The 56,970-nt window shown below is 45.2% G+C and carries 60 protein-coding genes, 1 tRNA gene and 3 pseudogenes (1 of these 64 only partly in view); 15 read left to right on the forward strand and 49 right to left on the reverse strand.

Translation table 11 applies throughout. The features are described from left to right. Positions 1-17 precede the first annotated feature (17 nt). Positions 18-389: a hypothetical protein gene (locus DSM465_RS0114215; RefSeq protein WP_223812872.1), complete on the reverse strand. Its 372-nt coding sequence runs from the start codon at positions 387-389 to the stop codon at positions 18-20. Positions 390-670: 281 nt separating this feature from the next. Between DSM465_RS0114215 and DSM465_RS0114220 the strand changes: the two genes are divergently transcribed. Next, positions 671-1,141 (forward strand): hypothetical protein, encoded by a 471-nt coding sequence (locus DSM465_RS0114220; protein WP_029761627.1) that lies wholly within the window; start codon positions 671-673, stop codon positions 1,139-1,141. Positions 1,142-1,616: 475 nt separating this feature from the next. On the opposite strand, the gene DSM465_RS0114225 is transcribed toward DSM465_RS0114220, so the two are convergent. After that, positions 1,617-2,051, reverse strand: coding sequence for a hypothetical protein (locus DSM465_RS0114225; RefSeq protein WP_029761628.1), 435 nt, complete (start codon positions 2,049-2,051; stop codon positions 1,617-1,619). Positions 2,052-2,813: 762 nt separating this feature from the next. On the opposite strand from DSM465_RS0114225, the gene DSM465_RS0114230 reads away from it, so the two are divergent. The 4 genes from DSM465_RS0114230 (at position 2,814) to lepB (ending at position 4,842) form a co-directional block, all read left to right on the forward strand. After that, positions 2,814-3,221 carry a hypothetical protein gene (locus DSM465_RS0114230; protein ID WP_011887613.1) on the forward strand — a complete coding sequence of 136 codons (408 nt, stop codon included), beginning with the start codon at positions 2,814-2,816 and terminating at the stop codon, positions 3,219-3,221. Between the two features lie 140 nt (positions 3,222-3,361). Then, on the forward strand, positions 3,362-3,646 hold the full coding sequence (locus tag DSM465_RS0114235; RefSeq protein WP_223812873.1) for a hypothetical protein: 285 nt from the start codon (positions 3,362-3,364) through the stop codon (positions 3,644-3,646). A 238-nt stretch (positions 3,647-3,884) separates the two neighbouring features. Next, the gene (locus DSM465_RS19330; protein WP_152524573.1) at positions 3,885-4,151 is read left to right on the forward strand and encodes a hypothetical protein; all 267 of its coding nucleotides are present in this window, start codon (positions 3,885-3,887) and stop codon (positions 4,149-4,151) included. 133 nt (positions 4,152-4,284) lie between these two features. After that, entirely contained in the window at positions 4,285-4,842 is a 558-nt protein-coding gene (lepB, locus tag DSM465_RS0114240; protein WP_011887614.1) for a signal peptidase I, read from the forward strand. A gap of 470 nt (positions 4,843-5,312) precedes the next feature. Here the strand turns inward: lepB and DSM465_RS19445 are convergent, their stop codons facing one another. Together DSM465_RS19445 and DSM465_RS0114250 are read right to left on the reverse strand one after the other, a co-directional pair. After that, positions 5,313-5,480 carry a hypothetical protein gene (locus tag DSM465_RS19445; RefSeq protein WP_155121015.1) on the reverse strand — a complete coding sequence of 56 codons (168 nt, stop codon included), beginning with the start codon at positions 5,478-5,480 and terminating at the stop codon, positions 5,313-5,315. A gap of 458 nt (positions 5,481-5,938) precedes the next feature. After that, on the reverse strand, positions 5,939-6,787 hold the full coding sequence (locus DSM465_RS0114250) for a Cof-type HAD-IIB family hydrolase (protein ID WP_008880555.1): 849 nt from the start codon (positions 6,785-6,787) through the stop codon (positions 5,939-5,941). 187 nt (positions 6,788-6,974) lie between these two features. On the opposite strand from DSM465_RS0114250, the gene DSM465_RS19955 reads away from it, so the two are divergent. From DSM465_RS19955 to DSM465_RS0114265, 3 genes are all read left to right on the forward strand, one after another. Continuing rightward, complete coding sequence (locus tag DSM465_RS19955) at positions 6,975-7,124, forward strand: hypothetical protein (protein WP_230459214.1); 150 nt, start codon at positions 6,975-6,977, stop codon at positions 7,122-7,124. 56 nt (positions 7,125-7,180) lie between these two features. Further along, positions 7,181-7,384 carry an EamA family transporter gene (locus tag DSM465_RS19960; protein ID WP_223812875.1) on the forward strand — a complete coding sequence of 68 codons (204 nt, stop codon included), beginning with the start codon at positions 7,181-7,183 and terminating at the stop codon, positions 7,382-7,384. 227 nt (positions 7,385-7,611) lie between these two features. After that, the gene (locus DSM465_RS0114265) at positions 7,612-8,730 is read left to right on the forward strand and encodes a fatty acid desaturase family protein (protein ID WP_029761630.1); all 1,119 of its coding nucleotides are present in this window, start codon (positions 7,612-7,614) and stop codon (positions 8,728-8,730) included. 191 nt (positions 8,731-8,921) lie between these two features. Here DSM465_RS0114265 and DSM465_RS18405 read toward each other — a convergent pair. From DSM465_RS18405 to DSM465_RS0114345, 16 genes and pseudogenes are all read right to left on the reverse strand, one after another. Then, positions 8,922-9,249: pseudogene (locus DSM465_RS18405) on the reverse strand (DUF302 domain-containing protein). Between the two features lie 102 nt (positions 9,250-9,351). Continuing rightward, the gene (locus DSM465_RS0114275; RefSeq protein WP_008880550.1) at positions 9,352-10,134 is read right to left on the reverse strand and encodes a sulfite exporter TauE/SafE family protein; all 783 of its coding nucleotides are present in this window, start codon (positions 10,132-10,134) and stop codon (positions 9,352-9,354) included. An 83-nt stretch (positions 10,135-10,217) separates the two neighbouring features. Next, positions 10,218-11,354 carry an MBL fold metallo-hydrolase gene (locus DSM465_RS0114280; protein ID WP_029761631.1) on the reverse strand — a complete coding sequence of 379 codons (1,137 nt, stop codon included), beginning with the start codon at positions 11,352-11,354 and terminating at the stop codon, positions 10,218-10,220. Positions 11,355-11,403: 49 nt separating this feature from the next. After that, positions 11,404-11,973 carry a sulfurtransferase TusA family protein gene (locus DSM465_RS0114285; RefSeq protein WP_008880548.1) on the reverse strand — a complete coding sequence of 190 codons (570 nt, stop codon included), beginning with the start codon at positions 11,971-11,973 and terminating at the stop codon, positions 11,404-11,406. A gap of 23 nt (positions 11,974-11,996) precedes the next feature. Further along, on the reverse strand, positions 11,997-12,293 hold the full coding sequence (locus tag DSM465_RS0114290) for a rhodanese-like domain-containing protein (protein WP_008880547.1): 297 nt from the start codon (positions 12,291-12,293) through the stop codon (positions 11,997-11,999). Between the two features lie 12 nt (positions 12,294-12,305). Beyond that, positions 12,306-12,671 (reverse strand): rhodanese-like domain-containing protein, encoded by a 366-nt coding sequence (locus tag DSM465_RS0114295; RefSeq protein WP_008880546.1) that lies wholly within the window; start codon positions 12,669-12,671, stop codon positions 12,306-12,308. A 25-nt stretch (positions 12,672-12,696) separates the two neighbouring features. After that, complete coding sequence (locus DSM465_RS0114300; protein ID WP_029761632.1) at positions 12,697-13,179, reverse strand: DsrE/DsrF/DrsH-like family protein; 483 nt, start codon at positions 13,177-13,179, stop codon at positions 12,697-12,699. Positions 13,180-13,227: 48 nt separating this feature from the next. Further along, positions 13,228-13,455 carry a sulfurtransferase TusA family protein gene (locus DSM465_RS0114305; RefSeq protein WP_029761633.1) on the reverse strand — a complete coding sequence of 76 codons (228 nt, stop codon included), beginning with the start codon at positions 13,453-13,455 and terminating at the stop codon, positions 13,228-13,230. A gap of 103 nt (positions 13,456-13,558) precedes the next feature. Beyond that, on the reverse strand, positions 13,559-13,819 hold the full coding sequence (locus DSM465_RS0114310; RefSeq protein WP_008880543.1) for a metal-sensitive transcriptional regulator: 261 nt from the start codon (positions 13,817-13,819) through the stop codon (positions 13,559-13,561). Then, complete coding sequence (locus tag DSM465_RS0114315) at positions 13,786-14,181, reverse strand: rhodanese (protein WP_029761634.1); 396 nt, start codon at positions 14,179-14,181, stop codon at positions 13,786-13,788. Before DSM465_RS0114315 ends, DSM465_RS0114310 begins: the two co-directional genes overlap by 34 nt. A gap of 316 nt (positions 14,182-14,497) precedes the next feature. After that, positions 14,498-16,042: an MDR family MFS transporter gene (locus DSM465_RS0114320; protein WP_029761635.1), complete on the reverse strand. Its 1,545-nt coding sequence runs from the start codon at positions 16,040-16,042 to the stop codon at positions 14,498-14,500. 14 nt (positions 16,043-16,056) lie between these two features. Continuing rightward, entirely contained in the window at positions 16,057-16,779 is a 723-nt protein-coding gene (locus tag DSM465_RS0114325) for a polymer-forming cytoskeletal protein (protein WP_029761636.1), read from the reverse strand. Positions 16,780-16,784: 5 nt separating this feature from the next. Beyond that, a complete protein-coding gene (locus DSM465_RS0114330; protein WP_029761637.1) occupies positions 16,785-17,489 on the reverse strand; it encodes a polymer-forming cytoskeletal protein in 705 nt (234 codons plus the stop codon). 6 nt (positions 17,490-17,495) lie between these two features. After that, the gene (locus DSM465_RS0114335) at positions 17,496-18,125 is read right to left on the reverse strand and encodes a YhbD family protein (protein WP_029761638.1); all 630 of its coding nucleotides are present in this window, start codon (positions 18,123-18,125) and stop codon (positions 17,496-17,498) included. 571 nt (positions 18,126-18,696) lie between these two features. Continuing rightward, on the reverse strand, positions 18,697-19,053 hold the full coding sequence (locus DSM465_RS0114340) for a hypothetical protein (RefSeq protein WP_029761640.1): 357 nt from the start codon (positions 19,051-19,053) through the stop codon (positions 18,697-18,699). After that, complete coding sequence (locus DSM465_RS0114345) at positions 19,035-19,616, reverse strand: hypothetical protein (protein WP_230459213.1); 582 nt, start codon at positions 19,614-19,616, stop codon at positions 19,035-19,037. Before DSM465_RS0114345 ends, DSM465_RS0114340 begins: the two co-directional genes overlap by 19 nt. 148 nt (positions 19,617-19,764) lie before the next feature. Between DSM465_RS0114345 and DSM465_RS18410 the strand changes: the two are divergent. Then, positions 19,765-20,274: pseudogene (locus DSM465_RS18410) on the forward strand (RNA-guided endonuclease InsQ/TnpB family protein); the annotation flags it as partial. 153 nt (positions 20,275-20,427) lie between these two features. Here the strand turns inward: DSM465_RS18410 and DSM465_RS0114355 are convergent. From DSM465_RS0114355 to DSM465_RS0114370, 4 genes are all read right to left on the reverse strand, one after another. Next, the gene (locus tag DSM465_RS0114355) at positions 20,428-21,429 is read right to left on the reverse strand and encodes an ABC transporter ATP-binding protein (protein WP_008880532.1); all 1,002 of its coding nucleotides are present in this window, start codon (positions 21,427-21,429) and stop codon (positions 20,428-20,430) included. Positions 21,430-21,445: 16 nt separating this feature from the next. Beyond that, positions 21,446-22,429 (reverse strand): ABC transporter ATP-binding protein, encoded by a 984-nt coding sequence (locus DSM465_RS0114360; RefSeq protein WP_008880531.1) that lies wholly within the window; start codon positions 22,427-22,429, stop codon positions 21,446-21,448. A gap of 23 nt (positions 22,430-22,452) precedes the next feature. Continuing rightward, positions 22,453-23,355 carry an ABC transporter permease gene (locus DSM465_RS0114365; RefSeq protein WP_029761642.1) on the reverse strand — a complete coding sequence of 301 codons (903 nt, stop codon included), beginning with the start codon at positions 23,353-23,355 and terminating at the stop codon, positions 22,453-22,455. A gap of 152 nt (positions 23,356-23,507) precedes the next feature. Continuing rightward, positions 23,508-24,458, reverse strand: coding sequence for an ABC transporter permease (locus DSM465_RS0114370; protein ID WP_029761643.1), 951 nt, complete (start codon positions 24,456-24,458; stop codon positions 23,508-23,510). Positions 24,459-25,500: 1,042 nt separating this feature from the next. Here DSM465_RS0114370 and DSM465_RS20305 point away from each other — a divergent pair. Then, positions 25,501-25,818 (forward strand): transposase, encoded by a 318-nt coding sequence (locus DSM465_RS20305; RefSeq protein WP_080320063.1) that lies wholly within the window; start codon positions 25,501-25,503, stop codon positions 25,816-25,818. Here the strand turns inward: DSM465_RS20305 and DSM465_RS0114390 are convergent. Beyond that, positions 25,728-27,317 (reverse strand): ABC transporter substrate-binding protein, encoded by a 1,590-nt coding sequence (locus tag DSM465_RS0114390; protein ID WP_029761644.1) that lies wholly within the window; start codon positions 27,315-27,317, stop codon positions 25,728-25,730. The genes DSM465_RS20305 and DSM465_RS0114390 overlap by 91 nt on opposite strands. Before the next feature lie 307 nt (positions 27,318-27,624). Then, positions 27,625-29,085 (reverse strand): M81 family metallopeptidase, encoded by a 1,461-nt coding sequence (locus DSM465_RS0114395; protein WP_029761645.1) that lies wholly within the window; start codon positions 29,083-29,085, stop codon positions 27,625-27,627. 325 nt (positions 29,086-29,410) lie between these two features. Between DSM465_RS0114395 and DSM465_RS0114405 the strand changes: the two genes are divergently transcribed. Next, entirely contained in the window at positions 29,411-30,523 is a 1,113-nt protein-coding gene (locus tag DSM465_RS0114405; protein WP_008880524.1) for an alanine/ornithine racemase family PLP-dependent enzyme, read from the forward strand. An 82-nt stretch (positions 30,524-30,605) separates the two neighbouring features. Here the strand turns inward: DSM465_RS0114405 and DSM465_RS0114410 are convergent, their stop codons facing one another. The 9 genes and pseudogenes from DSM465_RS0114410 to DSM465_RS0114455 all read right to left on the reverse strand — a co-directional run bounded on the left by DSM465_RS0114410 (position 30,606) and on the right by DSM465_RS0114455 (position 40,005). Further along, positions 30,606-32,069: a methyl-accepting chemotaxis protein gene (locus DSM465_RS0114410; protein ID WP_029761646.1), complete on the reverse strand. Its 1,464-nt coding sequence runs from the start codon at positions 32,067-32,069 to the stop codon at positions 30,606-30,608. Next, positions 32,066-32,635, reverse strand: coding sequence for a GNAT family N-acetyltransferase (locus DSM465_RS0114415; RefSeq protein WP_029761647.1), 570 nt, complete (start codon positions 32,633-32,635; stop codon positions 32,066-32,068). Before DSM465_RS0114415 ends, DSM465_RS0114410 begins: the two co-directional genes overlap by 4 nt. A gap of 409 nt (positions 32,636-33,044) precedes the next feature. Next, positions 33,045-33,191 (reverse strand): annotated as a pseudogene (locus DSM465_RS19335) (tryptophan synthase subunit beta); the annotation flags it as partial. Continuing rightward, entirely contained in the window at positions 33,149-33,331 is a 183-nt protein-coding gene (locus DSM465_RS20310; RefSeq protein ID WP_080320062.1) for a family 4 glycosyl hydrolase, read from the reverse strand. The gene DSM465_RS20310 and the pseudogene DSM465_RS19335, both read right to left, overlap by 43 nt. A gap of 195 nt (positions 33,332-33,526) precedes the next feature. Further along, the gene (locus DSM465_RS19965; RefSeq protein WP_230459212.1) at positions 33,527-34,306 is read right to left on the reverse strand and encodes a DUF6339 family protein; all 780 of its coding nucleotides are present in this window, start codon (positions 34,304-34,306) and stop codon (positions 33,527-33,529) included. Position 34,307: 1 nt separating this feature from the next. After that, positions 34,308-35,153, reverse strand: coding sequence for a hypothetical protein (locus DSM465_RS0114440; RefSeq protein ID WP_029761648.1), 846 nt, complete (start codon positions 35,151-35,153; stop codon positions 34,308-34,310). After that, the gene (locus DSM465_RS0114445) at positions 35,143-37,089 is read right to left on the reverse strand and encodes a hypothetical protein (protein WP_174375704.1); all 1,947 of its coding nucleotides are present in this window, start codon (positions 37,087-37,089) and stop codon (positions 35,143-35,145) included. Before DSM465_RS0114445 ends, DSM465_RS0114440 begins: the two co-directional genes overlap by 11 nt. A gap of 149 nt (positions 37,090-37,238) precedes the next feature. Next, the gene (locus tag DSM465_RS0114450; RefSeq protein WP_029761649.1) at positions 37,239-39,686 is read right to left on the reverse strand and encodes a DEAD/DEAH box helicase family protein; all 2,448 of its coding nucleotides are present in this window, start codon (positions 39,684-39,686) and stop codon (positions 37,239-37,241) included. After that, entirely contained in the window at positions 39,679-40,005 is a 327-nt protein-coding gene (locus tag DSM465_RS0114455) for a nucleoside triphosphate pyrophosphohydrolase (RefSeq protein WP_008880514.1), read from the reverse strand. Before DSM465_RS0114455 ends, DSM465_RS0114450 begins: the two co-directional genes overlap by 8 nt. A gap of 588 nt (positions 40,006-40,593) precedes the next feature. On the opposite strand from DSM465_RS0114455, the gene DSM465_RS0114460 reads away from it, so the two are divergent. Continuing rightward, positions 40,594-40,926 carry a hypothetical protein gene (locus DSM465_RS0114460; RefSeq protein WP_029761650.1) on the forward strand — a complete coding sequence of 111 codons (333 nt, stop codon included), beginning with the start codon at positions 40,594-40,596 and terminating at the stop codon, positions 40,924-40,926. A gap of 366 nt (positions 40,927-41,292) precedes the next feature. Further along, positions 41,293-41,760 carry a CBO0543 family protein gene (locus DSM465_RS0114465; protein ID WP_029761651.1) on the forward strand — a complete coding sequence of 156 codons (468 nt, stop codon included), beginning with the start codon at positions 41,293-41,295 and terminating at the stop codon, positions 41,758-41,760. Positions 41,761-41,831: 71 nt separating this feature from the next. Here DSM465_RS0114465 and DSM465_RS0114470 read toward each other — a convergent pair whose 3' ends face one another. The 12 genes from DSM465_RS0114470 to glsA form a co-directional block, all read right to left on the reverse strand. Then, a complete protein-coding gene (locus DSM465_RS0114470; protein ID WP_029761652.1) occupies positions 41,832-42,803 on the reverse strand; it encodes a sugar phosphate isomerase/epimerase family protein in 972 nt (323 codons plus the stop codon). A gap of 120 nt (positions 42,804-42,923) precedes the next feature. Further along, positions 42,924-44,078 carry a Gfo/Idh/MocA family protein gene (locus DSM465_RS0114475; RefSeq protein WP_029761653.1) on the reverse strand — a complete coding sequence of 385 codons (1,155 nt, stop codon included), beginning with the start codon at positions 44,076-44,078 and terminating at the stop codon, positions 42,924-42,926. Beyond that, on the reverse strand, positions 44,075-44,824 hold the full coding sequence (locus tag DSM465_RS0114480; protein WP_029761654.1) for a ThuA domain-containing protein: 750 nt from the start codon (positions 44,822-44,824) through the stop codon (positions 44,075-44,077). The genes DSM465_RS0114475 and DSM465_RS0114480 overlap by 4 nt, the downstream gene beginning before the upstream one ends. Positions 44,825-44,885: 61 nt before the next feature. After that, positions 44,886-45,965 (reverse strand): Gfo/Idh/MocA family protein, encoded by a 1,080-nt coding sequence (locus DSM465_RS0114485; protein WP_008880508.1) that lies wholly within the window; start codon positions 45,963-45,965, stop codon positions 44,886-44,888. Between the two features lie 150 nt (positions 45,966-46,115). Continuing rightward, the gene (locus tag DSM465_RS0114490) at positions 46,116-47,120 is read right to left on the reverse strand and encodes a LacI family DNA-binding transcriptional regulator (RefSeq protein ID WP_008880507.1); all 1,005 of its coding nucleotides are present in this window, start codon (positions 47,118-47,120) and stop codon (positions 46,116-46,118) included. A 419-nt stretch (positions 47,121-47,539) separates the two neighbouring features. After that, positions 47,540-48,832 (reverse strand): MFS transporter, encoded by a 1,293-nt coding sequence (locus tag DSM465_RS0114495; RefSeq protein ID WP_029761655.1) that lies wholly within the window; start codon positions 48,830-48,832, stop codon positions 47,540-47,542. A 156-nt stretch (positions 48,833-48,988) separates the two neighbouring features. Beyond that, positions 48,989-49,432: a MaoC/PaaZ C-terminal domain-containing protein gene (locus tag DSM465_RS0114505; protein ID WP_011887636.1), complete on the reverse strand. Its 444-nt coding sequence runs from the start codon at positions 49,430-49,432 to the stop codon at positions 48,989-48,991. Positions 49,433-49,784: 352 nt separating this feature from the next. Continuing rightward, positions 49,785-50,612 (reverse strand): carbohydrate ABC transporter permease, encoded by an 828-nt coding sequence (locus DSM465_RS0114510; RefSeq protein ID WP_008880504.1) that lies wholly within the window; start codon positions 50,610-50,612, stop codon positions 49,785-49,787. 13 nt (positions 50,613-50,625) lie between these two features. After that, on the reverse strand, positions 50,626-51,933 hold the full coding sequence (locus DSM465_RS0114515) for an ABC transporter permease subunit (RefSeq protein WP_008880503.1): 1,308 nt from the start codon (positions 51,931-51,933) through the stop codon (positions 50,626-50,628). Positions 51,934-52,082: 149 nt separating this feature from the next. After that, positions 52,083-53,402 (reverse strand): ABC transporter substrate-binding protein, encoded by a 1,320-nt coding sequence (locus DSM465_RS0114520; protein WP_008880502.1) that lies wholly within the window; start codon positions 53,400-53,402, stop codon positions 52,083-52,085. A gap of 545 nt (positions 53,403-53,947) precedes the next feature. Next, on the reverse strand, positions 53,948-54,352 hold the full coding sequence (locus DSM465_RS0114525) for a hypothetical protein (RefSeq protein WP_029761657.1): 405 nt from the start codon (positions 54,350-54,352) through the stop codon (positions 53,948-53,950). Between the two features lie 13 nt (positions 54,353-54,365). Continuing rightward, complete coding sequence (glsA, locus tag DSM465_RS0114530) at positions 54,366-55,295, reverse strand: glutaminase A (RefSeq protein WP_029761658.1); 930 nt, start codon at positions 55,293-55,295, stop codon at positions 54,366-54,368. Between the two features lie 369 nt (positions 55,296-55,664). Here glsA and DSM465_RS0114540 point away from each other — a divergent pair. Then, positions 55,665-55,738, forward strand: a tRNA-Pro gene (locus DSM465_RS0114540). A 112-nt stretch (positions 55,739-55,850) separates the two neighbouring features. Here the strand turns inward: DSM465_RS0114540 and DSM465_RS19970 are convergent. Further along, a complete protein-coding gene (locus tag DSM465_RS19970; protein ID WP_051358538.1) occupies positions 55,851-56,171 on the reverse strand; it encodes an aminotransferase class I/II-fold pyridoxal phosphate-dependent enzyme in 321 nt (106 codons plus the stop codon). Positions 56,172-56,692: 521 nt separating this feature from the next. On the opposite strand from DSM465_RS19970, the gene DSM465_RS0114550 reads away from it, so the two are divergent. Beyond that, positions 56,693-56,875, forward strand: a complete 183-nt coding sequence (locus DSM465_RS0114550) for a small acid-soluble spore protein H (RefSeq protein ID WP_008880497.1) — start codon at positions 56,693-56,695, stop codon at positions 56,873-56,875. A 46-nt stretch (positions 56,876-56,921) separates the two neighbouring features. Here DSM465_RS0114550 and DSM465_RS19640 read toward each other — a convergent pair whose 3' ends face one another. Continuing rightward, a protein-coding gene (locus DSM465_RS19640) for a hypothetical protein (RefSeq protein WP_169817288.1) crosses the window boundary here: on the reverse strand, positions 56,922-56,970 show its end. Its footprint extends 89 nt past the window's final position; only the last 49 of its 138 coding nucleotides appear in the window; its start codon lies beyond the right edge, outside the window — the gene reads right to left on this strand; its stop codon occupies positions 56,922-56,924.

The following is a 56,970-nucleotide window of genomic DNA, read 5'->3' on the forward strand; positions in this document are numbered from 1 at the left end:
TGAGCGTTAAGACTCAACTAGCACCACGGGTAATAACTATGTTCTTCGTTAATTGGGCCAACTCGTTTATTTACTATTTCTTCTTCATTGAGAAAATACCCCCAAACAGGGTCTTTTCGCCAAAATTGATTAGTAACGTCTTTTCCGTCATCTCTATAAACTCTAAAATATAACCAAGTATGTCCTAGATCAGAATTGTTATTATAGCCATATACCCCTAGATACCCACCTTTAGGAACTTTTACTTTTCTAGTTGTATAGACTTTACCATCAGGAGCACCATCAAAAATAATGGTACTTTTATCTTTAAGAGTTGCAGCATAAACATCCGGATGGAAACTCATCAAGGAAAACAAAACGATCAAGGAAAAGAGGAGTATCTTTTTCATAAAACATATCCCCTTTCTCCAAGTTATTTTCTACCCTTAAATATAATGATGTTCACAAAAATGGAAACAGACTTTACTACCATTTTTTTTAATTATTTTCCAGATCGGTTTCATTAAGTAGAAGGTTGTCTTGGTGCATTTGTAGGCTGTTTCATTTAAATGAACAAAAACTCAAACTCAACTATTTAACAAAATATAAATACAAAATAATTTATTTACATTTCAGTTAATTTTGAATAAAATTTAACATGGTAATAAAATGATTGATTGGAGGGATTTAGTTGATTAAGAGATTGAAGAAGGGAATTGTCGCTCTCATCACAGCAGGAGCCCTTGTCTTCGTTTTGGGAAATCCCAATACCTATGCTGCTTCCTATACTGACTTTGGACCAGCTTCGTTTGCGACTGAGGATGGGAAATACGAATTGACCATCCGAACCACTTCGGTAGAAAAGAATGTAACCATCTGGGTCTATGATCTTTATCGAGTAAATCGTAACTCGGGTGCCGTTACTTCTATGAATGGTGATACTAGTCCTTTATCTGTCCGACTTTGTAATGCTTCTACCGGAAACTGTACAGCCTTTAAATCATTTTGGGAAGGTAATAGTAGTGCCATCTTCACGAATATGAAAGCTGGAACATTTTACGTGGATATACGTGATAGTTGGGCAAATTACTATTTTAAAGGTAAGGTCGCTGCAAAGACGTATAGTTGGAACCCTGATGATTGCTGGCTCGACTGCAACTAAAAACATGTATATTCATTTTTTAGAGGTACGTAGATAAACCGACTAAAAGCCATCTTTTTTTCTATAGTAAACAACTATTTCTGACTTATTTCAAAAAGGATGATTTCATATTCTCATCAAAGTCAATAAGCTGTAAAGACCAGAGCAATCTGGTCTTTTTATTTTTGTCTAACATTAGAGTGACAGAAGCAATGATCGAGGAAAAACGATAGCAACATTTTGATTGAACAACGGGGTATACGTTGTAAAAAGCTATAAATGTCCTACAGAGACGCTTTCCTCTCCCGAATATAAAATACTTTGTGGTTGAAGACGTGTTATACGCCAATCTGAGAAGCTGTTTTTTAAAGGGGGACCGAAAAATTTAGGAGACCTCCCCCCTTTCTCCTTTTGTGAAGTATCGCTCACAGGTTCACTACAAAACTATAAAAAAGAGGGCCAAATGCCCTCATCAGCCATCTATTTTTGTAATCCATCAGTAAACATTCTGTACAGTCGCTCTGATTAGACCTTTGTAATAGTAACCGGGATCAGGGTCACGGATGTCAACATAGAAAGTGCCCGGTTTCATATTCGTAAAATCGGCCCCAAATGCGGAATGCCCCAAAGGATCCGTCAGATTCTTGAATGACGTGCAGTTCCCCGTGCTTGCATTGCAAAGCCGTACTTTCAATTCTTCAGTCCAATAAGGGACGGCCTTGCCTGTACTGTAGCTCACCCGATAGAGATCCCAGATTACCACGGTCACATCATTATCCGTACTGGTGGTCTTCAGTGTCAGTTCATATTTGCCATCCTCTGTCCTCCAAGAAGCCGGACCAAATTGAGTGTAGGCATACGCCTGCGAAGTGAAGAAAACACCAAATGCCATCACAAAGACTGCAAGGAATGCCACCAGCTTTTTGAGCATATGAAACCCTCCTCGACGATATGATGATGATTCAATATCAATATATACTTATTTTGTATTTATTTCAATATTTTCCCTAATTTTAATTTATTTAAAAATAAGCCCATTTTGCAAATGGCTCAAGAGAACAGATCAGTCAGAAGCTCTAGGATGAACCCCAGGGCTTTTTATTTTTTCGCCCTTTTGCCTTCCGAGTCGTAAAACAGCGCAAGCCGATTCCCCTTTTTGGTCGGCAGAATCCCTGAACCTTTCCGACCAGAAAGTAAGCAGACCGGCCAAGCCGTCAAGGGGCAAAGAACGTTTTTGCTGAAACCCTTGATTATTTAGCTATACGTTTTTTGTGTTTCTCCATGCCAAACGGACGAAATGGATCTCCCTTTGACTGAATCCTTTCAGCTATTTGACAGGCTGGATCGAGCCGAAAGACAAAAGATTTGGCAGCTGGTTTTACCGTCACTGAGCCTTTCCGACTGTCAGCTGGCTATTCCATCGCCGCAGGGACCCGAACTAAAAAGAGACGAAAGCACCGGTACACCGCTTACTGAGTGAAGAAATATCGGCTCTTCCTAGGCTTTGCTAAAAGGTTTGATCGACAAAAAACATATTTGCAATAATATTAACTTGTTTACATTATTATCCTATTTATGTAAATATTTTGGTTAAATAGTAAAATATCCTTTTTCCTATGGAAAATTTTGACGTATGGTGATATGATGTTTTCGGTGCTTCTTCAACCAATCTATCAGAAAGGTGGTAGGAAACATGAAGAAACTCATTTTATCCGCTGGCTTATCCACAGCCATCCTCATGGGAGGGATGGGCTCCGCTTTTGCTGCAGAGCAACCATCGAATGCTCCGGATGGTGGACTCGGCAGCGTTCTTGGAGCGGTCAACCAATTAATAGGCAGCACGAAAGTGGAGGTGCAAAGTGGCGCTAGTTTGAAGGTGGATGGAGTCACGGTCACAGCACAAGCAGTGAACTCGACTGAACAATCGGGATTAACCGGATTGCTCAGCGGTGGAGTGTTAGGGGGAACGAGCGGAACTTCCGCTTCGGTATCGTATGCCGGGTATTCCGCCAGCACATCGGCAAGCGGCAGCTGGGGGCTTGCCTCTTCCGTTCAATCGATTGGCGGGTTATTGAACAGTCTAGGTCAATCATTAAAATAACATTCTGAAAAGGAAGGGGAATGATCATGAAAAAGTTGGTCAAAACGGTTGGCATTTCGGCGATGTTACTGGCGGGTAGTTTCGTAGCGGGAAATGCAGCGCCAGCTTCCGCAGCAGGTCTTGGCGACGTACTGGGAGCCGTGAATAGTTTAGTCGGAGAGACCAATGTATCGAGCGGCAGTGTCGTGAGTGCCACTGGCCCGAACTTTGAGATTCAAGCTGGTTCCACGTATACGAATAATCAAAATGGCGTAACCGGTCTTGTTGGAGGCGTTCTTGGTGGTACATACAACACCAATGCGAGCCTCAGCGGTCCGAACGGTCTGTCTGCCTCCGCGTCCACTAGCGGCAGCTATGGCTTGGCTTCGTCCGTTCAATCTCTGACGAATGGATTAGGCGGTCTGCTTGGCGGACTCCTGAAATAACATGTCCCCTTTCCCTGATCAGGGGGCATAGAGCCTCTGCTTGCATGGTAGGCAACCAGCCTACCATGCAAGCCACTCCATGAAAAGCAGAGTTTCTGAAGTCAGATGCCGTGAGAAAATGGACAGTTTTGTTTTGCATGAAACATGGACAATGAGGTCAAAGATTGATCTCTGCTCTTTTTGCAATAATCATAATCGTGTTTGGAATATGATGGATATGAACTGAGGAGGGATATTGATGAAGGGAACGGGAGCACTTTTGATCTTCCCATTTTTATCCTCTTTCTTCGGATATACGGATCATATGGAACCACCAGTCATACAAGGTCAGGTATCGGTATCAATTTCGAGCCCAACGGAATCGTATGACCAAAGCAGCCCCATTCAAGAATTGGCTCCTCAAACGTTTGGAGCATCAGTTGAAAAGTCCGTCACGCCGCCTTCAGGATTACATATTTCTGCTAGTTCTTCTTCGACAGTCATCGTACCAGAGTTTACAAAATAATTAAGAAACAACAAGTTAGCTATAAGTTATTATCCCCCAGTTTGACAGTCACTAGGCAAACTAAGCACCCATAAGCCTAGTCAACTCAAGGATTGTGGGTGTTTTTTTGATCCAAGAGTTAAGGGTGAACATAATGGGGAAAAAGAAAAGTGAGTTTTGGGGATGGATGAAGACAATCATTATTGCCATTTTATTAGCTTCTTCTGTTCGGTACTTCCTATTTGCACCGTTTGTGGTAGAAGGACAATCCATGATGCCTACACTACACGACCAAGATCGTATGATTGTAAACAAAATCAAATATTCTTTTGTAAAACCGGAAAGGTTTGATATTATTGTATTCCATACAAAAGACAAAAAGGATTACATAAAACGCATCATTGGGTTACCCGGGGATCGCATTGAGTATAAAAATGATACTTTATATATAAATGGGAAAGCTTATAAAGAACCTTATCTAGATGAATACAAAAAGCAAAACAAATCTGGTCTCCCCCTTACGGAGTCGTTTACTCTAAAGGACACTCCAATCGGTAGAAGCACTGTTCCTGAAGGCTATTTATTTGTCATGGGGGATAATAGAAGAAACAGCAAGGACAGTCGTCATATTGGGGCCATTCCAATGGATGATGTTGTTGGCGAGGCAAACATCATTTGTTGGCCTTTTAACCGTATCCAAATAATGAAATAAGCCGGTCAAAAAGATCTTGTGTCTTTCCCAAAATTACCCAATAAAGTGATTTTAGGGTCTGTTACAGTCCAATGTTGATCATGAATAAAAAAACTTCCGATTACTGGAAGTTCTTTTTTTGTAACAATATAATTTTCCTCAAGCACCAGTTCGGTAAATATCTACACTACAGAAAACTTTGCGATATGTAGAATGGCGATGCAAAAGATTTTTTAACACGAATATGTTCTTTCTATTTATTATCATCCAGTTGCCTTCTTAATGCTTCGAACTCACATTATTTTTCCATAACTTCTCTTGAACTGATTGTCCAAGTAGCAATTTTCCATTGCTCATCAAACTGGTTTGTACAGACGCCCCAATATAAACCATTTGGCAAATGTGATGTTTGTCCAATCAACGCATTTTAAATTCTATAATGATCACCGCATCACAGAATGTACGTTCCCAAAAATTAAATATCAACAATCCTATTTAAGCCTTTCCATAAAAAATTCCGCCAGCATTGGCTGGCAGGAAAGTAAGAAACACACGCCTGAACGATGCTTGTCACACTTTGATTGTCCAAAAATTACAAACGCCATCGTCCAGACGAACTCATTCATTTTCTCCCAACGCAGCATATCGTTTTTCACCATAAAAACACCCTTCCCCAAAGAAGAAGGAAGGAGCTGCAAGTCTTCTGAGCGAGGCCCGCTTCTTTCAGAGCATGCTAAGGACTTTGTTCGTTCTCTGTCAAGAAGACGATGTTCCAATCCCCTAGCGAGGCCTTTCTCTTTCAACTGGCGTCCGAATTATACAGCCTTGTGGATTGGATGTGTTTCAATCCTCTAAACGAGGCCTATCTCTTTCAACAGCTCCTTCATTTTACCATTGATTTTCTAAGGCGGCAAGGGGCCATTTTGCACACCCCTTTCACCCCCTCAAAAAATAAAATGTGGTTATGTTAACTTGCGCGACTGACCAAAATCGTCAATCGTCCAAACCATTGATCAATCAACGAAATATTTCGATAAACGAAAGAAAAAGAGGCTTGCACACCCCTGCCGTTTTTCCGGCCATTTTGGGGTGTGCAAACCGGGCAGCCGATGACCATTCACCGCCGCACAAGCACTTGCTCGAGCCCTGCCGCTACGCCGTCTTCCTCATGGGAGAGGGTGACGAAGTCGCATGTGGATTTCAGTTCCGGGGCGGCGTTGGCCATGGCGACACGACATCCCGCGACCTCAAACATTGACAAGTCGTTATGGCTGTCGCCAAAGACGACCGTATCGCGCAAATCGATGCCGTAATGGGAGGCAAGCTGCTTGAGCGCTTCCCCTTTCGTCGCCCGTTCGTTGTTCACCTCAATGTTGTGCGGATGCGATGACGTGACCGTCACGCCCGGCAGCGGGTCAAAGTGGGACGCCGCATCGCGCAGACGTTCGCGGTCAAGGGAGAAAATCAGCAGCTTATAGATCACCCGCTTCGGGTCGTCCCACACCGTGCGGATGTCATCGACGTACGTCACCCGCGCCTGTTGAAACTGTTTCATCACAATCCATTTCACCTCTGGCGCCACCTCGGTCTTCTCCAAAGCGAGCGCCTCCCATTGGGCGCGGTTGTGCAAGCCGACGTACACCTCATCACCTACGTACGTCTCGCAATACAAATCAGACTGTTCACGCACCCAATCCAGCGCATGACGGATCACCGTTCGCTCAAGCGGCGCTTGGCTGATGACGGTACCGTCTTCAAGCGTCACGATCGCTCCGTTTAAGCTGGCAATCGGACAGACGAGCCCCGCCTCGCGAAGCGGGGCGAGCGCATCTTTGCGCGCCCGTCCGGTGACGACAGCGACGAGATGACCTTGTGCTTGCGCAGCCATGATCGCCTTGCGGTTTTGCTCGCTAATTTTTCCTTCCCCGTTTAATAGCGTTCCGTCCATATCTAAAGCAATCAGCATCCATTCATCCCTCTCTCTTTCGCTATTCTCTGTCGCTGCCCGCAAACCATAGCAGCTTGCTTTCCGCTCCAACCGTCCTCTTGACCGCTCCCCTATTATAACAAAACGATGGAAAAAACGTGAAATCTTTCGGCTTTTCATAGTATAACAGATGAGAAAGATTCTCAATGAGAGCGAAGGGATGTGTATGTGGATCGTTTATGCCTTGCTAGCGGCGGTATTTGCTACGCTGACATCGGTGCTGGCGAAAATCGGTATCGAAAACGCCAATTCGAACTTGGCAACTGCCATTCGCACCGCGGTCGTACTTGTGCTTGCTGGGGCATCATTTGGATGACAGGCGCTCATCACGGCATCAAAGCCATTTCCACCAAGAGCTGGTGGTTTTTATGATTGTCTGGAGTAGCAATGGGATTATCATGGCTTTGTTTTTACAAAGCGATCCAAATCAGTGATGTGTCCCGTGTCTCGGCCATCGACAAGTCAAGCTTAGTGTTGACGATTTTGTTTGCCATGTTTCTCGGCAAAGCGATGTCAGCAAAAGTCGTGATCGGGGGGCTGCTCATCACCGCGGGGACGTTGTTTATGATGTTGTAGCTAGCCCGATTCCCCAACTACATTTTTTATTCCCTTATAGACAAAACAAACCAAAAAGTGGTATAATTAAATTTATAACGACGAAAAGCTTCCTGGATCCTTCCATTTTATTGAGGGATCGAAAGCCGCTTTTTTGATCACCTCATTCAATCTTCGCGTGGCGAAAACGCGGGCAGATTTTCACCACAGCGTGTCACGTGAAGAGTAGTTTGGAAGGAGACTCATAAATGAATGATTTTCACCCGTTCGGTTGGTATGCGGCGAAAATGGCCCCGCATTTGCCGAAAAAAGCGTTTCAACCTGTGAAGTCCCGTTTGTTTGGAGGTTTGGCTTATTTCTTATTGGTTACTGGCGGCATCCTCGCTGTGTCACTTCTGTCTCTTCATCCAATATGGAACCTCCTCATTTCTGTTGTGCTCGGTTTCAGTTTTGCCGCATTAGGATTTTTAGGCCATGAAATATTGCACGGCACGGTCGTCAAAACGCCGTGGTTGCGCGATCTGCTCGGGGCGATCGCCTTTTGGCCGCTCTGCACCGGGCCGAAGCTATGGCGAAAATGGCATAACGCCACCCACCATGTGCATACCCAACATGAAGAAAAAGACCCCGACGCTTGGCCAAGTATGGAACAATTGGCGAAAAGCCGTCTGTTGCGCTGGGTATACCGCATTCCATTCCCGATCCGCGCCTTTTTCGCGTTCAGCTCCTTGTCGGTAATGTTTACCGTTCACTCGATTCGGATGTTGTTTTCCTTTTTCCGAGATTTTCGTTGGAAAAACCGCGCCGTTGTCCTGCTTCAATTTTTCTTGCCGTGGATGACTTGGCTTGGGTTGCTATGGCTGATCGGCTGGGAAAAGTGGTGGTTCGCGTTTTTACTTCCGCTGCTGATCGCCAACATGATCGTCATGGGCTACATCTCGACCAATCACCGTCTCAATCCGTTAGTGCCGGTCAACGATCCGTTGGCGAACAGCTTATCCGTCACCGTACCGAAGTGGGTGGACGTTCTCCACTTCAATTTCTCGTATCATACCGAGCATCATCTTTTTCCGGCGATGAGCTCGAAGTATTATCCACTCGTGAAAAAACATATCAAACAAATGTGGCCGGACCGCTACCATGAAATGCCGATGAAAAAAGCGTTGGCCGCGCTTTGGAAAACGCCGCGCGTCTACTACGAGCATAGCGAGCTCATCGAGCCGAAGCAAGGTCATGTGTACGGCACCCTCGGCAACGGACTCGACCCAAACGAGATTGTGCACCGCGAGTTGAAACAAGACGCTCAAGCACTGCTAACGACGCGGCAGGAAGAATGGAAAAAAGCGTCCGGAGTGGGGAAAGTGTAAACACACCCTGCCATCCTTGGTTCAATTCCCCTTGCAAGGAGTCTCGCTGCAAAAGAAATCGGCAGCAAGCTCAAGCCTATCTGTACAGAAGAAGGTGTCCCCCAAAAGACGGGACACCTTCTCTTCGTTCAATATCACCATTACGGCGTTCATTTGCCGAGGGAAGCCATCGTTTTCCCTTTCTCGCTTCATCAACGGCACCGGTCGATGCAAGCGATCAACCGCTTTTCGATATCAGCCGCCAACTTTTCAAGCGTCGGTTCACTGACCATGCCGACAAGCATCGTCGGTTTCGGCATGCCGATCTTTGTCACTCCGTTTTCCACATAGACGACGATTTTACACGGCAAAAAATAACCGACTAAGAGATTTTCACTTAACACCCGCGCCGCTTCTTGCGGATTGCACACTTCTAAAATGACCATCGGCGTAGAAAAATCAAGTCCTTTTTCTTGCCGCGTCTCGGTGATGTTGAACGGCTATACCTTCTTGTTTCAAACATTGAATCGTTTCTGCCATGCCCGATGGTATAATGGAACATCGTCGGCTTTCCTTTCTGTCCTTTCCATTGCCATCGCCCCTCTCGCAATTCTACATCCCCGGTGGCATCAGCAACTTCGATCACAAAATATCCACCCATATGTTCACCGCTGTCGCCAAAACCAATACCGCCAAGATCACTTGTAACACTTTCGTATTCATCTTTTGTCCGGTTTTCGCCCCGAGCGGTGAGGCAAGCAAACTTGCGGCAACCATAACGAGCGCTGGAATGTAATCGACTTGGCCCGTGGTGATTTTCCCAAACGTCGAGCCGATCGAGGAAATGAACGTCACCGCCAAAGAAGTAGCGATCGTCATTCGAGTCGGGATTTTCAAGACGACGAGCATAATCGGCACAAGCAAAAATGCCCCCGCCGCCCCGACGATGCCGGATCCAACGCCAATGAGGAACGCCAAGACGGCCGCCAGCCATTTGTTGAATGTCACTTGGTCGAGCGGAATGTCATCGATCCCTTTTTTCGGCACAAACATCATGATCGCTGCCAACGCCGCCAGCACGCCGTAGACAACGTTCATCGCTCCTTCACTCATTAGCTTCGAGCCATAGCCGCCGACGAAACTGCCAATTAAAATGCTTGCCCCCATATACAAAATGAGCGATTTATTCAAGTAGCCGCCCTTCCGGTACGCCCATACGCCGCCGATCGTCGCGAAAAACACTTGCACGGCGCTAATACCGGATACTTCATGGGCGCTGAATGCTGCGAGCCCAAACAACGGCGGCAGGTATAAAAGCATCGGATATTTAATAATGGATCCACCAATACCGACCATACCGGAAATAAAGGAGCCGATAAAGCCGATCAAAAAGATGACAATGATCAACTGGAGCGATAAGTCCATCCTTCGTGCCCCCTCTCCTAATCTTCATTGAAAAACGAGGGGGATCTGTTCAGCACATCCCCCTCTACCTAAGCAACCGCCCATTAGGCATGAGTATGATGCAGCGCGCAGCGGTTCGGACCGATCTCAAGCTCCCGTTGTGTTTCGATATCCACCGTTTTGAGACCGCGGTTGATGGCAACAATGTCTTCAAAGTTCGGCGGGGTTTCCGTCTTGGCGCCTTGGATGACGAGATCGATGAATTCGTCTTTCGCTTTGTTTTGCATCATCTCATTGCGGGCACGGATGCGGCCCAGCGTATCACCGACATACCCCTCCGCGTTGATTTCTTCATCTAAGTTCGCGTAGTGCGCCGGCAAGACGATGACATCATCAGCCATGGCCGCCACTTTTTCATATACGGTGTGATACAAATCTTCCGCCCATTCGGCCACTTTGCCGCCAAGGTCCGGGCGTCCGAGACCACCGACAAAGATGGTGTCACCTGAGAACAACCATTTGCCATTGACGAAGAACGAGACGCTGCCTGGCGTATGACCCGGCGTTTTCACCGCCAGCACTTCAAGATGGACGTTTTCAAAGTCGATCGTTTCATGTTGCTCAAGCGGCTCAAAATCGAACACCGCCCCTTCGCTTTTCATCAAGTAATATGCTGCTCCCGTTCGTTCGGCCAGCGCTTTGCCTCCGGATAAGTGATCGGCATGCAAGTGCGAGTCCACGATATGCGTGATCTTTACTCCTTCTTGTTGGGCAACTTGTTCGTACACATCAATGAACCGGAGTGGATCGACAACCAGTGCTTCGTCGCCGGAGAGGACCATGTACGACAGACATCCTTTGCCGACACGAATGAATTGGTAAATTTTTAATTGATCATCTTCGTATACCTTGGCTTGATGGAGATGCTCGCTCCACGCCTGCATCCCGCCGGCGAGCGTATACACGTTGTCAAACCCGGCTTCTGCCAGCTGCTCAGCGACAAATGCCGCCGATCCACCCTTCGCGCACACGACGACGATGTCTTGGTCTTTCGGAAGACGGTCGACAATGGAGTCAACTCCGTCAACCAACTCAAAATACGGTACGTTCAAATACGCGAAGTTTTCCCCTTCGATTTTCCAATCGCGAAAATCACTTTCATTGCGAACATCCAAGATAAACAACGATTCTTTGTTTAACACCTTTTCCGTCATTTGTTGCACAGTCATTTCTTTCATCATGTTTATATACCCCCTAGTGTATATTAGTTTGTTAAAAAAGGCCGCTCAATTATGATTGAGCGGAATCAAGCGGCCCATTCCACTGCGACATGCCTGGAATGACGTTCCGCACACGGTCAAATCCGTTTTCAGCCAGCTTTTGCGCGGCCAAATCGCTCCGTGTCCCTGTGCGGCATACGACATAAATCGTTTTGTCTTTCGGAAGCTCTGCCATTCGGCTGTCAAGATCCCCGAGCGGAATCGAAACCGCCCCCGGAATATGGCCGAACGCATACTCCGCCGGTTCACGGACATCCAAGACGAACGAATCCGGATCGTGAAATTTTTCTTGCAGTTGTTCATTCGATACGACATGAGGGAATGTCACTTCGTTACGTGTTTCATGTTCCGCTGACTTGCGAATATAATGTTTCAACACCCCATCTTCTTCAATCGTCCCTAAATATTGATGTCCTGTGCTTTCCGCCCACGCTTTCATATCGGCCTTGGACCCCTTATCCGTCGCCTGCACTTCCAGTACTTGGCCTGACTGCAGCTCACCGATGGCCTTTTTCGTGCGGACAATCGGCATCGGACAGGACAGTCCTTTCGCATCGACAATCATATCCACTTTGATCATTTGACTGATTTCCTCCCTATGGTTTATTCGACAGGCCCTTCCCAGGCCAGCATGCCTCCTGTCATGTTGACGACGCGGTAACCACGGCTGTCAAGAAACTCTCCCGCACGACCGCTTCGGCCGCCGGAACGACAGACAAGAATGTATTCTTTCTTTTTATCCAATTCATGCATGCGGAACTCAATCAAACCGAGCGGAATGTTGACCGCTCCCGGAATTTTTCCTGCGGCCACTTCATCCGGCTCGCGCACGTCAATGATCCGAAGTGACTCTCCGGCACGAAGCCGTTCTTCCACCTCTTTCGGCGTAATGGTTTTCATCGTCATCCTCCTCTACTGCCAGGCGTTTAAGCCGCCTTTGACGTTCGTCACATGCTGAAATCCCATTTTCTTTAACCATTTGCTTGCTTTTTGGCTTCGCATCCCGCTTTGGCAAATGACCACCACTTCTTTTTCTTTCGATAGTTCGCGAGCGCGTGCAGCCAATTCGTGCAGCGGGATGTTGCGAAAGCCCGGCAAGTGGAAAGAACGAAACTCCATCGGAGTGCGCACGTCAATATATTGCACACCAGATTGTTTCAATCGCCGCTTTAACTCCGCCGTTGTGATCATCTGCACTCCTTTCGGGGGAATGAAACGACTAGCGAGAAACCAAGCAAGCAAAGCGAACAGGATAATGTTGATCACTGTTTGTACCATACGATTCCCTCGCGAGTTAAGATGATTAAATGAATAGGTTCACATTTCCTTCGGAAGCATCAGCCAAATACGCAGCCACCCCCGCAAACTCAATGCCGTCGATCAATTCTTCCGGTTTCAGCCCAAGCAAATCGACCGTCATTTGACAGGCGACAAGCTTCACACCCTGCTCTTTTGCCATCCCGATCAGCTGCGGAAGCGGCATGGCGTTATGCTTTTTGATTACCTTTTTGATCAGCTTCGGGCCGATGCCGGCAAAATTCATACGCGACAATCCCATGCGGTCGGCGCCGCGCGGCATCATTTTGGCGAACATCTTTTCAAGAAACCCTTTTTGCACCGGAACGGGTGCCTCTTTCCGCAAGGCGTTCAGCCCCCAAAACGTATGGAAAATCGTCACGTCATGATCGTAAGCCGCGGCGCCGTTGGCGATGATGTAAGCGGCCATCGCTTTGTCATAGTCGCCGCTGAACAAGATGATCGTCGTCTTTTTCTTCGGCTGTGTCATCTCGTTGCCTCCTTCATATACCTATACGGGTATATAAACCAATAAAAATTATCCTTTTTGAATCCAGAACATCAACACGCCATTTTCTTCTTTCATATCAATAACTGTATGGCCACTTGCTTTCGCCCATGCCGGCAAATCGTTTTTCGCACCTTTATCGGTCGTATGCACCTCAAGCACTTGACCCGATTGCAATTCATCCATCGCTTTTTTCGCTCTCACCACCGGCATCGGGCAGGCCAATCCTTTGGCGTCCAATACTTTTGCTACATTCATCATTGATGACCTCCTTGATCCAGAAAAGTTCATTACCATTACCCCTATAGGTATATTACTAAGAAAAAAAGAACGTTGTCAACATTTTTTGTTGACCAACGTATTAACGACTTTTAACAAGCAGTTCAACCGCTTCTTTCACAAGATGGTCCGTCGTTTCCCCTTTTTCCATGCTTTCACGAAGGCAATGTTCCAAATTGGTGCTGACAATGACGGCAATGGCACGATCAATGGCATTGCGCGCCGCCGACAGCTGGGAAACGACGCTCTTGCAGTCTTTACCTTGTTCCATCATGCCGAGAACGCCTTTAATTTGTCCTTCAATCCGCTTTAAGCGGTTTTTGATTTCTTTATTGTATTCCATCGATTTGTTCGCCTCCTTTTCCGGCAATCACAAGCTGCGATCGAGTAGCTTTTCACCTCATAACCGTAGTTGCACAGCAGCCGAATGCCAACATTTTTTTCGACCGCATCTCGGGCCACGACATGCAACGGCTGCCGAGGAATGGACGGTACCTGCCGTTTAATATAGGCGACCGGAATATGCAGGGCGTGACGAAAAACATGGTCATTGACTTCATTATAATCACGCAAATCGACAATAAGCAAGCGACTCGACACCTGATCGATCGGAAGACATGGAACGCCTTTCACAGGATAATAGCGACGATACAACGCCACGGTGAAAAGAACGAGGAAAAACAGTAACAAACCGCTCCCTATCAACGGCTCACCCCCTCTGCTTAACCTATGTAAGACGATTATATACCCTTTACAGTATATATCCAACAAGAATGTATTTCTAAAAAAATGACTCTTCACCCGCCATTGCATTGTCTGGCGCTCCATATTCTTACTCGCTGGTTACAAAGAGACGTTCATCAATGGTTTTGCATTGCCTTCTCAAGAACGGTCTACCGCTTGTCAAGTATATGTTGGTGAAGGCATCACCGCTACAGCCATGACCGGATTGGACATCAAGTGGGGTCTTGAAAACGTTGATCACTGAAATAAGCAAGGCACTGATGAAAAAACCCCTTCCCTACCGTGGGGAAGAGGCGTTTTCTATCACTTCTACTCTTTCATCTTTACTTGGGATGGCAAGCCGCTCGTTGGACATCAACAACACACAAACGACCGTCAGCGCCGCAGGAATGAGCGCCCATAAAAATGTATCAGCAATCGACGAGGCGAGAGCTTCGGTCAAACGATCGAGCACCGGGGCAGGGATGTACGCCCGCGCTTCTGGCGACAAGATCGCACGCGGATCATGAGCGGCCCCGCCGAATCCTGCTTGCGCCATGCCACTGAACTGTTCCACCAATTGATTCGTAAATAAGTTGCGCTGAATGATGCCAAACACGGTAATGCCGACCGTCATGCCCAGCGACCGGACAAACGAACTCGTCGAGCTGGCCGCCCCCCGCTCCGCTTCGGAAAAATGATGAATTGCCGCCATGCCCAAAACAGAAAACGACGCGCCAACCCCAAGTCCAACAATGATCATGTACAACGTCACCGTCGACCGTGTCGTATGCTCATCGATCGTGCCAAGCAGCCCGATCCCCAGCACAAACAATAACATAAATCCGAGCATCACATTGCGGTAACTCGTCTTCCCGCACAAAAAGCCGCCGAGTTGGGCTGATACCATGGTTGAAAACATCATCGGCAACAAGATCAATCCAGAATTCGTCGCCGAACCGCCTGTCACCCCTTGAATAAACAGCGGGATGTATATGGTGGCAACGACAAACGTCGCACCAGAGAAAAAGGCGACCAACATTGTTGACGCAAACAGACGTTGCCGAAACATTTGGTAAGATACAATCGGCTCTTGTGCTTTTGTTTCGACATACAAAAATACAAGAAACAACACCGCAAACGCGGAAAACAGCCCAATAATGACTGCCGAATCCCAGGCATACTTCTGGCCGCCAAGCTCCAACGCAAACATCAGACAGACGACCGCCGGAACAAGCGTCATGACGCCAAGCCAGTCAATACTTTGTTGCGAATGCTTCGGCGACTCGCGATAGTAGATCCAAAGCAACAGAAATGCGATCATTCCAAGTGGAATATTAATATAAAACACCCAGCGCCAGTTTAAATAATCGGTAATATAGGCGCCAAACAACGGGCCAAAGATGCTGGACAAGCCAAACACCGCGCCAAACAAACCGCCCATCTTCCCGCGCTTCTCCGGTGGAAAAATGTCAAACATAATCGTAAACGCGATCGGCACGAGCGCCCCGCCGCCGATCCCTTGAATGGCGCGGAAGATGCTGAGCTGCACGATCGTTTGTGCCATGCCGCAAAGCACCGATCCAAGCAAGAACACGACAATACCAAATAAGAAAAATCGCTTCCGTCCGTACATATCAGACAATTTTCCGAAAATCGGCATGCCCGCCATCTCAGCGACCATATAGGCGGACGTCACCCAAACGAACTGCTTGAGTCCGCCCAAATCGGCCACAATCGTCGCCATCGCTGTTGCCACAATCGTATTATCCATCGAAGCAACAAAAATGCCGAGCAACAGCGCGATCACAACGAACCCAGTTTTCGTTTCTTTATTTCCCATTGACTTTCTCTCCTCTATCTTTGTCTTTTTTCGTTCACAACCGCTTTTTCATCTTGGACAAGGGCGGTTCGATATTCAACGAGCCCGATCTCACAACCCGGACCGATCGTCACCTTTTCTCCTCTGACGACCGCAGCCTTCGTATATTCCAAATAAATCTCATCACCTTCAATCACCTCCGCCGTCAACGTAGCAGTCAACGGCGAAAAGCGTGTCAGCCAATGAAACGCCTTCCACTTGCTGCCTCGGCGGATGTGGATCGTCTGACCGCCAATTTCCTTGATGGTGCTGGTGGCAAAATACAATGACAGCTCCACTTGTTCCGCGTTCAATGTCTGCCCGATGTGCACCACTCCCGCCAACGAAACGGTTTCCGCCTCACAGCTTCCCGATACCGACAGCTCACCATAGCCGCGAATCGCAGTCGCTTCGACATTTCCCTTCATCTCCGCCTTCCCGCGCAATTGAAGGTGCTGGACATGGGCATCACCACGAATATCAGCTTCTCCAAACACCCCCATTGTCTCCGCGCGAACAAGACCGTTGATGTCCGCTTCGCCAAACAGGCGAATCGTACGCGCAGTGACTGCTCCTTTCACATCCGCTGAACCAAATACTTTACAACGGTCGCATTCGATATCGCCGTGAATCGTCGCTTCACCGCGAATCGACACATGATCAAACACGCCGCCTGCGGAAAATGCCGAACCGTTAATCGTTAAGTTTCTTGCTGCCATCGTTCTCACCCTTTCTCTACCGTTCCGATTTTCGCCTCTTCATCACATTCCAACATATCCCGATACTCGACCCGCTCAATCTCGCACCCCGGACCGATCGTCACGCGGTTGCCGCGCACCGTTTTCGCAGTCGTATGTTCAAGATGAATCTCATCCCCTTCAATGACATCGGCGGTTAAGCTAGGTGGGAAAAACAGCTTTTTCCAAAGCGATGCACTTTGTTTTTTGACCACGATCGTTTCCCCACCGATTTCTTGAACACGGCATGGTCCGAGCAGCTTCACGGCCACATATCCGGCATTCAACAAGCCGCCAATCGTAAAATGGCCATCGATCTCAAACCGTTCGGCCGAACAATCGCCGCCGACATCGAGCTCCCCATAAGCGCGAATCTCCTCCGCCGTCCATGCCCCCTTCACCGTTCCGCGGCCGCGCACCGTTGCCTCTTGGCATTGCATATTGCCTTCAACGTTGACACTCCCGCTCACTTTTATCCACTCACAATCCACTCCCCCCTTCACATAGCCTTTTCCTGCAATGTGGACAACGTTCGCTTTCACGTTACCTTCAACGGTCGCATTTCCTTGCACTCGCATCTCCATGCAGTCTATGTCGCCATATAGTTTTCCATTCCCAGAAAGTTTTACGGTATGATACAGACCGCCGGACGCATGACCGGTCCCGGCGATGACCAAATCACGACGTTCCATCAGTTCTCACCCCTCCGAAATGTGCCATTTCAACTCTTCGATATACGTTGGCACGTGCAACCGTGCCACAAGCTTCACTCCTTCTTCAACATACAAGTCCGCCGTTCCCTCTAAAAGAAAGCAGACCGCGACTCCTATCTTGCGAAGGACAATCAATTCACATATCTTCCCTTGCAAAGCGGGATAATGATGTTCGAACATCTTCCAAATGTGTTTTCCTTCTTCGACGCTAATCTCTCCGGAACGAAGGAGTCGGTCGACGATGTACAGGGAAAGAAGCTGCGTAAAGGAAACGCCTTCCTCATCCCCTAACTGTTCGTTCAACCATTGCCACACGACATCCGAAACAATGTGACGTTTTACAACCTCCTCTTTCGTCAGTACAACCGCCGCTGGATCCGGCGCAAACATAGCCGCCAACTCATCCAAAGACCGTTCATCTTTCAACTCCTTGATGCGTTCAATGCGCGCCAAAATTTTCTCTTTCGGAAAAAATGTCTCCTGCCCAGTAAAGGTCGATTTGCGAATAAACCAGTCTTCGGGAATCAGCTTTTTTCGTTTCCAACGGTACAGCTGGCCATACGAAATGCCAGTCAGCTCAAGCAGTTCTTTTTTCGAGATCAGTTCTTGATCCACGAGCTGTGCACCTCCTCGCTTTGTCATTGTAACATAACAATGTTACGTTGTAAATAGGCGAGTAGAGTATCCTTTCCAAAACTATCGCCACCTCGTTTCCCCTCCAACACTAAGGACAATAGGAGTGACGGGAATCCATGTTCTTTCGGTGTATGATTCGGTATCAAGTTTATTGGTTATTTAGAACATCGTTTTTTTAAATTATTAGAAGGCGGAGACAAATGAAGATTGTAAAACATACACCGCCATCCGCCCAAAAAATAAGGAAGGCAGTCAACGCCGCCTTCCTCAACGAAAGGAATGCTATGGATCGAGCGCGTCTTATGCACAAACGACGTGGTCTACCGCTTTCGTCGCAACCAGCTGGGCGCCCTTATTAATATGAAACATCGATTGATGGTTAAATCGTGCTGGTTGACGCCTTTTGGCGTATAGCCAAGAATTTGTTCCAAATGGATATGCCTGATTTTAAAAAATTACCGTATCTTTGCGAAAGTAAAACACGTTTTCCACCTATGAGAAAAGGGGTTTTATCATTGATGATTTAGAACATAGTTTTGTTTTAAAAATATCACTGCTCCCATGGAAACACATCGCTGGCGCGGCAAAAAATACGGTATGTAACATCCGGCCGCCGACGGCGCGCCACCCTGTTGCCGATGCGCGTCGTTTCAATGATGCTTTCCCAGAACAGGAGCCGATTGCGAAGTCGTTCAACCATTTTTCGGATCGCCGCTTCCGTCACTTCGCGCTCCAAAAAGGAAAAAACCAATGTTTTATGTATTTCATCTCCTGTCAGCGGCCGCTCGCTATGCAGCAGCAAAGCCACCAAATAAAACGAGGTGCAGTCTAAGCTGATCCACTCGCCGCCCCCGTACCGAACGAACAGCCCGTCACGGTCGTTTTCAATTAACAGTGCGGAAGGCATTTCTCCTGCTCGGCAAAATACCGTTCTTCTGCCACGATGTCTCTGCCGGTTGGCGTCACGATGCAATATAACGCCCACTCAAAATCTTCCACCCGCTGCAGCAAAATCTCACCACGGTAGCGTTCAACCAGCTCTTCGTCATACAAGCTGTCTTCGAGTTCTTTGATTGTTTGCAGCGACTTTGAAGCCAGCAAAAGGCTGCAATTGACAAGAATCATATGACTAAGCATGCGTTGCGTATCATTTAATTCGCCATCCGCTTGTTCCGAAAGCGCGCGCTCAAAATGGTACACCGCTTTGGCATATTCTTTTTCCCCGTAATAAATATGCGCCACCCGGTAATTGGCGATCGCATGGGACGGATTGTACCTTAGTGCCTTTTGCAAGTATAGTTTCGCCTGCTTTGGATCGGGGCGGGACATTTTGAAATATTCACCAACATACACGTACAGCGAGATGAGCTTCTTTTCAATCTCTCTTCTTTTTTCCCGATCTTTTTCTTTTCTCCGTTCTTCAAGCAGACGCCGCTCCTGTTCATGTGGAAAAATGACCCGCTCTAGCATTCTCCCCTCTCTTCTCTCCTTTGTGACAGGCTGTCACAGATCGGCTGCTATAGTTGTATTGTACCGAAAACGAAAGGAGATGGATACAATGGAAAACCGTGTGAAATGGCTCATCCGGCACGGATTTCTTCCACATGGAGAGGAAACAGATGAGAAAGCCAATTACCCACGTCACTATCGACAAGCCTTAGACAAGCTAGCAAAGGCACAAAAGATCCTTTCCTGTAGAAAAAAAGGTTCTGTACGCTAGGAAAAGAAACGCTTGAAAGTGGCCAAACTACACGAAAAAGCAGCCAATCAACGTAAGAACTTTCTCCATCATCAGTCAAAAGAATTAGGCATCACTTATGACGCTGTCATCATCGAAAACTTACACATGAAAGGTATGTCTCAAGCCCTTCATTTTGGCCAAAGCGTTCATGATAACAGTTGGGGGGTCACAAGATTCTTAGAATACAAACTAAAAGAGCAAGGAAAACACCTAATCAAAATAGATAGGTGGTTTCCATCAATGAAAACGTGTGCTTGTTGCGACAAAGAACACGAAATGCCGTTATCTGAACGCGTGTATCAATGTTCCTGTGGTCTAGTGTTGAAATCGTGTGCCGATGAAATTCAGTTCTTTTCTAGGATCCACATCGCAAAATCCTTGATATAATAACATTTTGGTCATTTTCATTTTCCTAAAATTCCCTTAAAACTATCAAACTCCGGTACACCTAGCGATTGGTCAAACCCGCAAAAAGAGGTCGATCCCAAAAACCTTGCTAAAAATCAAGCACTTGGATCGACCCTGCGCGAAATGTGAGCTTTAATCATGCAAATGACAGGCAACAAAGTGATCGGTGGTTTGTTTTTTCATAACAGGACGTTCCTGTTCACATCTTTTAGTAGAATATGGACAACGGGTATGAAAAACACAACCAGAAGGAGGGTTAATTGGTGAAGGAATATCACCTTTAATAATGATTCTTTCCCTCTTACGTTTAGGATTAGGCAATGGAATCGCTGACAATAATGCTTGTGTATAAGGATGTAACGGATGACTAAATAGTTCATCGGTCGGCGCTTTTTCTACAAGCTGTCCTAGATACATAACCCCAATATAGTCTGACATATAACGAACAACGCTTAAATCATGAGAAATAAATAAATAGGTTAAGTTGAAATTTTCCTGAATATCCTTTAATAAATTAATCACTTGTGATTGTATGGATACATCGAGAGCAGAAACCGGCTCATCACATATAACAATTTTCGGATTCGCCGCTAATGCCCTAGCAATGCCAATTCTCTGTCTTTGTCCACCAGAAAATTCATGAGGATATCGATCAAATTGGTCTTCTCTTATACCTACTTTTAACAGCAACTCCTTTGCTCGTTCAATTCGCTCTTTATGGCTTCCTATACGATGAATTTTCATCGTCTCCACAATAGCATGACCAATTCGCTGTTTTGGATTAAGAGACGAATGGGGGTCCTGAAAGATCATTTGTATATCTTTTCTTATTGCTTGCAAATCTTTTCCTTTTAACTTAAAGATGTCTTTCCCTTTATAAATGGCTTCTCCTTCCGTTGGTTCCACTAGACGCAGAATCGTTCTACCCGTCGTACTTTTTCCACACCCTGACTCTCCAACAAGTCCCATTGTCTTTTTTTCATATAAATCGAACTCTACTCCATCAACTGCTTTCAGATGTCCTACCGCACGGCCAAATAAACCCGTGATTGGATAATGCTTTTTTAAATTCTTGACCCTCAAAATAGGAGTTGTTGACTGAAGTTGTTCTTGTTCCATGCGTGTTTCCAACATAAAATCCTTCTTCCCCTCACGATGATATTTTATCATAATTCCAACATCGCACTTTATGACCTTGGCTGACTTCTTTTAAGTCAGGTGATTCACTCATGCATTGTTCATCTACATAAGGACATCTTTGAGCAAATCGACATCCTTTCGGAACGTTATCTAACGAAGGGACAATCCCTTTTATTGTAAAAAGTCGCTTTGAACGGTCATCTTCAAGCTGAGGGATACACTCCAACAATCCCTTTGTATAAGGATGGAGCGGCTGATCAAACAAAGATTCTACATCCGTTTCCTCGATGACTTGCCCTAAATACATCACGACAACGCGTGTACAAACCTCAGCAACAACTCCCAGGTCATGCGTAATCATCATGACACTCATATTTAGCTCTTCTTTTAAATCATTAATCAAATCTAATATCTGCGCCTGTATTGTGACATCCAGTGCAGTAGTCGGCTCATCGGCAATTAAAAGGCTTGGCCTGCATGAAAGAGCCATAGCGATCATCGCCCTCTGTCTCATTCCTCCTGATAATTCATGAGGATACTCATGAACTCTCTTCTCAGGGGCCGGAATGCCTGTCATTCTTAGCATCTCTATGGCTTCTTCATAAGCTTGCCTTTTGTTTAATTTTCGATGAATCATAAGCGATTCAGCAATCTGATCACCGATCGTATAGACCGGATTCAGTGAGGTCATCGCATCTTGGAATATAATAGAAATTTCATTCCCACGAATCTCTCTCATTTCTTTCTCAGATAACTTGAGTAAATTTTTCCCTTTGTATATAATTTCTCCTTCGTAAATAGTAGAATCTTTATTTAACAGCCTCATAATGGATGCTGCTGTCACACTTTTACCGCATCCTGACTCACCGACCACACCTAATGTTTCACCAGGTTTGATGGAAAAACTGACTCCATCCACAGCCGTAACTAAACCACGCTCTGTTAAAAAAGAAGTTTTTAAATCTTTTATTTCCAATAAGTTGCTGTTCGCCATGTTATCCGGCACCTTTCCTTGTTTTACTTTAATTTTTTATTCGCTTTACTTGTATGAGGATCTAATAAATCTCTTAATCCATCCCCCAACAAATTTAATCCTAAAACCGCTAAGGTAATAAAAATACTCGGGAACAGTGTCATCCACCAAGCACGAAAAATCACTGCTTTTCCATCGTAAAGAATATTTCCCCAACTAGGATTCGGAGCCGGGACTCCAGCACCAAGAAAACTTAATCCTGCCTCAAGAATAATCGAGAGAGCAAAAACATATGTCATCTGTACTAAGAAAGGCGATATCGTATTTGGAGCCATATGAACCCAAATAATTCTCCAAGAACTTGCCCCTTGAGCTTTTAAGGCCTCTATGTAAGTTTGTTCTTTTACCACTAAAGCCGCAGAACGGACAATCCGGGCCATTGCCGGCACTTTTACAATGGTAATGGCGATAACTACATTAAATGGATTAGGGCCAAGTATAGCGGTAATCGCTATAGCTAAAAGAATATCCGGGAAAGCGATCAATCCGTCACAAATCCTCATTAACACATGATCTAAAATACGATAATAGCTTGAATACAGCCCTATGATCATCCCAATAATGGCGGTTAATAGTGCAGCTGAAAAACCAACTACTAGAGATACTCGTCCTCCATGAACCACTCGACTGAATAGATCCCGACCGAAATTATCTGTACCAAACCAGTGATCAGCACTAGGCGGTTGCAAGCGATTCATCGGATCTATATCGAGCGGGCCATATTTCGTCATGAATGGCCCGACGATAGAAAACAAACACAGTAAGATGACAATGACCGTTCCTACCACTGCTAATTTATTAAATAAGAAGCGCCTAAAAAGCAACTTGAACTTCTCGCTTTTCAATTCACTTCCAATATGTTCTACTCCTTTAGTATTTATTTCCATTTTAGATTCCAATTGTCCTTCACCTCTTTATATAGACGATAACCATAAAAGCTATTTGACAAAAACACCCTTTATAATAGGTCCTTTTTTCCATTTTGTTCGATCGAGGTAAAATAAAAAGTCAAGTAATCTTTCTGTGATTCTCCCTTCCCTTACTTACGGCCAAAACGAACTCTTGGATCGACAATACCGTACAATAAGTCAACAATGAGATTCACCAATAAATATGACAATGCTGCAAGCAAAATTGTTCCTTGAATGACGGCATAATCCCGTTTTTCAATGGCGTGAATGACTAACTGACCGATCCCAGGTAAGTTAAATACCGTTTCCGTTACTACGGCACCAGCAATTAACGTGCCGAATTCTTGTCCAAGAACGGTTAGGATTGGAATGGCCGCATTACGAAGGGCATGTTTATAAACAATGATTTTTTCTTTAACCCCTTTCGCATAGGCTGTTTTAATAAAGTTGGCACTGAGTACATCCAGCATAGACGATCGAGTCATTCGAGCGATGATGGCGGTTTGAATAATGCCTAGTGCCGTAGCAGGTAAAATCATAAATTTCAAATGATTCCATAAACCGGAACTTAGTGGTTCATAACCCGCCACTGGAAATAATTTGAGTTTTAATGCAAATAACTGCATTAAGAATAACCCCATTAAAAAGCTAGGTATAGCCATACCTAACATCACTAGAGCCATAAATATTTGGTCGATTTTCGTCCCTCTTTTTCTTGCGGCAGAAATCCCCATAGGAATAGCTAATACCATAGAAATCGCTTGAGCCAAAACAGCTAAGGAAAGGGTCGGACCCAAATGCTCTAAAAATACGGTTAAAACTGGTCTATTATAATAAATGGACCATCCAAAATCTCCTTGTAAAAGTCCGAAAAACCAATTTGCAAACTGTTCATAAAGCGGAAGATTCAGACCTAATTGCTCACGCAATTGTTCCACTTCTTCAGGAGTGGCCTGTGATCCAAGCATGACAGCAGCTGGATCTCCCGGTGTCAGATGAATAAGAAAAAAAGCAACAATGGCAACAACTAGTAACACAGGGATTAGAGATAGAATCCTAGTTACTATATATGCTTTCAAAGATTAACACTCCCTCTGTACAATCATTGGTACTCCATCTTTCATAATTTGGGGTGGGATATTTTGAGTGGATCTTCACCACAACACGTACTTAAAAAGAAAGACGTTTATGATGATCAAAATCCCACATCAATCATGCCACTCCGGTTATTATGCTCCTAAGGAAACTCATGGAAGAAAAAGCGGAACTGGGCATGAAATGCCTCAAAATGATCAATGATCACGGATGGACAACACAAACACTTCGGAAACAAGAACAGAAAATCAAGAACACTGATCTTCGCCGGCGTGTAATAGCAGTCCGACTGGTGATGGAAAGGCTAGGTGGGCAAAGAAACGGCTACTATGATCAATGTGCGCCGCCAACCCTTTTTCCATTATGTGTCACGTTTTAATGAAGGCAGTCTTGAACTCCTGCTTCATCGGGATGTTGCCTCTAAAGGTTTGTAAAAAACAACGGATTCGCTCGATTTGTGAGAAGCTGAAAGGAATCAAGTTATGACGTTGTAAGGCTTTTTAATTTAAAACATGCTGTTGAAGAACAGTATTTCTCTTACATCACCGTCCTTCTAGGCGAGAACCGCTTCTCACTAAAGAACAACGGGAAGAGATCCAGCACCTCGTATTGGCCACGATAGCCGCTGAATTAGACTGGGACATCACCTCGGCGAACCTCCTTCAATCCTATGTATACCGCCATTACAGCGTATCCATTTCCCGATAAGCCTTGCGAAAGTTCTTGCATCAAAAAGGGCCTTTCTTGGCCCAACCGACCTACACGTTGGCGAAAGGAAATCCGGAGAGGCAAAAACATTTTAAAAATCAAATGCCCTTGATAAAAAACGGAATCTCTTCGAATTTTATTCTGTTATTCATTGATGTCATACATATCGGGTCATATCATGCACTGTGTACGACATTGGCTAGAGGCGAACCGCCAAAAGCAAATGCCACATTCGTCCATCACGCCCACGTCCAGCTGTCAACATCCTTAGTGACAAAACCATACTTTATCAGATGATAGATTTCTTGAAAGTGCTTAATGCACTGCCTCATCATCTTGGTGTTGGATAACATCCCCATTCATCATGAAAACATGGTCAAGGAATTGGGACGGGAGGAAGGACAATGTTTTTTTCACTTCATTTTCCTTCCTCCCTATTTGCCGCATCTTAACCCGATCGAACATTTGTGGAAATTACCGGAAGATGCAACAATTCCATTTTTTAACTCTTGTAATCTTGATCATAACTTTTTGATCATTCTGAATTACTCTTCTACACTAACATTCCATAACACTGGTCCAATAAAATCTCTAAATCCCTTGACTTTATCAGATACACCAGTGACTTTGCTGTAAGTTCCTATATTGATAATCGGTAGATATTCCCACATTTTTTGCTGTAACTGGCTATATAGCTCTTTGGCCTCGTCTTGTGTTTTAGCCGCTTGAATCTCAGATAATAATTTATCGATCTCAGGACTATTCGTCCAACCTGGCCATTGTGCTTTCGAATCTAAAAATCCATATTGATGAGGAATAACGGATGTATCCCATCCTGTAAAGAAGATATCCCAAAGTGCAGGATCACCGCGACGCTCTAGCAATGTTCCCCAATCATAAACTTCAAGCTTTGCTTTTATCCCTATCTTTTCCAAAAGCTGTTGAGTAGCTACTGCAGCATTATACTGATAAGCGTAATCACGGCTCGTCAAAATAACAATCTCTTCTCCGTTATAATTAGCTTCTTTTAATAATTTCTTGGCTAATTCAAGATCTTTCTTATTGTATACGTCTTTTCCAGCATCTGAATACCAATCTGTCTGTTCAGGCCTGAATAAACTCGGCTCCAATTTATAAAATCGCTCATCTCCAAAAGAAGAACGTAAAACCAATTCTTTATCTAATGCATAATTTACAGCCTGCCGAGCTTTTACATCACTGAACAGACCCTGCTTTTTATTAAAAACGAGCATTTGAATTCCATAAGTGTGGATATTTACACCTGTCCCTGGAGTATTTTCCAGTTGTTCAACGGTGTCGTACGATACACCTGTAGCAATATCATATTGACCACTAATTAAACCTGCATTTCGAGTTGATTCATCTGGAACGAAGTGCCAATAGATATCATTGACTAAAGCCTCTTTTTTCCCTGCGAGACCACTTGTTTGTTCGGAACGAGGTTGATAATCTTCAAATTTCGTAAAATGAATATACTGGTTAGTCTTCCATTCCACAAATTTAAATGGGCCTGTTCCTACATATTCTGTTGCTCCTGTTGGTCCAGCCTTTTCTGCAACCTCTTTAGGCATTATAGCAGCAAGCTGATTTTGATCGGCTAGAGCAAAGGGCACTAGCGCCGATGATTTGGTCAGATGAAGCTCAACTGTATAATCATCAACTTTTTTCCATTCTGCCCCTTCTAAAATCGATTTCGTAAGTGAGGAATTGGTAGTCCACCTTTCCATCGAGGCCACTACATCGTCAGCTGTCATTTCCTTCCCGTTATGAAATTTAATCCCTTGTCTCAGTTTAAACGTATAGACTTTTCCGTCATCACTAACGTTATAACTTTCTGCTAGCTGAGGAGCTACTGTCCAGTTTTCATCAAGGGTCAACAAAGATTCATACATTAATCGTGCAGTATCTTTCGTCGCTCCAGACGTAGTGACCGTTGGGTCTAACGTATCCGGTTGAGCTTCATAAGCAATATCAAGCTTTCCTCCAGACTGACCAGATTGGGAGTTCCCTGAAGAATTAGATTGACTTGTTTTTCCTGTGGACGAGCTATTTGAACATCCCATTAAACCAATAATGATCAGGAGAATAAAGAGAAATGAATATACTCCTCTCATTCGTCTCACAAATCATAACCCCCTTATTCTCTTGATTAAGCGAATGTCTTTTAAAAACCGCAACGACTCTCAGGTATGGCAAGGCAGAGCTCACGATAACACTTCTCACCCCCCTTTCTGGTGAATCAGAGATGCCTCTCTATAAAAACCCCCTTGTTTTAAGCCGCGATTTTCATGCCTGCGTGAAGGAAGTAAAACTCGCTTCATAAACTTTTCTGAGCGAAAACAAGCGCATCCTCAGTTGCTATTTTCATATTCCATATGGGGAGCGAAAAAATGATTACTAATTAAATGATCTTTAAAAACATCATAAATGATCTAATGGGAGTACAGGTCTCATCACTCTTTTATAATTAAAATGACAAAGATCGTAGCTGCTTAATCCTGGAGAATCCGCCGTTATAATCTTTTTTGCTATAGGAGCAAAAGAAGCGCGAAAGTGGTTTTCAGATTTTAAAGCGACTATTTTGTATTGAGTCACATCAATTCCATGCAACAAGAAAACTTGTCCATCTAGTGTTTGCCCTTTTTTCGTACAAACAATCACATCTACATTTCCAATACAGAGGCGGGCTGATTTCCCTAAGTTCACCTTTTTCCCTTTATTCATTTGTGAACTTTGAATAAATCGGCCATCTGTCAACGACTTAACATAAGCTGTTGTTTCTATAGGATCACCATGATACGAATCAGTCTTTCCTCCCAATCGAATATCAATAAAACGACCTACTCCAGCTGTATGTGCTTTTTCTACCACTTCAGGATCACAAATAAAACCAAAACAAGAAAGTGGAGCATTTATTTCGATCATCGCTTTTAGCAAATGTGTACCGTCACCTGGCGTCCCTGCACCAGGATTATCTGAAGTTTCATTAATGACAATAGGGCCTTCTGGTTCCTCTAAAGCTAATTTTAATGCTTCCATAGGGCTAGGATGTCGCACATAAAACTCATAACGCCTTTTCCATACCTCCTCAGCAACATTCTTTGCCGCTTTTTCAGCCAGTTCCTTATCATTGTCTGTAATTGTTAGTACACTAACCCGCATATCAGGTATATCCGTTTGGCTAAATCCATGAAAAAATGTACAATCAATCACTTTTTTCTCTTTTTCCCATTTCCAACATATTTCATTAATATCTTTTGCGGGGGATAAATCTGTTGTCGATGATGAAAGCATCATCGGCAATTTTTCCATGTGCATAACTGGGTGAATGTCACCTTTTATTATTCTTAGCAAATTCGAAATCGCTTCTTTCCCTCTCTCATAGCAGTCGATATGCGGATAAAAATTCACACCGAATAATGCATCAGCTTCCTTGATCATCGTTTTCGTTAGATTGGCATGTAAATCTAACGTAGCAACGATAGGGATTTTAGGTCCTACAACCTGCCTAACATTTGATAGAATATCTCCTTCAATATCGTCTACTCCTTCAGCAATCCCTCCACCGTGAAGGACCAAACATACGCCATCCAAGGGGCCCGCTTGTTTGATACGCACAACCAAATTCTCAACAAGCTGATTGTATGCATCACGCGTAATAATTCCAGACGGGTCAGCTTTTGCCCAAAAAGTAGGCAATAGTTCAATAGAATGTTTTTTCGCTTCGGAAATAATCCCTCCCAAAAAGTCCCTTACTCCCGTGTGATTTTTAATAATTTCTTCGCCAAATTCCCATTCTGATTGTCTAAAGTGATCTAATGTAGTTTTAACACAAGAAAATGTGTTCGTTTCATGACTAATTCCACCAATGGCTATCCTCAATGCCCTATATCTCCTTTCCTAAAGCAAAACCACTTTATTTCTGCATACAAGTAAAATGTGCATATTTTTTATGCACTATATACACAATTTCAATTGAATATTAACATTATTCTAACTATTTTTCAACAATCAATTGCAAAAAGTGAGAAAAATTTGTTATATTTGATAATTAAGGATAGTAAAAAATAAAGCGCACGCAAAAAATTTTTGCATAAAAAATAATCTTTTTCTCTTAAGGCCATTACCACCACCTTCCAAAAAAAGTTGGTCTATATGAGTAAAAATGAATGATTAGATAAATCTTTGGATAAAGGGGTCAATAAGTATGGATAGATATCCGAGAGTTACTTGGGACGAAAAAAAATTAATACATAATGCGCGAGTACTAAACGCTATCTGTAAACATCATGTAGAATGGATTCCTGTAACAAAATCAGTAGGAGCGAATATCGAAATTGTAGACAGTCTTTACAAACAAGGATATAGAAAATTTGCAGATTCTCGTCTACAAAATTTAAAAGCCATAAAGGAATATGACAGCTCAATAAACACCTGCTTATTGAGAATTCCTGGTATACATGAAATCAAAGATGTGATCACATGGGCGGATTGTAGTCTAGTTTCAGAATATAAGGTAATTGAGGCATTAAACCAAGAGGCGTTGAGTCAAGGAAAAATACACCATATTATTTTAATGATAGAGTTAGGAGATCTCCGAGAAGGAATCATGCCTGAGGAACTGATGGATATTGGTAAACATATTTTAAAGTTTCCTGCTATTCATTGGCTAGGTATAGGCACAAACCTTACATGCTTTGGTGGTGTTCTCCCTACATCTGATAAACTTGCCCAACTTGTTCAACTTAAAGAATCTGTAGAAAAAAAGCTTGGGTATCATCTATCCGTTATATCTGGAGGAAATTCTAGTTCATTGCATTTACTTATGAGCGGTGAAATGCCAAGAGAAATCAATCATCTGCGCCTAGGTGAATCTCTTTTCTTTGGTCGAGAAACTGCCTTTTCTAAACAGATCCCAGGCATGCATCATGATATCTTTTTGCTAGAAGCTGAGGTAATTGAAATTAAAGACAAGCCTTCTTATCCTCAAGGAATTATTGTAAAAAATGCTTTCGGTGAAACACCTCATTTTACAGATAAAGGAATTCGACGTCGCGCCATTTTAGCACTAGGTGAACAGGATGTCCCCCTTTCGGAGCTTACTCCTGTCAAAAACGGAATTGAAATTATTGGAGGGAGCAGCGACCATGCCATTTTAGACGTTACAGAGCATCATGATCAAATACAAGTGGGGAGTATACTATCCTTTCAAATGAGTTATAAAGCTTTATTGCATGCTATGACATCCAATTATATCTACAAAAAAAAGATTAATAGCGTGTACGAGCCTCTCATTTCGTCGGATCAGTCGTTCGAATGACTTAAAACTCTACTAGCGCCACGGGGATGTTTATATCTTTTTCATAAAGACGCTCTGTTGGAATCCCCAACAGAGCGTTCAATCAACTGATTTGGAGCTTTTCCTCTATGTTTTTCAATCCGTCCGATAACGAAACAATCTCCTCATGCTGAGAAGATACACGCTCTAATACGTCTTGAAGGCTTTGCTTATTATTATTTGTCATTGATACACTATTTTCTGCTTTGGCTTCTACTTCTTGCATCATGGCTTGCACTGATAGGATAAACTCTTGAAGATTGGTTGTTTTGTCCGAGAATTGATGAATATTCGATTCGACATCTTTAAAGATGTCTTTCACTTCCTGCATGCTTGTTCTGTTTTTCTCAATCGATGATTGCGATTCAGAAATCGTATGAGAAGCTAAAGAAATTCGTTCTTTGAACGCCGTAAGAAGTTTAGCAATCGATTCCGACGATTCTTTAGAGGATTCTGCGAGCTTCCTCACTTCATCGGCTACCACCGCAAATCCCTTCCCATGTTCTCCCGCCCGAGCGGCTTCTATGGAGGCGTTAAGTGCTAACAGATTCGTTTGCGCAGAAATATCAGAAATGGTCTCGATAATTTTTTTAATATTTTCTGTTTCAGCATGAAGTTGTTGCATATAATCAATCGTTTTTTGAATATTTTTATTAAAAAACTCTAAATCTTTTTCCAAAACATCGACTCGTTTTCCGCTTTCCTTGATTGCCCCCTGTGTAGATTCAAGATATTCGTTGATTTCGTCCATGAATTTTGTCATGTCGTCTACTTGCTCATTCGTTTCCGTCATTCCTGCAACCAATTCATTGGATTGCAAAGTTTGGATGTCAAAAGATGAGGCAATATTTTTAATGGAGTCGATAATTTCCGTTGACTGGATATTTATTCGATCTGTCGTTCTTTTGAAATTCTCTTGATATTCTTTTACAGATGCAAGCGAATCCCTTACCCGCTTCAATATATCCTCCATAGATTCTTTGGCACGAATGGCTTCTTCTTTTTGGATCTCCACTTCTTTTTGCAAGTTGCTATTAAACGCAGATTGCATAAAACAAGCAATAGAAACAAAGATAAACATAAGCATGTAGTAAAGCAAGTCGGTATAGCTTGTCGAGTGAAAAATGACTTCTCCATTTGTGAAAAAGAAATAAGTCAGAATGATCAGTACAATCACAATGGTTAGCGTATTAATGATCTTGTCTTGATAGATTCCCATAACTGTAACAAAGAAAAACATGGCCATTATGTTAATGATGTGAGGGTCTAAAGTTAAAACAAGAAACCAGAACCCTCCAATAGTCACAAGGTTAAAATACTTCATAGGAACAGCTAATTGTTCTTTCCATTTCGTTTTATTAGCAATAAACGTTGCAGCCCCAAGCACCCCTCCTACGATTCCCACGATCGTCAAAACAAAATTCCAAGGAATCCCTAAAATAAGGTTGAGCACCTGAAGGATGAGAACGGTTCCCCCAAAAACAAAGGCTACCCAATTATTTCTCTTTCTCAAAAGTTCGTAATTCATCGCGCCATTGCCCCCTCTTTTAATTCCAGCGGTTCCTTGTACCAAGAATATTTTTTATCATCCAGATGGTCATAAACTTCTTTCAAATGCATAAGAGCTGGAATGACTTCATCCCCTTTGTACCAGAATGGATCTTTGACTTTCTCACATCTAATGCGATATGTATCATTCAGCGATTTGAACACTTTAGGCGCAGTGATTGCTACTCCATGTGTGTACCCATGGGTTTGCGCATAGTAAATCATGAACCTGACAATTTCATGACCAACAAGCTTACGTCTGTACTCTGGTAACACTGCGAAACTATCTAATTCCATCACTTTCATATCATCCCTGACCACATCGTCAAACAAATTCCTTATCAAAGGTCTAGAAAACTCTAGATATGGTGTGAATTCAACGGTTCCTCCAGGCACACCATTTATATAAGCGATATAGAGGTCTGAACCTTCTCGCCCATATTCCATGTCATATCCAGACTCTTCCCAAACCAATTGTTTCACTCGATGAAATGCTTCCGCTTCTTCTTTTGTCGTTACTCTCTTAAAAAGAATTTCATTAGCCATAAAAAAATCCCCCTCCTGAAGTTCAAAATCACCTAAAAGTCCTATAATAAAAACAAACTTCCAAGGCACAAAGACCTTTTATAATAGGTGTTTTTTTAGAAAAAGATTTAAATATGTATATATTTTCTTAAGACAATAGGCATAATAATATATATTATTTCTAATAATCAATAGGAAATCGAAACGATTTTTACGCCCTGCGTTTGTTTACATAACAAAATTATCGAAAACTCCACTTATATAAAAAATAAAACGCACGATATCGTGCGTTTTGCTTTTCAATGAACGATCGTTTTGATTAGAAATCACTCGTTACCCCCTGGTGAATTTGTTCGCTTATGCATTGAAATGCCATAACATAAGTAAAAAGCAGGATGCATTTCCCCATGCATCCTGCCAATCCCTCTTCTTATTCCTTATTTAGCATATGGAACACTTGCTCAACATCTTTATCGCCGCGTCCAGAAAGGTTGACGATGATGATTTGATCTTTGCCTAACGTCGGCGCAAGCTTCATCGCATACGCAACCGCATGGGCGCTTTCAAGTGCCGGAATACTTCAACGCATGAGTTATACGGTAAGTTAGTAATTAAATGTATGTTGAGAACATTGCCCCATATAACACAATTAGTCCCAACTTCAATGGAATGGATAATAGGAGCCCCATATTCGTGAATTTGCTCTCCAACAATCATTTCCCTTTTTTCAATTTTTTCTTCGTTTCCTCATACCTCTCCATATTAAATATTACATTCACTACGTCGAATATACTCGCCAATCGGTATATCAAAGCGTTTAATCAGGTCGTCCCGTTCGATAAAATATGGGGTATATTCCGCCATATGTTCACTAGATTCTGTGACAAAATAATTCAATCGACACATCTGTTATTAGTAATTCACAAAATGCACTTTATCGCTATCTAGCTTATACCCAAAGTATTTCAACAAATACTTCTCTACCATTTCCTTGACTTCTTCCTCCGTGAGCATATCTAAAATCATTGCCCCGCCAACGATATTTAGGTATTTATTCGCCTGAACAAAATGATCTCGCTTAATTTCAATACCATTTTCCTCAAATCCGACGAGGCATTTCAGAATCCCTTTTGTAATCGTACGGTTGGAAGTAAAGTTGCTGGAAAAGAATATAACGCTTCTTGCCGAAAAATCTTTGCTGCAAAAGAAGTTCGTTAACCAATAAGGATCTTGTTTGTTCGATTCATCATATGTCATATAGCCAACCCACCAAAGCCGAGCCAAAATGTGCACAAATAATGATCGCTTATTTCCATTTTTAAAAAACAGGGCGGTATTTATGCGTTTGTCGTTTTTGCTTTCCAGATCTTTCTTTAACCGATAAAAAGCAAATTCCCTCAGTTGCAAATGGGCGAGTCCAGCCCAGAGCTTCTCTTGCGTCGCCTGATTTACCGTCAAGTGTTTTAGCGCTTCATAAATCACCTTGACGTTTTCCTTATCGCTAATGGCATAGTCCGTTTCCATATTTAACACAGGCACTTCAAACTGGATGTTGGATTCGAGTACCTTTCCCTCTTCTTTGAAGTAGTTGTCAAACCATTCATGATCTTCATTGTAGTAATGTTCCTTATATGAATCGTAATTACCCCTTAAATCCATTAATGCCTCATCTGAGATGAATTTTAACCTCAAGTTAATCCTCCATTCTATGAACCTTTTCTATTTCTTCAAAACTTGCTTTGAGGGGCTTTCGCAAAATGAGCTGTGCCGCTTTTAGCGGGGATAACACGTCGGTCCCTACGTCTTCTAATCGATAATTATTTTCTTGAAAAATTTTATCCAGCACCTGATACCACGTATATTCCTCTAAATCAGCATTCGCTTCGCTAATTTTAGAAAAAACATAGACTAGAGCCGGAACAATTACGGCCGCTAATATCGTATTTTTCAGAGGAGAATGGGCACTCATGGCATATTGGTGGTACTCGTACTCCGGTAAATAAATCGTAATATTATTCGAATAAATATCAACATCCATATAATCATTTTTAAGAGATTTGGTGACCGTCACAATAGAAGGCAAATTCAAAAATTCAGTATAATCATCAATGAGTGTTGTTTCGATAGCCTCTCCGATCGCAAGTATATTTCCTTTTTCAAATGTCAGCGGAATGCCTTTATACCAATCACTTAAATATTCATTCTTATAACTGTGAATCGTTTCTTTGGCAACAACAAACGAATGCAGTACAATCTTTCCCCTTAATTGATGGGTCGCAATTGAGATTTCCAGATGTTCCTGATACGTTTCGAACATCTGCCGATAGCATGTTTGCGAACATTCAACGTGAATCAAGTATGCACAAGAATGGTTCTCTATCAGCCTTTTCATTTCTGGATTATCCAAATAAAACTGCGCCTCAATTTTTACTTCACCGAATTCTTCTTTGACATCTATTTTTGTGGAGAAACTCGTCTTTTGGTAATCATCGTTATTCATATATAATACCGGATATGGATAGGAGGTACTAATTTTCATATAGTTCCACCTCCATGACACAATAATTTGGATATTCGATTTCCACATTAATAATAAAAGGCTTTTTAGCCGGAATTGAGTGAAGGTCAATTTTATTGTCATCGTATTTTTCCACTGTCACATTTGGATCGTCGGTCGTGGCGTTTTGAATCGGCAAATCAAAATCATTCTGTTCTCCAATCACTTTAAAGATGAGTCGGCCTTTTTCAACCGCTTTTTTCGCCGTAATGATAAAACGATATTTTCCTCCTTCTTTATCAATGCAAACATACTTCTGTGTAATTTGAACCGGTTTACTATTCGGTTTCTGCTTCCTTTGTCTATCCAAGTTGCCAGTCATACCTTTATCCAATTGATTTTGACCGCCAAAATGTTGAATTCCGCCTCCATTGCTTCCCCCGCCACTATGCTTTCCTGATCCATTTCCTCCTTCATTTCCGGTTGGGGTAATTCCGTATTCTCCAGCTAATTGAGCCTCAATATCTTCGATAGAGATACCTTTTTGCCTTGTAGCTTTCTTATTTGCACTCTCTTCCTTGATTTCTTTTTTCAAAATCTGTTTAATGCTTGAATGGAGAGATTCGGTTTTATTGACCCCCCGCATGTTGACAAGCTTTTTGTTAGGAAGAAAGTCGCTTAAGCCGATCGCATCCATGCTGTCTGTAATTTTTTCTTGAAAATATTCTTTTACTGCACTCCTAATAAAAGACTTTAAATCCCCATAGACCTTTTTCGCTAATTTAGGATCTTTTTCATAACGCTCAGGTGACCATTCATTATGAGCGGGATTTTCCATTTGCTTAAAAATCGCATTCATATTTTTTCCTGTAATCATCAATATTCCAGTAAAAGAAATACTACCGCTAATATTTTTTTGTTCAAAAAGACGCATACCAGTCGTCCGCGTCATCAGTACGCGTCTATTTAAATCTTCACCGTTCATCAAATATAACGTGGCTTCCCCTTCAGCAAAAGAAATTCCCTGCTTGTACTTTTGGGCTGGATAGGCGACTTTAATCGTTTGATCGGAAGTAAGTAGATGGAAGTAATGCTTTAAATGTCGATTTTCTTCGGTATCCTCTAAATCGCCAATTAATTGTGCAATATTCTTGTCACTAATTTCAAAATCATTAATTCGAACCACCAATTTTTTCTTATAAATTGTGATAAAGAAGTTATGCAACACCGACTTAATGATTTCTTGTTCCCAATCCCCATTAGGTTCAAATGCCGTTACATATATATCCGTTCCCGTATCTTTTCTGATAAAACCAGGCTCTAAAAATAATTGCTGAGGAATTGCATTGGAATTTTCGTTATATGTGTAATAGCCATTCCCTAAAGTGATCTCGTTTAGATTCTTTTTGAAAGACATGATATTGGCTACGCCGACAAATGATTCATAGCCCGTGATATCAAGAGAAGAATAAAATAACGTCCGCAATTTAGAATTCAAAAAAGGAGCTGATTTTCCAATGCCAAAACTCCCCCCAGAACTTTCATCCTTATTTGATGATCCTGCTTCCTTTACTAATGAACTCCAAGGAGATCCTAGTTCCCCTTCTTTCGCTCCTTCAAGCCCTTTTGTATTAAAATCACTGATTCGTAAAATTTGTATAGTAGGTCGTTGAACGATTTGTAATGCATTTTCCAAAAAATACTCGCACTGTTGATTTTTTCCCTTCCATGTTTGTTGGCATTTTAGAAACACGTCTTTTAACTCATCAATGCCAGGTACTTTATTCGTATCTATGATAAAACTACTGAACTCCACAATAACAGGTTTTGTTTCATTTTTTACGGCATCTAAGGAATTTTGACAGATTTCCCTCGTTAATGATTCCAGAGAGTTGCCTCTAAAAGTTTCCAAACCGGCATGATTAATGGAATGAATTAATCCGCCCGTTGTTGCAGGAAAATGCCAAAATGTATCCATGTGTATCCTCCAAAATCTATAGTAATTTTGCAAACTACTTAGAATTATCATTTTCCTTAATTATCTATTCGATGAAAGCTTGTGAGTATCTAAAACATTCTCTCCAAACACTCCCATCTTCGATTAGGAAGGGTGGCATTTCCAGTAAATCATCTCACCTTTTTCTCAAAATACACATGCAACCGATACTCGCAAATTTCTTTCGTCCAATTGTACAAGATTTCTTCATGCTCGTGCGCGATAGAAAATTGGAGTGCAAACACATTGTTTTCAAAGGAGATCAGCCCCCTTGAACTGCCGCTCCATTTTGTCATCGGCATACGGGCAATCAATTTGCTCACCTTTTCTTGGTCGTACTCCCAAAGACGTTTTGTTTCCCCATCGGAGAAATCGATGCGCTTTCGATATTCTTTTTCCGTTAGATACCGATGAAAAAACGGCGCCGCTTGTTGTGGAGTAATTGGTTCATGCCAGCCCGACGGTCCGCGCTCAAGCATGGCTTTTAAGACAACCATTTTATAACTTTTCGACATTACTGTGCGCTCAACCTCGATAAGCCACCGCTCATGCTTGAGGAACACTTCCTTCTCTAAGTCCGACAGCTCCCCCGTCCAATATAAAAAGCCGACATAAGAATCGAACTCTTGTCTGTACTCCGCCGCTTCACTTCGGCCATGGAGATGCAATTCCAAATACGTCGGCCGTCTGCCCAACTCCTGCTTGAGCTGCCTGTAATCGGCAAGCAGCCGCTCTTTACGCGGCTGGCGCTTTTTCCGCATCTCCTCGAGAAGATGAATGGTTTGTATATCAAGATGTAGCTCGCATGTTTCCGGAACCGTTGGCATAACGGATTCCCGCACCTTTTTCTTCGTCTCGCCTCGCTGCGTATCAAACAGGCTCAGTTTGACATCCGCATTGCGATAGTTTCCAATTAAATCAATAATGACACAATAATCCTTGCCCTCATACAACCGCAATCCACGCCCGACTTGCTGGGTAAAAACGGTCAGCGATTCCGTCGGCCGTACGAATAAAAGTGTATCGACAGAGGGAATATCGACCCCTTCGTTGAACAAGTCAACGGTGAAAATGGCGTCCAGTTCACATTGTTCCAACATGGCAATGGCCTGTTGGCGCGGGATGGTCGTTTGCTTCGAGTGAAGGCTGACGGTCCGGTAGCCACGGCGGCGGAAATATTCGCACAAGAAATCGGCTTGCCGAATGGAGGAGCAAAAGACGAGTGTTCTCGTTTTCTTATACTGCTCCCATGCTCGCAAAATGTTTTCCGCCATCTCCTCGCGAAGCTGCACTTGAAGCAATTCTTCCTCATCATAGCGGCTGCCGAGCCATTTGATTTGCGAATAATCCGTGTCATCGTATACACCATAATAGTGAAACGGCGCAAGCCAACCACGTTGCACCGCTTCAATAAAATCAATACGGTAGGCAACGTTCCCATCGCAAATCGCGTACACGTCTTTATTGTCGTTCCGGTCTGGAGTTGCAGTGATGCCAAGCAAAAACTCCGGCCGGAAATAGAGAAGGACGCGCTCATATGAGCGAGCCGCCGCATGGTGGAACTCATCCACAACGATCAAGTCAAATGAGTCAGGACGAAACGAAAACAAATGTTTTTTCATACTCAGCGTAAAGATCGAGGCAAACACCATATCCGCATTTCCATCTTTTTGATGGCCGTCGTATATACCTGCCGTTCGATCCGGGATCACACATTCGAACGACTGTTTTGCCTGACGAAGAATCTCCTCGCGGTGGGCGATAAACAGCACTCGCGAAAAACGGCGCGCGAAGAAGGCGGCCAAATACGTTTTCCCAAGTCCGGTCGCCATGACAACCATCGCTTTATCGTATCCTTCTTCATAGGCAGCTTCCAACCGCTCCAATGCCTCCACCTGGGCAAAGCGCGGCCGGATCGTTCCATAGGGCGCCGTCGTTTCATGGACAACATCGGCCTTGTCCGTCGTCTCTCCTTCTTGCTTCTTTTCCGTTTCCGACGGAAGCATTAACTCGATTTCCTCAGTCTCACCCCATGTACGAGATAAGTTGGGATGGCGTCGGTGATTGTCTTCGTACCGTTTTTCATAGTCAACGATCGTTTCGGCATTGACTGGCACCGTTTCTGGAGCATAAAACAGCTTTAAAAACCGCTCCATCGCTTCGGCAAATACATCTTCATCAATCCTTTTATCCAGCCCTAGATTCCACTCGATGCCGTCTGTGAGCGCCGAGCGGGATAAATTAGAAGACCCGATAATAAAGTAGCCTTGTTCGCTATCCTCAAACAAGTAGGCCTTTGGATGAAACGAAATCCCGTCGCTTCTAAACAGACGCACTTCGATATCGGGATGAATTGAAATCAGTTCACGCAGCGCTTCTGGCTGAGTAACAAACAAATAATCACCAGCACAAATTTTGATGTCTGCTCCCCGCTCTGCCGCTATCCACAAACTGTCCTTTAATAGGTGAACTCCAGATTTCATAACAAACGATGTCAGTATGTATATTGTTGACGAGCGGCTCATCTGTTCCTGCAGCTTGTCAATGAGCCGCCGTGAAATCAACTCGACTTTACTCATCACGAACCTCAACTAAAAAAATTTTTTCCCGGAATCCACCGCGTTCTTCTGCTTTTTTCACCCGTATTTGTTCGACTTGTTCGATCGAAGCGCCATGACATGCGGCTAAGGCATGAACGATTTCCAACACATCCGCAAGCTCTTCGATGGCAGCCTCGTCGGTCATTGCCTGGACGTACTCCTCAAGCTCTTCAAACGCTTTCTTCTGCAGTTCTTTCTTATATTCTTCCTCGTTGAGTATGCGAGTAGTGAACGTTTTTCCTGCTTGTTCGATAATAGCTGGGATGCGGTCGCGAACGAGTTTGTTGTATACCGGCATGTCCATTCCTCCATTTCCGAAACTATATTACTATTTTACAAAATTTCACCTTTTTTTCATAGGAAAGAACGCACAAAAAACCTGTCATTTCTAAAACCTATTTACCTGTTGTAAAACAAAAATGTCACATACTCTCCTCTTTCATCCTGCTGGGGTTATCATAGAACAGGCGATTCTTAGGTTGGTTGCTACTGTTTATCTTCCGGTTTCTTTGACCAAGAGAAGGATGATTTTTGTTTTTACTGAATATGTATACGTCTAATTTGATTGGCCTAATTATCAGTGGAAATGCTTGCATATCCGGTGCAGCCATTTCCTCATTATATGAACGATAGCATGATCTTTGGATATTTGCTTTATCTTGTTATTAGTGTGTATGTTTTACGGAACATCGCTTCCTTCGGACTGGGCAGTGCACCGTCCATATTAAGTACGATGACAGCGATGGAAATCCTATTTGAACGGTGCGCTGACTTGATCGAATACTATACGTGGAAATGGGAATATCCATTCGGGTGAACTGGCATGTCTATTTCTCCTAGTTGGCGCTATACATATAGTATAGTTGTCCAAAAGGAGGAGAGCAGGATGGTGCTGTTTGACGTGGAACACCGGTTGTATTATGAAGCGATCAATTCGGCGCGGCCGAAAATGGCGCCGGTTCGCCAAGACCGGGCGTGGGGATATGTATGGAAAACCGTAAACGGTGAGCCGGTGAAGTTTTGGATCGATTTTCATCGCGGACGGTATATGTACTTTGAATACGGGCGAAAGTGGTATCGGGTGGCGTATTTGCAGGCGAACGAACAGAAGTCGGGAAGGGATGTGCTAAATGGAGCGATGATTGATTTGACCAGCGATGGTCACCGTCTTCTCTTCATGAAAGGGCGCATCCGCCACCAATCGGCGCGCGCGGTGTAAGATGCGGCGCTAGCACCGTGGATTGGGGTATGATGGCACCAAAGCTGCCAGCGAATCACTAGGTCCGCATTTTCTTCGCCCCCAATGGATAAGCATTATGCTTAGTCGTGAAAAATAATCATTTCCCCTTCGCACAACAGTTTGTTAGTATCGTAAGGTCACGGATCCCAAGATTTCTCTATTTGAGAAATCTTATTTTTTATCCCCATTTCCTATTCAATCCCCAGCCTCTTGGGAACGTTGAGCAGCCTTTCCTTCAGCCACAAAGTCCCCGGACAAAAACTGCTTCGTGGACGATGCTTTTATACTAAGCCGTATCTGTCCATAATAACTAATAGCAAAGCCCTCATAGGAGATGACGAAATCATGGATCAAATCCATTTGTGGTCGTTGCTCGTTATTGGTACCATTCTATTATTTTTCAGCCTGCGAACCCCGCCCATCAAGGACAAACTTTGCGTGTTCTTGTTAAAAGCGTATTTTTCCACGTTTTTCGGCGTGATTGTTGTAGAAAACAAACTCTTAGAGTACCCTGTCCGGTTTTTAGACCAATATTTTGAAGCAAGCATCCTGTTCGAATATTTCCTTTATCCGATCGTCTGTGTTTATTTTTATCAAACTTCGTATCACTCGCGCCTGCCTGGTATTATTGGCCAATGCTTATTGTACGCGGCCGCTTTGACAGGTGTTGAGGTGCTTTACGAAAAGTACACGAATTTGATTGAATACCATCGATGGACATGGATGTATTCGTTTATCACCATTTTTGTTCTGTCGTTTTCCGTTCGCATGTTGATGAAACTAATTCATAAGCGGGAACAATCGACCAGCTAGTGGGTGCTGGACTTTTAAAGAAACAATATAGGCGGCAAAGAGGAGCTCCTCTCTTTGCCGCCTTTGTTTTCTTATGCCCACCACATCTCAGGCAGTTCTTCTTTGAACAACACATTTTTCAAGAGCGCCACGGCTTGGGACAGCCCTTCATCGATCGAGGCAAGCATGTCTTCATGCTCGATCGAGAGCACATAGTCATAGCCGACCGCGCGCAGAGCGCTGACGATGTCGCGCCAACATTTTTCGCTTTGACCGTAGCCGACGGTGCGGAATACCCATGAGCGATCGAGAATTTGGCTGTAATGTTTCGTATCCAGCACACCGTTTTTGCGGATGTTCGCTTTGTCCAAGTACGTGTCTTTCGCATGGACGTGGAAAATCGCTTTTTCACGGCCAAGCAATTTGATCGCTTCGACTGGGTCGATGCCTTGCCAAAGGAGATGGCTCGGGTCGAAGTTGGCACCGATCGTTTCGCCGGCGTGTTCGCGCAGTTTGAGGAGCGTTTCCGGGTTGTAGACGACAAAGCCCGGATGCATTTCAAAAGCGATTTGATGAATGCCGTGCGCTTTGGCGAACTCTGCTTCTTCACGCCAGTACGGGATGACAACTTCGTCCCATTGCCATTTTAAAATTTCCAAGTAATCCGGCGGCCAGGAGCACGTGACCCAGTTCGGATACTTGGCGCCAGGATGGTCGCCCGGGCAGCCCGAGAAGGCGTTGATTACCGGGACTTCGAGCTGCTCGGCGAGTTTCACTGTTTTCCGCCATGTGTCATGCGATTGCTTCGCAAACGTTTTGTCCGGATGGAGCGGGTTGCCGTGGCAGCTGAGCGCACTGATGATAAGCCCACGGTCGTGAACCGCTTTTTTCAATGCTTTGATTTTTTCCGGCTGATCTAACAGTGCATCCGGATCGCAATGAGCGTTGCCCGGGTAATTACCGGTACCAAGCTCGACGGCTTCAATGCCCATCGCAGCAATCTTATCGAGCATTTCTTCAAACGGCAACTGTTGATACAGAACGGTAAATACGCCTACTTTCATTTGTTTTTCTCCCCCTTCTCGCCGGTGTAAGGCCGGTCAATCAGCAACCGGCCCCACCGTTCCATTTTATTTTGACGGCGCTGTTAGCGCCCGTGTTGGCAGTGGCCGAACAAAAGCTGTTTATTCCGCCACCCGCACCCACTGTTTCGTGCGATGGCTTTCCAAAATGGCATCAACGATCGTCATCGTATAGTGGCCGTCGGCGATCGTCGCAAACGGCAGCTCCCCGAGCGCCTCGCCGCGCTGTTTCCGGATGATGGCATTGTAAAAGTCGAGGAACAAGTTTTTCAGCCCATCCGGCCAGCCTTCTTCATGACCGCCAGGGTAATGGGCGAGCGCGGCGGCTTGCGGCGACAAGAGCGACGGGTCACGGACGACTTCTTCGTTCGGGCCGTTGCGGCGCCCGATCCAGAGGCGGTTCGGGTGCTCTTGGTCCCAAGCGAGCGTCATCGCATCGGTAGCGATTTCAAAATAGAGCCGGTTTTTCCGGCCGGCGCTCACTTGGGAAATCGTAAACGCGCCGTGAGTGCCATCATCAAAATGGACGAGTACATTGCCGCCGTCTTCCGTATCAATCTGAACCGGTTCGGCGTCTTGAGCATGCCCGGATGTAAACGTGCTCCCTTCCTGCTTCGGTTTGTAGCGGACTGGATGGACGGTGCGCAAATCGGCGAACACTTCGACGATGCGTTTTCCGAGCACGTATTGCACTGTGTCGCACCAGTGTGAGCCGATGTCGGCGATGGCGCGTGACGGACCGTTTTGCGCTGGGTCAAGCCGCCAGTTGTAATCAGTGTCATAAAGCAACCAATCTTGCACATAGCCGCCATAGACGAAATGGATGCGCTTTGCGTCGCGGGCGATCCGCTCTTTCGCTTCGGCGACGAGCGGGTAGTGGCGGTAGTTGAAGCAGACAGCGCTTAAACCCGGGCTTTTTTCAGCCAGCTTTTTCAGTTCGATCGACTGTTCGCTGTTCATCGCGAGCGGCTTTTCTGATAATAAATGTTTTCCCGCTTCAAGTACGGCCTTGTTGATCGGAAAATGCAAGACGTTGCGCGTGCAGTTGTGAACCGCTTCGACGTCCGGGTCGGCGATCAGCGCCTCATAGTCGCCGTATGCTTTGGGAATCCCGAACCGGCGCGCGGCTGCCTCTGCTTTTTCTTGGCTGCTTGAAGCGATGGCGACAATGTTCACGAACGGCAGGCGGCGGAGCGCCTCAATATGAGATGAAGCGGAAAAACCGGTGCCGATGATGCCAACATTGATCGATTTCATCGCGCTGCTCCCCCTTGTTTCGCTTTAATCGGTTCAAGCGGTTTGACGTTGCCGAATATGATTTCCCCGCGGTTGACCGGTGCGGCCCAACGAACCGCGTTGGCGATCACTTTCAGCACGTCTGGGTGATGATACGTTGGGTATGTTTCATGGCCAGGACGGAAGTAGAAAATTTTCCCTTTCCCACGCGTAAACGTGCAGCCGCTGCGGAACACTTCTCCACCTTCAAACCAACTGATGAAAATCGTTTCGTCTGGCTCCGGAATGTCGAAAAACTCACCGTACATTTCTTCTTGTTCGAGCTCAATGTACGGCCCGATCCCTTCCACGATCGGGTGGCCCGGGGCAACGACCCAAAGCCGCTCTTTTTCGTCGGCTTCACGCCATTTTAAATTGCATGTCGTCCCCATCAGCTTTTTGAAAATTTTCGAGAAATGGCCGGAGTGAAGGACGATGAGCCCCATTCCTTCGAGGACGCGACGGTGGATGCGTTCAACCACTTCGTCTTTCACTTCATCATGGGCGATATGCCCCCACCAAACGAGAACGTCGCACCGGTCAAGCACTTCGTCAGTCAAGCCATGTTCCGGTTCGTCCAATACAGCGGTTGCTGTGTCAAACCCGGCTTCGGCTAAGTAGTTGGCGATGGCGGTATGCATCCCTTCCGGATAAATGGCTCTTACTTTTTCATTTTTCTTTTCATGGCGAAATTCGTTCCAGACGACAACGCGGATTGGTGTTGTCATATGGTGATCCCCCCTCGATTGGATTTCGGTTTGCCGCGGCATACACAAAGTGGTTGATCTCTTACCATTCGATTCGGACTTGTTTCCCTTGTTCGGACGATGCATAAATCGCTTCTAACACTTTGGCGATCATGAGTCCTTGTTCTGCCGTGCAAAGCGGTGTTGTATTATTGGTGATGCTTGTAACGAAATGGTCAAGCAACGCCACCCGTTCGCCTTGGTCGTCAAAATGGAGTGTGACGTCAGCCGGGACACCGTGTTCACTGCGGAACCATTTCACTTCTTGACGGTTGCCGGTCACATTCCACTCCCAGCGCACACCGCCTTCCGTGCCGAGAAACTCGACATATGCCCGTTCCTCTTCAATGTGCGACGCCCAGCTCGTCTCAAGCAGCACAGTCGCGTCGTTTTCCAGTTGGATGAATGCCGAGGCAAAGTCTTCCACCGTATACGAAGCGTTTGGCGCAAACGACGTGCCCGGCCATGCCCCTTGATGACGTGGACCGAACTTCGCGTATGTTTTCCCCGTCACCGCGACCGGGTTCGGGTTTCCAAGCATCCAAAGCGTGACATCAAGCATATGAACGCCTAAGTCGATGAGCGGACCGCCCCCGGAACGCTCACGGTCAAAAAACCACGCCCCCCATGCAGGAATACCACGGCGGCGCACCCAACCTGTTTTGGCGTAATAAATGTCGCCGAATGCGCCTTCTGCGATGCGTGCATGAAGCCATTGCGCCGCTTGGCGGAACCGGTTGTTCAGCGACACCATAAACTGTTTCCCTGATTCGTCGCGGGCGCGAATGATGGCGTCCGCCTCTTCCGATTTCATCACCATCGGTTTTTCGCAAAGAACGTGTTTCCCAGCCCGCAGGCTGTCGACCGCCACTTGGGCGTGCAAAAAGTTCGGCACGGTAATGATGACGGCATCGACATCTGGTGAGGCGAGCAGCTCTTTATAGTCGCGGTACACGTCGCGGATGCCGTATGTTTCCGCTTTTTCCGCGGCCGCTTTTTCGTTGACATCGCAAATGGCCTGCAGCACGACGCGCTCCGGGAGCTTGAGCGCCGCTTGAATATGTGCGGTTGAAATCCCACCAGCTCCGATTAACCCGAGGCGAATTGGACGTGCGTTTTCCATATCGTTTCCTCCTTGCATCCACTTGTTTTCAAGCAACTTGTTTCTAGATTGCCACTTATCTGAAGCAACACATCGAGTGATGTAATCGATTACATCACCCTTACAAAAAAATCCGCCTATTCTCCGCCGCCAACGAGGGGAGCGCTTTCATCAAACCGAGCACTTCCCCCCGCATGACTCACGAATGACAAGGTGATCAGGCAAAACAAGCTGACGGCGGCTGACCTCGTTCCCTTCAATCAGCTGAAGCAAAAGCTCCATCGCTTTTTGGCCGATCTCAAACGTCGGCTGGGCGATCGTCGTGACAGCAGGTTCAAAAATCGAGGCCATTTGGATATCGTCAAACCCGACAACGGCGACATCATCTGGAACACGACCACCGCGGTGACGGATCGCTTTGATCGCCCCGATCGCCATCTCGTCATTGGCGGCGAAAATCGCTGTCGGTGGTTCTTCAAGGGCGAGCAACTTCAATGTCATGTTGTATCCCGATTCGTAGGAAAAGTCACCTTCTTGCACGAGTGCTGGGTCGGCATCGATTCCATGCTGCGCCAACGCTTGATAATAGCCGCGCAGCCGATCTCGCCCCAAAATGACATCCATCGGGCCGGACAGGTGGGCGATGCGGCGATGGCCAAGATGAATCAAATGTTCCGTTGCCTTGCGGGCGCTGCTAATGTTGTCGATCGATACGGTCGGGATATCGGTCCCCTCCAAATATTCGCACGCGAGGACAATCGGAAACTGCCGCGCCATTTCTTCCATCAGTTCTTTGCGGATGCGAGCAGTTAAAAAAATCATCCCGTCTACTTGCCTTTGCGGCAGTACATTCAAATATTGCTCCTCAAGCTGAGCATCATTTTGCGTATCGCCAAGCAGCACTTGGTACCCGTGTTCGAGAGCAACCGCTTCAATGCCGCGCAGCACCTTCGAAAAAAACGGGTTCGTAATATCGGGCACGACAACGAGCACCGTTTCTGTTTCCATGCGACGCAAATACCGGCCAAGCACGTTCGGCTGGTAGTTGAGCGCTTCGATCGCCTCGAGCACTCGTTGCTTCGTCTCTTCGGTGACGTTGCCGGCGTTGCGCAATACGCGCGACACGGTCGCCGTCGATACGTTTGCCCGTTTCGCTACGTCTTTTATGCTTGCCATAGATGAAATCCTCTCAAATATGTAATCGATTACATTACCATCGTATATGAAGCTTAGTACCGTTGTCAAGTCCCCTTTTCATACGATTAAAAATCTTCAATGTTTGCTTCCTTACGCGGGAATGAGCAACCAGTATCACAATCTTTCCGTTGGCAGCGATGGATAAAAACCTTTTTAATTCAAAAAAACTTGGCGAAAAAATGCCGCTTCATCAAAATTTTTCAAACGGTGTTGCAAAGTCTTTTCATATCCATACTATTTACTTGGTTTATTTAGAAAACGCTCTAATCGGGAAAAATGAGCAAAACACGCCAATAAAGGATCTAACGTTTTTCTGTTTTTTACATAAAAGACAACCGATTCAGCACCAAAAACGCCTCTGCACGAATGCAGAGGCGCCTATGGGTTCGGATCGATTATTAATCAATCGTTTGGCGGGCTCGGTCTTTAAGCATTTTGACACCGACAAGCGAAATCAATCCCATGACCACGATATAGAAGGAAATCGCGGTAGCGCTTCCGTATTTGTGCAGCAGCCACGTGCTGATGAGCGGCGCTGGTCCACCGGCAATGATCGCGGCCAGCTGGTAGCCGAGCGAAGCGCCGCTATAGCGCAGGCGCGTCGGGAAGTTTTCCGCGATCATCGCCGCCTGCGGGCCATACAACATGCCGTGGAATACCATGGCGATGATCGTCGCCAACATAATCAGGCCTACGCTTTTCGTGTTGACGAGCCAATAATACGGGAACGCCCAAAGCATAAGCAAAATAGTACCCGTCATGTAGACACGGCGGCGCCCCCACCGGTCAGATAAATGACCGGAATACACAATGGCAAGCGCATTGATGATCGCAGCGACAATTGTCGCATTGACGAAAATGCTTTTTTCCATCTCCAAAAATGTCGTCCCATAGCTGACGATAAATGTGACAAAAATATAGAACGATCCGTTTTCAATCACCCGTGCGAGCGCAGACCAAAGAATTTCGCGCGGATGTTTGACAAGCACCTCGCCGACCGGCATCTTGCTCGTTTCTTGTTTTGCCAGGGCCTCTTGGAATAGCGGCGACTCCAGCACTTTCAGTCGGATATATAATCCGACAGCGATCAACAGAAAACTAAGCAGAAAAGGAACGCGCCAGCCCCATGCATAAAAGCTGTCGCCGCCTACTGCGAGCATGAGCGTCGTCACAAGCGAAGAAGTGAGCAGCCCAAACGGCACGCCCATTTGCGGCAGCGAAGCCATCAATCCACGCCGTTTTCCTTCCTCCCACTCCATCGCAATCAAAATGGCGCCGCCCCATTCTCCGCCAACCCCGATTCCTTGAATGAGACGGAGCACGGTCACCAAGAGCGGAGCCCATAAGCCAATTTGCTCGTACGTCGGCATCAACCCGATCAACGCCGTCGCCAGCCCCATCAACAACAAAGTGGCGACCAGCGTTGCCTTCCGGCCAATTTTATCGCCGAAATGACCAAAAATGGCCGCTCCGACCGGCCGGGCAACAAACCCTAAGGCAAACGTCGTGAACGATTGCATAAGCGCCACGTATGGGTCGCTTTGCGGGAAAAAGAGCTGTGGAAACACTAGCGCAGCCATCGTCCCATAAAGGAAGAAATCATACCATTCAATCGTCGTTCCGACCACGCTCGAAATCGCGGCCCGCCTTTTTTGGCGTTTTAACTCTGACGCATCCATCGTCGTTGCCATTGACGCCAGCACCCCTTTCATCATATGAAAACGCAAAAATAACAAATGAATAATAGCCAAAGCGACCTCAGTTGATTATTCACTTCAATGTTAACGCTTTCAAATGAACATTTGTTTCTCCCTCCACAACGCTCGAAGCAGCATCGCGCCCTCCGTTCACTTCTTTCCTTCCCGCGCCACGAGCATATGCACAAGTGCATCAACCACCGTCTCTCCATGCTGGTTAAGGATTTGTTGATGCACTGTGACGAGTCCTGCCGTGTCGCTCCGCTCGGTCAACTGCTTCACTTCCGATTCGACGTAAATCGTATCGCCAATTTTCACTGGTCGGACGAAGCGGAGCGCGTCGATGCCGTAAAAAGCGAGCACACATCCCGGCTCCATCACCCATAGCCCAGTCGCCGCTGACAACGTCAACATCCCATGGGCAATCCGTTCGCCGAACTGCGTCTGCTTCGCGTATTCTCGATCGATATGCAACGGATAAAAATCACCGGAAACACCGGCAAATTGTACAATATCAGCCTCAGTAATCGTCCGACCACGCGAACGGTGACGTTCACCTACGACATAACCTTCAAAAGGTCGGTCAAAACGCAATGAAATCCCCCCTTCGCTTCATATAACAAAAGAACGAACCATTTCCACCCCCTTTCAAGTAATGAAAAAGCGATTACTTAACCTAAATTTTGTAAATTTTCTGTATATTAACGGCAAACTACATACAGAAAACCGTTCAAAGCTTCATAAGAGGTTGGCCTCATATTTGTCACTAACATATGAACGGTTAGCAGCAGATAGAACGAGTGATTGATGATTTCATGTTTTAAAACGAATGGGCATTGAACACAAGGTGCCAGAGAGAAGATATGGCCTTGAGGAAACGTCGGAGGCATATATAATGAGAGGGCGCCCCATTGCATTTGGGACGCCCTCTCCTTTGCCTTAGCGATTATTCTTTCACCGAGCCAGACGTGAGACCGGATACGATGCGGCGTTGGAACAGCAATACCATAATGACAAGCGGAATCGTGACAATAACCGTCGCCGCCGAGATTTCGCCCCACGGGATCGTGTACTGTCCCTGGAACATGGCGATACCAACGGGTACTGTTTTGTATTTTTCCGCCGTATTAATCGTTAAGGCAAATAAAAATTCATTCCATGCTGCGATAAAAACGAGAATCGAGGTCGTAAACACCCCCGGCACCGCCAGCGGTAAAATGACCTTGAAATACGTTTGCATTGGCGTTGCTCCATCGATTTTTGCCGCTTCTTCCAAATCAAATGGAATTTTGCGGAAAAAGGTGACCAACAGCCAAATCGATAACGGAAGGGCAAACGTTGTATACGGAATAATCAATCCTAAATAACTATTTGTTAAACCAAACTTTTTCACAAACATGTAAATCGGAGAAATGGTTGCAATTTGTGGAAACATGGACACCGCCAACACGAGACCGAGAATGACGGTTTTGCCTCTGAACTCTAAACGCGCGATGGCGTAAGCGGCAAATGCCGCGACAAATACGGTATAAACCGTCGTGATCGTCGCAACCACCGTGCTGTTCCATAAATAGCGCAAAAATGGATAATTGACAAAGACGGAAATATACGATTTTAATGTTGGGTGGCTAGTAAACCATTGAAATGCTTTATCGCCGAATAGTTCGCTGAGCGGCTTTATCGAGCTGAGCAACACCCATAAAAACGGAAACATGACAAAAAAGACGAATACGACGAGAAAGATATAAAAAAGAGGTCCTGCTTTTTTCGTCATGATCTCACCTCCCTTATCGTTTCGCACTCGCACTGTCGGACAATAAATCTTTACCGAGCCACTTAATATAAATCATTGAAATGATGGCGACACAAATAAACACGATGACTGCCAACGCCGATCCATTTCCAAAATTCGTCTGCGAGAACATGACTTTATACGCTAAAATCGAAATCGTTTCCGTCGAATTCGCCGGACCTCCGCCGGTTAATACGAATATCAGATCGAACACGCGGAACGCATCCAGCGTCCGGAACAAAAGAGCCACCAAAATACTTGATTTCAGCAGTGGCAACGTCACTTTGACGAACTGTTGCCATTTCGTTGCTCCGTCGATCGAAGCGGCTTCATATAGCGAGCTTGGGATTGTTTGGAGCCCAGCAAGCAGTAACAAAGCCATATACGGCGTTGTTTTCCACACATCAGCAAAAATGACGGCAAACATCGCCCCTGCTTCTGTCGTTAGCAAATCTCCCATACGGTCAACAAGACCAATATTTTCAAAATATTTAGCAACAATCCCGTTTTGCCCATCATATAAAAACTTCCACATCAGTGCCGATACAGCGGTCGGAATGGCCCATGGCACTAAAATCGTCGCCCGAACAAGCCCACGGCCGAAAAATGCTTTGTTAATGAGCAAGGCGATGGCCAACCCGAGCACAAGCTCAACTGCGACCGACACAACAGTAAAGAACGTCGTATTCCATAGCGCCTTCCATAAGCGCGGATCGCTAAAATTGTCTTTATAATGCTTCAGACCGACAAAGTTCGGTTCAATGACGACACCGGTCAGCCCTTCAGCAAGGCCAACGACTTTATCAGGCTGCTTGAGCCCCCCATCCTGGTGAATTTGCTTCAACGTTTGAACAGCGCTGTCCACCGTGCTGATCAGCTGTTTGGCCGTTTGTTCGTCCAACTCAACAATTTTCACTTCTTCACTCGGCGTCTCGAAGTTATCAAGCGCTTCGTTTACTTGGTCGTATTGTTTCGCCACCTGTTCGTCCTTGCGGATGGCGGCATCCATATCCGTTAATTTTTGTTCCACTTCGGCGAGCGTTTCTTTTACTGTTCCTTCCGCAGTAGCTAATTCTTGTTTAAGGGCACTTTGTAAGAACGGGTAGTTTTGCAAGTACCCCTCTAGGTCAAGGCTGTAGTTTAAATGAATCGATGATTTCCTCGGGTCGTTAAGCCGATAGTCGAACAGGCTGTAATAAAACGATTGGATGACTGGCCAAATAGCAATCGCTAAAATCAATAACAACGCCGGCGCGACGAGCGAATAACCTAAGATCCGCTCCATTCTCTTTTCATTCCTCATCGCTGCCTTCCCCCTTCTCTTTGTTAAAAAGGGTATTAGCCTTCAGTACCGGATAGAGAGCGGCCTGAAGGCTAATACATAGCGAATGGCTTCCTCCGTTATTTTTTCTTGCTCATTTGGGCTGCACCGCGCCGAGCAACACAGCCGCTTTACTTATTCATCGCTGCCTTCATTTCTTTTTCCATGTTTGCTACCGCTTGTTCAACAGTAAGCTCTCCGGCCAATGCCTTCGATACGTTAATTTGGATGATTTCGGAAATTTCCGGATAGTTTGGCACCACTGGACGCGGCACTGCTGCATTCAAGGCGTTGACAAACCCTTCTTCAGCGAAGAACGGATTGGCTTTCAACACCTCTTCATCCTCGTACAACTCCGGCAATGTCGGGGCTAAACCGCCATAAACGGCCGAGATTTTTTGCCCTTCCGGCCCGGTCATAAATTTGACGAATTCCCATGCTTCTTTCGGGTGTTTCGAATATTTGTTGATTGCCGTCATCCAGCCACCAAGCGCTGCAGCTGACCCTTTATCGCCAGCCGGGAGCGGAGCAACGCTAACTTTGCCGACAATTTTTGATTGTTCCTGATCGTTCGCCAAGGCATATTGATACGGCCAGTTGCGAATAAACGGTGCTTGTCCTTCGATGAATGCGGTGTGAGACTCAGGTTCCATAAAGGTCGTCACGTTGCTTGGCACAACATCCGATTGAACGATCTCCACCATTTTTTTCAAACCTTTAATGGCTTCCGGACTGTTGACGACAACGTTTCCGTCTTTGTCAACGATTTGTCCCCCGTAGGAAGCAATAAATTCAACAGCGTTACAAACAAGCCCTTCATATTGTTTCGCTTGCATTAAATAACCGAATTTCGTACCGCCTTGTCCTTTCAGTTCCTTTGCTGTTTTTAACAGTTCATCCCATGTTTTCGGCACTTTATCTTCAGGCACTAAATCCGTCCGATAAAACAACATGCCCGTATCAATAAATTTCGGCATGGCCCATTGCTTACCGTTGAAGTTTCCAGCGGCTAACGCCCCTTGGTTGTATTTGCTTAAATCGATGCCATCTTTCTCAATGAAACGGTCCAATGGCAACGTATAGCCTGCTTGGGCGAATTCAGCCGGCCAGATCACATCAAGGTCCATAACATCGATTTCCGACGACTGGGCGTTTAACATCGTAACGTAAGCATCATGCTGCTTGCCGGTGTCAGCCGGCATTTCCCGCAGTTCAACATCGATGTTCGGATGTGCTTTTTCAAATGCTTCGATCAACTTTTCCGTTGCTTTCGTCGAGTCTTGGCCACGGGCATAGACAATCTTAACCACTTCGCTGGATTTGCTTTCTTTATTGCCTTCTGTTTTGCTATTGCCATCACCGTCAGCATTTTCACCGCCGGAGCAGGCCGTAAGTCCCATCGTAAGCGCTAACAAAATAGCTGATGATTGAAACGCTTTTTTCTTTTTCATTTCTTATCCATCCCCCTACTTGTTTTTTGTATGATAAAGCTTGAGTGAAACCGAACAACACATCTCTCGCGCGGTCCGGATCACCTCCTAGGCTGAAATGACAATCCAATTACACACTATTCAGGCAATTTCCGATGCCTGTCTACCTTACTATTTTGTAATCGATTACACAAAAATCGTTGATAAATCGACCATTTCCCGCTTTCTGTCTCTTTTTCATCCTGATGAGTTTGCGAAAAAGAAAAGGTTGATCTCTACCGAATAGGTGTTCAACCGAAGAGGCTTGTCTACCTTCCAAGGCTTCCTTCCAATCGACTAAGACTTCAGGCAAACCCATCTATGTAATCGATTACAAATCCATCTTACATCGATTTGATTTCCTTCGTCAAGGGCTTAAATCTTTTTTTAGTATATAAACAAAGAAAAGACGTCCCAAAGGAGGAGGACGCCTCTTCTCATTCCGATGTATGCAACTAACCGACTAGTAAAAACCCATATATTGCATTTACTGCTGAGAAAGGCAGTCTTTTGAGGCAGCCCTTCCCTCACACTTCCACCGCCTTCCCTTCCTCGACGATATGGTAAAGCAAGTGCGCCAAATGGTGGATCGGGCCGTATGGTTCTTCATCGTCTTCATTCATTTCTTCCTCATCAGCGAATTCGAGGTCGTTTAAGTAGAGCGCCATAAACTCATAAAAATCTTTCAGCTCGAAGCTGTAGCACGCGCTCGGGTCTTCGCTGTCCTCCTCGTACTGGAGCATCAAGTACGAGACATTCCCTTCGTTGTCTTCGGCGTCGAAAAAGACGAAATAGCCGATATTCGTGTCGAGGTCAAACAAATGTCGCGTCCCGCCTTCAGTCGCCTTGTCAAATTCGTCTTGGTTCAATTTGCCGACGTTCATCGCCTCCACATGATCTTCGCGATGAAACTGAACCGTAAACGTTTTCATGTTCGTCTCCTCCTTAAAAAATGCTTAATGAATATGTTTTGGATAGCCGCTCGAGCAGCTTCACCCCGGTCAAGCTGTTCCCTTTATCATCGAGCGCCGGACCGAAAATACCGATGCCGCATCGCCCTGGGACGGCAGCGAGAATGCCGCCGGAAACACCGCTTTTGGCTGGAATGCCAATTTTAATGGCAAACTCGCCTGAAGCGTTGTACATGCCGCACGTGACCATGAACGTTTTGCAAATACGAGCCACATCAAGAGGCATGAGCAGCTCACCCGAATGCGGGTCGCGCCCGTCAAGTGCGAATACTAAGCCGATGCGCGCCAAATCAATGCACGTCATCTCAACGGCACATTGCTTCGTATACAAGTCCATCAACTCTTCAACATCTTCATCGATAATGCCGTGCTGTTTCAAAAAATAGCAAAGTGACCGGTTTAAAAACGCGGTTTCAAACTCGGATTGAGCCACTTCTTCCGAATACGTGATCTGTTCGTTGCCTGCCAATCGGCGGATGAATGCCAAAAGCCGCTCGATCCGCTCTTCGACAGAACGGCCGCGAATCATGTGCGTCACCGCCAACGCCCCGGCGTTAATCATTGGGTTGAGTGGTTTGGACGGCTGCACTTCCTCAAGCTTAGCAATGGAGTTAAACGGATCGCCCGTCGGCTCCATACCAACTTTGCGAAACACCTCGTCTTCGCCGCGGTCGATCAGCACAAGGGCCAGTGCGAGAATTTTGGAAATGCTCTGTAGCGTCACCTTGACTGTCACATCGCCGGCATCAACGACTTTTCCATCTGCGGTGTACACGGCAATCGACAGCTCGTTCGGATTCGCCTTACCTAAGGCGGGAATGTAATCAGCCACTTTTCCGTAACGGGCGTACTGTTTTGCTTCTTCGACAAAGCGGACAAGCTCTTCTTTGTTGTACACAGGCATCACCGATGGTTAGTATGGCTGATTTTTCCTGTTTTATGCATGAACAATGCAAACAGCTAGGAATCGACAGGCGCACTCGGCCTTGTCCAAACGGAATGTTTTCCACAAGACAAGCATGCCTAGTTGGACAGGGGACAACAGCCGCTTGCCTACAGTAAAACTTATGGAAAAGATGAACAGGGATCATGTGATCGTAGACATACATGCCTTGATGAAAAAATTTCCCCTTATGAACGGTCATCGCCTATGGAGAAACGTTCGATTCCGTGATGAGAACGATCGCGACATTCTTTTTCCAACGAATGCAAAATTGGCCATTGATTTCTCCCTATTTTTCTTATATAATAGGAAATGTCTGACCAATCTCTTCGGGATGTAGCTCAGCTTGGTAGAGCACACGCATGGGGTGCGTGGGGTCGCAGGTTCAAATCCTGTCATCCCGATCGTCATGAAACCAGCCGGAAAAACAACCGGTTGGTTTTTTGTTTTTCCCCCTTTGTTCCACCTACTAAATGACCTCCATCTTCTTTCCTGCGAAAGCGATGTAGCCAACAGCTAGCTCAACGTCGTCGTCCACCACGGCGGTGTCAGAAAGCGATAGCGTCGTTTCAACTCGACAAGCTCCGATAATCGCTCCATCCATATTGAAGACAGTGGCGGTGACCATCCGTTTTCGGTTTCCTGGCGGAGATTGCTTTCATCATCGACGTCATTACGACGGTAACGGAAACAGGTGACTTTGCTCAAGTGAATCCCATCAATTAAGCTTGCATGGTTCCGCTCGTCGTTCAAGACGAGGTCATCGCGGCGAATCAGTACACCGATATTCGCAGCATAGCCGCTATTGAAAATGAGTGCGGATTCTGCTTTTTTCACTGTTTTAACATAGCTTCTGCCTGCTCGTACAGCGGATGGTTACCGGCGACGAGCCGCGATGCCCCCGCCCCGTATCTTCGCATCCTGATTCATTGTTCGCCTGTCATCCGCCAAGCCTACATCATTGTGCGATGCGAAATTCTACATCGGCTTTCCGCCCAACATGCCCGAAACCCCTGACGCCTCCGCTTGACGCAACTGGCGTTTTTGCCCTAGTTTGTTCAACTCGAAAAGAATCTCCGTTTTCATCCTCATCTCTTGTATATGTAAACTATACACAATATACTTTGCGATTCACTAGTGCTATATGTTTGCTTTGCTTTATTGATTATTTAGAACAATGTTTAATATATTTAGTTGAAAATTCCTTATTGTTAAGTGAGAAAAAAGGAACGGATGCCAAAAAGAGCTTTATCGCTTTTTTTCGCTTCGATGCATAGCCGGTCCTTCGAAAAGTCATACTATATCTGTCTTAAACGCCCCTATTTCCGTTCATCCTGCGAACTAAGGAGGTGCCGAAAATGGATGTTCGTCGAGCGCAAGAAATCGCATCATCGCCAGTGATGGCGAATGTCACGTACAACGGACAGCGCATTTACATCGAGCATGTCGACCAACAAAAAGGGGTGGCGACGATCCATCCGCTTGACAACCCGTCTCAAAAGCAAAGTGTGCCGGTTGCCAGCTTAGAAGAGCATTCGTAACCACAAAAAAGCGGGAAAAGGAATCATCCTTTCTCCCGCTTTTTTGCTAATCAGCCGTCAACTCTTCCTGCTCTTTGTAGGCTTCTTGTACAGAT

Origin of the sequence: Geobacillus thermodenitrificans subsp. thermodenitrificans DSM 465 (assembly GCF_000496575.1) — a bacterium.
In the GTDB taxonomy this organism is placed as follows: Bacteria; Bacillota; Bacilli; order Bacillales; family Anoxybacillaceae; genus Geobacillus; species Geobacillus thermodenitrificans.

What these genes read in the sequence shown, in the direction of transcription:
- DSM465_RS0114215 (WP_223812872.1), bottom strand. Translation starts at nt 389, where the DNA reads ATGAAAAAGATACTCCTCTTTTCCTTGATCGTTTTGTTTTCCTTGATG.
- DSM465_RS0114225 (WP_029761628.1), bottom strand. Translation starts at nt 2,051, where the DNA reads ATGCTCAAAAAGCTGGTGGCATTCCTTGCAGTCTTTGTGATGGCATTT.
- DSM465_RS0114230 (WP_011887613.1), top strand. Translation starts at nt 2,814, where the DNA reads ATGAAGAAACTCATTTTATCCGCTGGCTTATCCACAGCCATCCTCATG.
- DSM465_RS19330 (WP_152524573.1), top strand. Translation starts at nt 3,885, where the DNA reads ATGAAGGGAACGGGAGCACTTTTGATCTTCCCATTTTTATCCTCTTTC.
- lepB (WP_011887614.1), top strand. Translation starts at nt 4,285, where the DNA reads ATGGGGAAAAAGAAAAGTGAGTTTTGGGGATGGATGAAGACAATCATT.
- DSM465_RS19445 (WP_155121015.1), bottom strand. Translation starts at nt 5,480, where the DNA reads ATGGTGAAAAACGATATGCTGCGTTGGGAGAAAATGAATGAGTTCGTC.
- DSM465_RS0114250 (WP_008880555.1), bottom strand. Translation starts at nt 6,787, where the DNA reads ATGCTGATTGCTTTAGATATGGACGGAACGCTATTAAACGGGGAAGGA.
- DSM465_RS19955 (WP_230459214.1), top strand. Translation starts at nt 6,975, where the DNA reads ATGTGGATCGTTTATGCCTTGCTAGCGGCGGTATTTGCTACGCTGACA.
- DSM465_RS0114265 (WP_029761630.1), top strand. Translation starts at nt 7,612, where the DNA reads ATGAATGATTTTCACCCGTTCGGTTGGTATGCGGCGAAAATGGCCCCG.
- DSM465_RS0114275 (WP_008880550.1), bottom strand. Translation starts at nt 10,134, where the DNA reads ATGGACTTATCGCTCCAGTTGATCATTGTCATCTTTTTGATCGGCTTT.
- DSM465_RS0114280 (WP_029761631.1), bottom strand. Translation starts at nt 11,354, where the DNA reads ATGATGAAAGAAATGACTGTGCAACAAATGACGGAAAAGGTGTTAAAC.
- DSM465_RS0114285 (WP_008880548.1), bottom strand. Translation starts at nt 11,973, where the DNA reads ATGATCAAAGTGGATATGATTGTCGATGCGAAAGGACTGTCCTGTCCG.
- DSM465_RS0114290 (WP_008880547.1), bottom strand. Translation starts at nt 12,293, where the DNA reads ATGAAAACCATTACGCCGAAAGAGGTGGAAGAACGGCTTCGTGCCGGA.
- DSM465_RS0114295 (WP_008880546.1), bottom strand. Translation starts at nt 12,671, where the DNA reads ATGGTACAAACAGTGATCAACATTATCCTGTTCGCTTTGCTTGCTTGG.
- DSM465_RS0114300 (WP_029761632.1), bottom strand. Translation starts at nt 13,179, where the DNA reads ATGACACAGCCGAAGAAAAAGACGACGATCATCTTGTTCAGCGGCGAC.
- DSM465_RS0114305 (WP_029761633.1), bottom strand. Translation starts at nt 13,455, where the DNA reads ATGAATGTAGCAAAAGTATTGGACGCCAAAGGATTGGCCTGCCCGATG.
- DSM465_RS0114310 (WP_008880543.1), bottom strand. Translation starts at nt 13,819, where the DNA reads ATGGAATACAATAAAGAAATCAAAAACCGCTTAAAGCGGATTGAAGGA.
- DSM465_RS0114320 (WP_029761635.1), bottom strand. Translation starts at nt 16,042, where the DNA reads ATGGGAAATAAAGAAACGAAAACTGGGTTCGTTGTGATCGCGCTGTTG.
- DSM465_RS0114325 (WP_029761636.1), bottom strand. Translation starts at nt 16,779, where the DNA reads ATGGCAGCAAGAAACTTAACGATTAACGGTTCGGCATTTTCCGCAGGC.
- DSM465_RS0114330 (WP_029761637.1), bottom strand. Translation starts at nt 17,489, where the DNA reads ATGGAACGTCGTGATTTGGTCATCGCCGGGACCGGTCATGCGTCCGGC.
- DSM465_RS0114340 (WP_029761640.1), bottom strand. Translation starts at nt 19,053, where the DNA reads ATGCCTTCCGCACTGTTAATTGAAAACGACCGTGACGGGCTGTTCGTT.
- DSM465_RS0114345 (WP_230459213.1), bottom strand. Translation starts at nt 19,616, where the DNA reads ATGCTAGAGCGGGTCATTTTTCCACATGAACAGGAGCGGCGTCTGCTT.
- DSM465_RS0114355 (WP_008880532.1), bottom strand. Translation starts at nt 21,429, where the DNA reads ATGTTGGAAACACGCATGGAACAAGAACAACTTCAGTCAACAACTCCT.
- DSM465_RS0114360 (WP_008880531.1), bottom strand. Translation starts at nt 22,429, where the DNA reads ATGGCGAACAGCAACTTATTGGAAATAAAAGATTTAAAAACTTCTTTT.
- DSM465_RS0114365 (WP_029761642.1), bottom strand. Translation starts at nt 23,355, where the DNA reads ATGGAAATAAATACTAAAGGAGTAGAACATATTGGAAGTGAATTGAAA.
- DSM465_RS20305 (WP_080320063.1), top strand. Translation starts at nt 25,501, where the DNA reads ATGCACTGCCTCATCATCTTGGTGTTGGATAACATCCCCATTCATCAT.
- DSM465_RS0114390 (WP_029761644.1), bottom strand. Translation starts at nt 27,317, where the DNA reads ATGAGAGGAGTATATTCATTTCTCTTTATTCTCCTGATCATTATTGGT.
- DSM465_RS0114405 (WP_008880524.1), top strand. Translation starts at nt 29,411, where the DNA reads ATGGATAGATATCCGAGAGTTACTTGGGACGAAAAAAAATTAATACAT.
- DSM465_RS0114410 (WP_029761646.1), bottom strand. Translation starts at nt 32,069, where the DNA reads ATGAATTACGAACTTTTGAGAAAGAGAAATAATTGGGTAGCCTTTGTT.
- DSM465_RS0114415 (WP_029761647.1), bottom strand. Translation starts at nt 32,635, where the DNA reads ATGGCTAATGAAATTCTTTTTAAGAGAGTAACGACAAAAGAAGAAGCG.
- DSM465_RS20310 (WP_080320062.1), bottom strand. Translation starts at nt 33,331, where the DNA reads ATGATTGTTGGAGAGCAAATTCACGAATATGGGGCTCCTATTATCCAT.
- DSM465_RS0114440 (WP_029761648.1), bottom strand. Translation starts at nt 35,153, where the DNA reads ATGAAAATTAGTACCTCCTATCCATATCCGGTATTATATATGAATAAC.
- DSM465_RS0114445 (WP_174375704.1), bottom strand. Translation starts at nt 37,089, where the DNA reads ATGGATACATTTTGGCATTTTCCTGCAACAACGGGCGGATTAATTCAT.
- DSM465_RS0114450 (WP_029761649.1), bottom strand. Translation starts at nt 39,686, where the DNA reads ATGAGTAAAGTCGAGTTGATTTCACGGCGGCTCATTGACAAGCTGCAG.
- DSM465_RS0114455 (WP_008880514.1), bottom strand. Translation starts at nt 40,005, where the DNA reads ATGCCGGTATACAACAAACTCGTTCGCGACCGCATCCCAGCTATTATC.
- DSM465_RS0114460 (WP_029761650.1), top strand. Translation starts at nt 40,594, where the DNA reads ATGGTGCTGTTTGACGTGGAACACCGGTTGTATTATGAAGCGATCAAT.
- DSM465_RS0114465 (WP_029761651.1), top strand. Translation starts at nt 41,293, where the DNA reads ATGGATCAAATCCATTTGTGGTCGTTGCTCGTTATTGGTACCATTCTA.
- DSM465_RS0114470 (WP_029761652.1), bottom strand. Translation starts at nt 42,803, where the DNA reads ATGAAAGTAGGCGTATTTACCGTTCTGTATCAACAGTTGCCGTTTGAA.
- DSM465_RS0114475 (WP_029761653.1), bottom strand. Translation starts at nt 44,078, where the DNA reads ATGAAATCGATCAATGTTGGCATCATCGGCACCGGTTTTTCCGCTTCA.
- DSM465_RS0114480 (WP_029761654.1), bottom strand. Translation starts at nt 44,824, where the DNA reads ATGACAACACCAATCCGCGTTGTCGTCTGGAACGAATTTCGCCATGAA.
- DSM465_RS0114485 (WP_008880508.1), bottom strand. Translation starts at nt 45,965, where the DNA reads ATGGAAAACGCACGTCCAATTCGCCTCGGGTTAATCGGAGCTGGTGGG.
- DSM465_RS0114490 (WP_008880507.1), bottom strand. Translation starts at nt 47,120, where the DNA reads ATGGCAAGCATAAAAGACGTAGCGAAACGGGCAAACGTATCGACGGCG.
- DSM465_RS0114495 (WP_029761655.1), bottom strand. Translation starts at nt 48,832, where the DNA reads ATGGCAACGACGATGGATGCGTCAGAGTTAAAACGCCAAAAAAGGCGG.
- DSM465_RS0114510 (WP_008880504.1), bottom strand. Translation starts at nt 50,612, where the DNA reads ATGACGAAAAAAGCAGGACCTCTTTTTTATATCTTTCTCGTCGTATTC.
- DSM465_RS0114515 (WP_008880503.1), bottom strand. Translation starts at nt 51,933, where the DNA reads ATGAGGAATGAAAAGAGAATGGAGCGGATCTTAGGTTATTCGCTCGTC.
- DSM465_RS0114520 (WP_008880502.1), bottom strand. Translation starts at nt 53,402, where the DNA reads ATGAAAAAGAAAAAAGCGTTTCAATCATCAGCTATTTTGTTAGCGCTT.
- DSM465_RS0114525 (WP_029761657.1), bottom strand. Translation starts at nt 54,352, where the DNA reads ATGAAAACGTTTACGGTTCAGTTTCATCGCGAAGATCATGTGGAGGCG.
- glsA (WP_029761658.1), bottom strand. Translation starts at nt 55,295, where the DNA reads ATGCCTGTGTACAACAAAGAAGAGCTTGTCCGCTTTGTCGAAGAAGCA.
- DSM465_RS0114550 (WP_008880497.1), top strand. Translation starts at nt 56,693, where the DNA reads ATGGATGTTCGTCGAGCGCAAGAAATCGCATCATCGCCAGTGATGGCG.